Origin of the sequence: Variovorax sp. YR566 (assembly GCF_051992195.1) — a bacterium.
GTDB lineage: Bacteria > Pseudomonadota > Gammaproteobacteria > Burkholderiales > Burkholderiaceae_C > Variovorax.
In genome coordinates this window covers 6306612-6361835 of record NZ_CP197092.1, presented here as the reverse complement: position 1 = coordinate 6361835, position 55224 = coordinate 6306612, and the positions used below count along the sequence as shown (strand labels likewise).

The 55224-nt window shown below is 65.3% G+C and carries 58 protein-coding genes (2 of these 58 running past the window's edge); 30 read left to right on the top strand and 28 right to left on the bottom strand.

The annotated features are described in order from the left end of the window. The 5 genes from ACTG4X_RS29815 to ACTG4X_RS29795 form a co-directional block, all read left to right on the top strand. Positions 1 to 6, top strand: the 3' end of a protein-coding gene (locus ACTG4X_RS29815) for a glutamate ligase domain-containing protein (protein WP_097198023.1). The gene continues 3111 nt to the left of window position 1, outside the view; the window shows 6 of its 3117 coding nt (coding positions 3112-3117); the start codon falls outside the window, past its left edge; it ends in the stop codon at positions 4 to 6. After that, entirely contained in the window at positions 3 to 272 is a 270-nt protein-coding gene (locus ACTG4X_RS29810) for a hypothetical protein (protein ID WP_093057543.1), read from the top strand. The genes ACTG4X_RS29815 and ACTG4X_RS29810 overlap by 4 nt, the downstream gene beginning before the upstream one ends. A gap of 91 nt (positions 273 to 363) precedes the next feature. Next, positions 364 to 2184 (top strand): peptidase domain-containing ABC transporter, encoded by a 1821-nt coding sequence (locus tag ACTG4X_RS29805; protein WP_258352953.1) that lies wholly within the window; start codon positions 364 to 366, stop codon positions 2182 to 2184. Between the two features lie 31 nt (positions 2185 to 2215). Beyond that, positions 2216 to 3532, top strand: a complete 1317-nt coding sequence (locus ACTG4X_RS29800; RefSeq protein WP_093079720.1) for an HlyD family type I secretion periplasmic adaptor subunit — start codon at positions 2216 to 2218, stop codon at positions 3530 to 3532. Further along, positions 3529 to 5100: a TolC family protein gene (locus ACTG4X_RS29795; protein WP_440532638.1), complete on the top strand. Its 1572-nt coding sequence runs from the start codon at positions 3529 to 3531 to the stop codon at positions 5098 to 5100. The genes ACTG4X_RS29800 and ACTG4X_RS29795 overlap by 4 nt, the downstream gene beginning before the upstream one ends. A gap of 15 nt (positions 5101 to 5115) precedes the next feature. Here the strand turns inward: ACTG4X_RS29795 and ACTG4X_RS29790 are convergent, their stop codons facing one another. The 16 genes from ACTG4X_RS29790 to ACTG4X_RS29715 all read right to left on the bottom strand — a co-directional run bounded on the left by ACTG4X_RS29790 (position 5116) and on the right by ACTG4X_RS29715 (position 21709). Beyond that, positions 5116 to 6549, bottom strand: coding sequence for a sigma 54-interacting transcriptional regulator (locus tag ACTG4X_RS29790; RefSeq protein WP_093057547.1), 1434 nt, complete (start codon positions 6547 to 6549; stop codon positions 5116 to 5118). Between the two features lie 10 nt (positions 6550 to 6559). Next, positions 6560 to 8533 (bottom strand): TadG family pilus assembly protein, encoded by a 1974-nt coding sequence (locus ACTG4X_RS29785; RefSeq protein WP_440532637.1) that lies wholly within the window; start codon positions 8531 to 8533, stop codon positions 6560 to 6562. Positions 8534 to 8612: 79 nt separating this feature from the next. Then, positions 8613 to 9146 (bottom strand): TadE/TadG family type IV pilus assembly protein, encoded by a 534-nt coding sequence (locus tag ACTG4X_RS29780; RefSeq protein WP_256329465.1) that lies wholly within the window; start codon positions 9144 to 9146, stop codon positions 8613 to 8615. After that, complete coding sequence (locus tag ACTG4X_RS29775) at positions 9143 to 9616, bottom strand: TadE/TadG family type IV pilus assembly protein (protein WP_440532636.1); 474 nt, start codon at positions 9614 to 9616, stop codon at positions 9143 to 9145. The genes ACTG4X_RS29780 and ACTG4X_RS29775 overlap by 4 nt, the downstream gene beginning before the upstream one ends. Before the next feature lie 42 nt (positions 9617 to 9658). Beyond that, complete coding sequence (locus ACTG4X_RS29770) at positions 9659 to 10087, bottom strand: DUF3613 domain-containing protein (protein WP_256329466.1); 429 nt, start codon at positions 10085 to 10087, stop codon at positions 9659 to 9661. Beyond that, positions 10084 to 10974 carry a hypothetical protein gene (locus ACTG4X_RS29765; protein ID WP_179830384.1) on the bottom strand — a complete coding sequence of 297 codons (891 nt, stop codon included), beginning with the start codon at positions 10972 to 10974 and terminating at the stop codon, positions 10084 to 10086. Before ACTG4X_RS29765 ends, ACTG4X_RS29770 begins: the two co-directional genes overlap by 4 nt. Further along, entirely contained in the window at positions 10971 to 11927 is a 957-nt protein-coding gene (locus tag ACTG4X_RS29760; RefSeq protein ID WP_097198027.1) for a type II secretion system F family protein, read from the bottom strand. Before ACTG4X_RS29760 ends, ACTG4X_RS29765 begins: the two co-directional genes overlap by 4 nt. Beyond that, positions 11924 to 12928, bottom strand: coding sequence for a type II secretion system F family protein (locus ACTG4X_RS29755; protein WP_093057551.1), 1005 nt, complete (start codon positions 12926 to 12928; stop codon positions 11924 to 11926). Before ACTG4X_RS29755 ends, ACTG4X_RS29760 begins: the two co-directional genes overlap by 4 nt. Next, positions 12921 to 14234 carry a CpaF family protein gene (locus ACTG4X_RS29750; protein WP_093057552.1) on the bottom strand — a complete coding sequence of 438 codons (1314 nt, stop codon included), beginning with the start codon at positions 14232 to 14234 and terminating at the stop codon, positions 12921 to 12923. Before ACTG4X_RS29750 ends, ACTG4X_RS29755 begins: the two co-directional genes overlap by 8 nt. A 4-nt stretch (positions 14235 to 14238) precedes the next feature. Continuing rightward, positions 14239 to 15522 carry an AAA family ATPase gene (locus ACTG4X_RS29745; protein ID WP_093057553.1) on the bottom strand — a complete coding sequence of 428 codons (1284 nt, stop codon included), beginning with the start codon at positions 15520 to 15522 and terminating at the stop codon, positions 14239 to 14241. A 36-nt stretch (positions 15523 to 15558) separates the two neighbouring features. Next, on the bottom strand, positions 15559 to 16911 hold the full coding sequence (locus ACTG4X_RS29740; protein ID WP_440532635.1) for a type II and III secretion system protein family protein: 1353 nt from the start codon (positions 16909 to 16911) through the stop codon (positions 15559 to 15561). 39 nt (positions 16912 to 16950) lie between these two features. Then, positions 16951 to 17952 (bottom strand): Flp pilus assembly protein CpaB, encoded by a 1002-nt coding sequence (gene cpaB, locus ACTG4X_RS29735; RefSeq protein ID WP_093057555.1) that lies wholly within the window; start codon positions 17950 to 17952, stop codon positions 16951 to 16953. A 74-nt stretch (positions 17953 to 18026) separates the two neighbouring features. Further along, the gene (locus ACTG4X_RS29730) at positions 18027 to 18533 is read right to left on the bottom strand and encodes an A24 family peptidase (RefSeq protein ID WP_256329469.1); all 507 of its coding nucleotides are present in this window, start codon (positions 18531 to 18533) and stop codon (positions 18027 to 18029) included. A 10-nt stretch (positions 18534 to 18543) separates the two neighbouring features. Further along, entirely contained in the window at positions 18544 to 18729 is a 186-nt protein-coding gene (locus ACTG4X_RS29725) for a Flp family type IVb pilin (protein WP_093057556.1), read from the bottom strand. A 425-nt stretch (positions 18730 to 19154) separates the two neighbouring features. Further along, a complete protein-coding gene (locus ACTG4X_RS29720; RefSeq protein WP_440532634.1) occupies positions 19155 to 20639 on the bottom strand; it encodes a L,D-transpeptidase family protein in 1485 nt (494 codons plus the stop codon). Next, positions 20606 to 21709 (bottom strand): L,D-transpeptidase Cds6 family protein, encoded by a 1104-nt coding sequence (locus tag ACTG4X_RS29715; protein WP_440532633.1) that lies wholly within the window; start codon positions 21707 to 21709, stop codon positions 20606 to 20608. The genes ACTG4X_RS29720 and ACTG4X_RS29715 overlap by 34 nt, the downstream gene beginning before the upstream one ends. Positions 21710 to 21866: 157 nt before the next feature. Here ACTG4X_RS29715 and ACTG4X_RS29710 point away from each other — a divergent pair, with 157 nt between their 5' ends. From ACTG4X_RS29710 to ACTG4X_RS29665, 10 genes are all read left to right on the top strand, one after another. Next, a complete protein-coding gene (locus tag ACTG4X_RS29710; protein ID WP_093057559.1) occupies positions 21867 to 22829 on the top strand; it encodes a LysR family transcriptional regulator in 963 nt (320 codons plus the stop codon). A gap of 130 nt (positions 22830 to 22959) precedes the next feature. Beyond that, positions 22960 to 23481: a hydroxyquinol 1,2-dioxygenase gene (locus ACTG4X_RS29705; RefSeq protein ID WP_440532632.1), complete on the top strand. Its 522-nt coding sequence runs from the start codon at positions 22960 to 22962 to the stop codon at positions 23479 to 23481. Between the two features lie 37 nt (positions 23482 to 23518). Continuing rightward, entirely contained in the window at positions 23519 to 24526 is a 1008-nt protein-coding gene (locus ACTG4X_RS29700; RefSeq protein ID WP_093057561.1) for a hydroxyquinol 1,2-dioxygenase, read from the top strand. Positions 24527 to 24609: 83 nt separating this feature from the next. Beyond that, entirely contained in the window at positions 24610 to 26073 is a 1464-nt protein-coding gene (locus tag ACTG4X_RS29695) for an aldehyde dehydrogenase family protein (protein ID WP_440534439.1), read from the top strand. 44 nt (positions 26074 to 26117) lie between these two features. Next, positions 26118 to 27371, top strand: a complete 1254-nt coding sequence (locus ACTG4X_RS29690) for an ABC transporter substrate-binding protein (RefSeq protein WP_440532631.1) — start codon at positions 26118 to 26120, stop codon at positions 27369 to 27371. Positions 27372 to 27376: 5 nt separating this feature from the next. After that, the gene (locus tag ACTG4X_RS29685) at positions 27377 to 28096 is read left to right on the top strand and encodes an ABC transporter ATP-binding protein (protein WP_354338000.1); all 720 of its coding nucleotides are present in this window, start codon (positions 27377 to 27379) and stop codon (positions 28094 to 28096) included. Next, a complete protein-coding gene (locus ACTG4X_RS29680; protein WP_440532630.1) occupies positions 28093 to 28809 on the top strand; it encodes an ABC transporter ATP-binding protein in 717 nt (238 codons plus the stop codon). Before ACTG4X_RS29685 ends, ACTG4X_RS29680 begins: the two co-directional genes overlap by 4 nt. Then, positions 28802 to 29665, top strand: a complete 864-nt coding sequence (locus ACTG4X_RS29675; RefSeq protein WP_440532629.1) for a branched-chain amino acid ABC transporter permease — start codon at positions 28802 to 28804, stop codon at positions 29663 to 29665. Before ACTG4X_RS29680 ends, ACTG4X_RS29675 begins: the two co-directional genes overlap by 8 nt. Positions 29666 to 29679: 14 nt before the next feature. Then, positions 29680 to 30687, top strand: a complete 1008-nt coding sequence (locus ACTG4X_RS29670; protein WP_440532628.1) for a branched-chain amino acid ABC transporter permease — start codon at positions 29680 to 29682, stop codon at positions 30685 to 30687. A gap of 134 nt (positions 30688 to 30821) precedes the next feature. Continuing rightward, on the top strand, positions 30822 to 31829 hold the full coding sequence (locus tag ACTG4X_RS29665; protein ID WP_440532627.1) for a Bug family tripartite tricarboxylate transporter substrate binding protein: 1008 nt from the start codon (positions 30822 to 30824) through the stop codon (positions 31827 to 31829). A 22-nt stretch (positions 31830 to 31851) separates the two neighbouring features. Here ACTG4X_RS29665 and ACTG4X_RS29660 read toward each other — a convergent pair whose 3' ends face one another. Both ACTG4X_RS29660 and ACTG4X_RS29655 read right to left on the bottom strand, forming a co-directional pair. Continuing rightward, positions 31852 to 33309, bottom strand: a complete 1458-nt coding sequence (locus ACTG4X_RS29660) for an esterase-like activity of phytase family protein (protein ID WP_440532626.1) — start codon at positions 33307 to 33309, stop codon at positions 31852 to 31854. 79 nt (positions 33310 to 33388) lie between these two features. Beyond that, positions 33389 to 34174 carry an IclR family transcriptional regulator domain-containing protein gene (locus tag ACTG4X_RS29655; protein ID WP_093057569.1) on the bottom strand — a complete coding sequence of 262 codons (786 nt, stop codon included), beginning with the start codon at positions 34172 to 34174 and terminating at the stop codon, positions 33389 to 33391. 138 nt (positions 34175 to 34312) lie between these two features. Between ACTG4X_RS29655 and ACTG4X_RS29650 the strand changes: the two genes are divergently transcribed. The 4 genes from ACTG4X_RS29650 (at position 34313) to ACTG4X_RS29635 (ending at position 38091) form a co-directional block, all read left to right on the top strand. After that, complete coding sequence (locus ACTG4X_RS29650; RefSeq protein WP_093177477.1) at positions 34313 to 35014, top strand: 3-oxoacid CoA-transferase subunit A; 702 nt, start codon at positions 34313 to 34315, stop codon at positions 35012 to 35014. Positions 35015 to 35074: 60 nt separating this feature from the next. Next, on the top strand, positions 35075 to 35716 hold the full coding sequence (locus tag ACTG4X_RS29645) for a 3-oxoacid CoA-transferase subunit B (protein ID WP_093057571.1): 642 nt from the start codon (positions 35075 to 35077) through the stop codon (positions 35714 to 35716). Between the two features lie 34 nt (positions 35717 to 35750). Further along, positions 35751 to 36956 (top strand): 3-oxoadipyl-CoA thiolase, encoded by a 1206-nt coding sequence (gene pcaF, locus ACTG4X_RS29640; RefSeq protein WP_093057572.1) that lies wholly within the window; start codon positions 35751 to 35753, stop codon positions 36954 to 36956. A 130-nt stretch (positions 36957 to 37086) separates the two neighbouring features. After that, entirely contained in the window at positions 37087 to 38091 is a 1005-nt protein-coding gene (locus ACTG4X_RS29635; protein ID WP_440532625.1) for a Bug family tripartite tricarboxylate transporter substrate binding protein, read from the top strand. A 16-nt stretch (positions 38092 to 38107) separates the two neighbouring features. Here ACTG4X_RS29635 and ACTG4X_RS29630 read toward each other — a convergent pair whose 3' ends face one another. Continuing rightward, a complete protein-coding gene (locus ACTG4X_RS29630; protein WP_256329476.1) occupies positions 38108 to 38545 on the bottom strand; it encodes a ribbon-helix-helix domain-containing protein in 438 nt (145 codons plus the stop codon). Positions 38546 to 38627: 82 nt separating this feature from the next. Next, positions 38628 to 39206 (bottom strand): DJ-1/PfpI family protein, encoded by a 579-nt coding sequence (locus ACTG4X_RS29625; protein ID WP_440532624.1) that lies wholly within the window; start codon positions 39204 to 39206, stop codon positions 38628 to 38630. 336 nt (positions 39207 to 39542) lie between these two features. Between ACTG4X_RS29625 and ACTG4X_RS29620 the strand changes: the two genes are divergently transcribed. Beyond that, positions 39543 to 39959, top strand: a complete 417-nt coding sequence (locus ACTG4X_RS29620) for a hypothetical protein (protein ID WP_093057575.1) — start codon at positions 39543 to 39545, stop codon at positions 39957 to 39959. Between the two features lie 25 nt (positions 39960 to 39984). Here ACTG4X_RS29620 and ACTG4X_RS29615 read toward each other — a convergent pair whose 3' ends face one another. Next, positions 39985 to 40500, bottom strand: a complete 516-nt coding sequence (locus ACTG4X_RS29615) for a DinB family protein (protein ID WP_440532623.1) — start codon at positions 40498 to 40500, stop codon at positions 39985 to 39987. Positions 40501 to 40624: 124 nt separating this feature from the next. Between ACTG4X_RS29615 and ACTG4X_RS29610 the strand changes: the two genes are divergently transcribed. Beyond that, entirely contained in the window at positions 40625 to 41227 is a 603-nt protein-coding gene (locus ACTG4X_RS29610) for a TetR/AcrR family transcriptional regulator (RefSeq protein WP_097198039.1), read from the top strand. A gap of 4 nt (positions 41228 to 41231) precedes the next feature. On the opposite strand, the gene ACTG4X_RS29605 is transcribed toward ACTG4X_RS29610, so the two are convergent. The 6 genes from ACTG4X_RS29605 to rtcR form a co-directional block, all read right to left on the bottom strand. Beyond that, a complete protein-coding gene (locus ACTG4X_RS29605; protein ID WP_093057578.1) occupies positions 41232 to 41462 on the bottom strand; it encodes a hypothetical protein in 231 nt (76 codons plus the stop codon). A 140-nt stretch (positions 41463 to 41602) separates the two neighbouring features. After that, positions 41603 to 42553, bottom strand: coding sequence for an ornithine cyclodeaminase family protein (locus ACTG4X_RS29600; protein WP_440532622.1), 951 nt, complete (start codon positions 42551 to 42553; stop codon positions 41603 to 41605). A gap of 8 nt (positions 42554 to 42561) precedes the next feature. Next, the gene (locus ACTG4X_RS29595) at positions 42562 to 43422 is read right to left on the bottom strand and encodes an alpha/beta hydrolase (RefSeq protein WP_093079626.1); all 861 of its coding nucleotides are present in this window, start codon (positions 43420 to 43422) and stop codon (positions 42562 to 42564) included. Further along, positions 43419 to 43994 carry an exonuclease gene (locus tag ACTG4X_RS29590; protein ID WP_307617038.1) on the bottom strand — a complete coding sequence of 192 codons (576 nt, stop codon included), beginning with the start codon at positions 43992 to 43994 and terminating at the stop codon, positions 43419 to 43421. Before ACTG4X_RS29590 ends, ACTG4X_RS29595 begins: the two co-directional genes overlap by 4 nt. Positions 43995 to 43998: 4 nt before the next feature. Then, positions 43999 to 44859 carry a 2'-5' RNA ligase family protein gene (locus ACTG4X_RS29585; RefSeq protein ID WP_440532621.1) on the bottom strand — a complete coding sequence of 287 codons (861 nt, stop codon included), beginning with the start codon at positions 44857 to 44859 and terminating at the stop codon, positions 43999 to 44001. 16 nt (positions 44860 to 44875) lie between these two features. Then, a complete protein-coding gene (rtcR, locus tag ACTG4X_RS29580) occupies positions 44876 to 46480 on the bottom strand; it encodes an RNA repair transcriptional activator RtcR (protein ID WP_440532620.1) in 1605 nt (534 codons plus the stop codon). 651 nt (positions 46481 to 47131) lie between these two features. On the opposite strand from rtcR, the gene ACTG4X_RS29575 reads away from it, so the two are divergent. From ACTG4X_RS29575 to rtcA, 8 genes are all read left to right on the top strand, one after another. Next, on the top strand, positions 47132 to 48283 hold the full coding sequence (locus ACTG4X_RS29575) for a slipin family protein (protein WP_440532619.1): 1152 nt from the start codon (positions 47132 to 47134) through the stop codon (positions 48281 to 48283). 295 nt (positions 48284 to 48578) lie between these two features. Continuing rightward, positions 48579 to 49802, top strand: a complete 1224-nt coding sequence (locus tag ACTG4X_RS29570) for an RtcB family protein (protein WP_440532618.1) — start codon at positions 48579 to 48581, stop codon at positions 49800 to 49802. 28 nt (positions 49803 to 49830) lie between these two features. Beyond that, positions 49831 to 50094 (top strand): hypothetical protein, encoded by a 264-nt coding sequence (locus ACTG4X_RS29565; RefSeq protein WP_440532617.1) that lies wholly within the window; start codon positions 49831 to 49833, stop codon positions 50092 to 50094. 58 nt (positions 50095 to 50152) lie between these two features. Next, positions 50153 to 50794, top strand: a complete 642-nt coding sequence (locus ACTG4X_RS29560; protein ID WP_440532616.1) for a zinc-ribbon domain containing protein — start codon at positions 50153 to 50155, stop codon at positions 50792 to 50794. Positions 50795 to 50802: 8 nt separating this feature from the next. Further along, positions 50803 to 51771: a ribonuclease Z gene (locus ACTG4X_RS29555; protein ID WP_440532615.1), complete on the top strand. Its 969-nt coding sequence runs from the start codon at positions 50803 to 50805 to the stop codon at positions 51769 to 51771. Next, a complete protein-coding gene (locus tag ACTG4X_RS29550; protein ID WP_440532614.1) occupies positions 51768 to 52418 on the top strand; it encodes a hypothetical protein in 651 nt (216 codons plus the stop codon). The genes ACTG4X_RS29555 and ACTG4X_RS29550 overlap by 4 nt, the downstream gene beginning before the upstream one ends. 65 nt (positions 52419 to 52483) lie before the next feature. Further along, a complete protein-coding gene (locus ACTG4X_RS29545) occupies positions 52484 to 53338 on the top strand; it encodes a nucleotidyltransferase domain-containing protein (RefSeq protein WP_440532613.1) in 855 nt (284 codons plus the stop codon). Continuing rightward, positions 53331 to 54368, top strand: coding sequence for an RNA 3'-terminal phosphate cyclase (gene rtcA / locus ACTG4X_RS29540; RefSeq protein ID WP_440532612.1), 1038 nt, complete (start codon positions 53331 to 53333; stop codon positions 54366 to 54368). The genes ACTG4X_RS29545 and rtcA overlap by 8 nt, the downstream gene beginning before the upstream one ends. Before the next feature lies 1 nt (position 54369). Here rtcA and ACTG4X_RS29535 read toward each other — a convergent pair whose 3' ends face one another. Then, complete coding sequence (locus ACTG4X_RS29535; protein ID WP_093079603.1) at positions 54370 to 54819, bottom strand: MarR family winged helix-turn-helix transcriptional regulator; 450 nt, start codon at positions 54817 to 54819, stop codon at positions 54370 to 54372. Between the two features lie 140 nt (positions 54820 to 54959). Here ACTG4X_RS29535 and ACTG4X_RS29530 point away from each other — a divergent pair, with 140 nt between their 5' ends. Beyond that, positions 54960 to 55224, top strand: partial view of a Bug family tripartite tricarboxylate transporter substrate binding protein gene (locus tag ACTG4X_RS29530; RefSeq protein WP_177192846.1) — the 5' end (the start) only. 665 nt of this gene lie beyond the right edge of the window; the window shows 265 of its 930 coding nt (coding positions 1-265); the start codon lies at positions 54960 to 54962; its stop codon lies off the right edge, out of view.

Genomic DNA, 55224 nt, shown 5'->3' with positions numbered 1-55224 from the left:
CCATGAGATGGAACGTACTTGCGAACTCGCCCTTCGAACATGAGGTGCCGCTGCGTCGGCAGCCGTTGCGCCGCTGGTGGCTGGGCTGGCTGCAACTGCTGTGCGCATGGGTGCTTTGCATGCTGCTGTGCGCCAACATCGCATTGGTGTTCGCAGAGGGTTTGCCCCAATCAAACAGGGAGGCCAAAGCAGGGAGTCCGGCCGGTTGCGCGGTCAAGGGAAGCGCCGCGCAACCGGAGCCGGTTCATGGGAGGCGAAAGCTGTCGTGTTGATGTGCACGGCGAGTGAATTTTTGCCTTGTAACAGCCGGGTAACAGTTGATAATGACGCAGGCGTCATTGCACGACGGATCGGCTCTTTCCCATGATCAAGTTCCTCTTGCCCAGTCAATTGGTTGCCGACACGCCAGACGAACCTGGCGCCAGTCCCTATGCGGGCGCCTTGAACGCCGCATTCCGAGCGGCCTATCCGCTGGTGAAGAGCGCGGCGTGGCGCTCGCTACCCATCAGCCTGTTCGGGCTGCTGCCTTCGATCTTCCTGCTGCAGGTGTATGACCGCGTGCTCTCGCGCAGCGGTACCTCGACGCTTGCCGCGCTGGTCAGCGGCATTCTGTTTTTCCTGTGCATCGAGTTCTGGCTGCGCACGCGCCGCTCGCGCCTGCTGCGCAATGCGGGCGCCATCATCGACCACGGTGTGTCGGGCGCGCTGCTGAACTCGATGCTGGGCCGCCCGCTGCGCGCGCTCGAAGCACGGCCTGCTTCTGTGTGGCACCTGTACTTCCGCGACGTGGCCTCGGTGCGCGGCACCGTCACCGGCGGGCTCGCGCAATCGATCTTCGACCTGCCGATGGCCATCTTCGCGCTCATCGTCATCGGCATCGTCGCGCTGCCGGTGCTGCCGGTGGTGGCGCTGTTCCTGGCCATCATGTCTTTCCTGGCGTGGTGGTGGGCCGACGAAGTGCGCTCCGGCCGCGTCGAGGAAGTGCAGCGCGGCCGTGGCCTTGAGCGCGTCACGGCCGAGATCTGCAACGCGCGCGAAACCCTCAAGGCCCAGGCCAACGACGCGCCGACCATCGAGATGTGGCGCAAGACCTACAACTCATGGCTCACCGAGAGCTTCAGCAAGAACGGCCAGATCGAAACCGCGCGCGACGGCACCACCGTGCTGCTCACCGTGTTCTCGGTCGTCGTGGTGACCGTTGGCGCGGTCTCGGTGATGGAGCAGTGGATGACGGTGGGCGGCCTCGTCGCATCGAACATGCTGGCGCTCAAGGCGCTGCAGCCGGTGGCGGGGCTGGTGTCGAACTGGCGCTCGCTGGCCACCGCGAAGGAAGCCGCCAAGCGGCTCGAAACCGTTCTGCGCGAACCGGTCGAGAAGCCGCCCACGGGCATGACGCTGCCGCAGCCGCTGGGCCGCATCACCCTGAAGGACGTGAGCTTCAGCTTCACCGAAACGGCGCAGCAGCCGGTGCTGGAAAACGTCGACCTCGACATCGGCCCGGGCGGGCTGCACGTGATCGTCGGGCGCAACGGCGCGGGCAAGTCCACGCTGGTGAAGCTGCTGTCGGGCCTGTACACGCCCACGCGCGGCATCGTCAGCATCGGCGAGTACGACCTCTCGCAGTTCGGCCGCGAAGAGCTGTCGCACTGGATCAGCTATCTCTCGCAGGAGGTCTACTGGTTCGGCGGCTCGCTCATCGACGTGATGCGCCGCACGGCCCCGGGCCAGAGCGACGAGCAGATCGTTGCGGCCTGCAAGCTCTCGGGCGCGCACGACTTCATCTCGCGGCTGCCCGATGGCTACCGCACCATGGTCGGCGAAGGCGGCACCGGCGTGTCGGTGGGTGAGCGGCGCAAGCTGGCGCTGGCCATGAGCTTTCTGCGCAAGCCCTCGGTGCTGGTGCTCGACGAACCCAGCAACGACCTCGACTTCCAGAGCGAGCGCAACCTGCTCGCCACGTTGCTCGCGGTGGCCAAGGTGCGCACCGTGGTGGTGGTCACGCATTCGCTGCGCATCGTCTCCGCCGCCAGCGTGGTCTACCACGTCACGGGGCTGGGCAATGTGGAGCAGGGCACGGCCGCGGTGATGGTGCCGAAGCTGTTCGGCGTGAAGAAACCGCTGGTCGCGCTGGGCGATGCGGAAGACGGCGCAGCGGGGGCCACGGCCTCCCGCTCGATGGCGTGATGCGCGAATGACGAGTGACCGGGGACGCGACTTGAAATCAGATTTGCCGCAGATTCTTCAGGACGAGAACGACAAGCGCGCGGCCCAGACCTCGCCGCAGGGGCGGCGGCGCCAGTGGATCATCGGCGGCGCGATCGGCGTGCTGGCCCTGGTGGGCCTGGGCTTCCCGATGGAGACCGTGGTGGTCGCGCCCGGCCGCGTGATCCCTTCTGACCGCGTCAAGTCGATCCAGCATTTGGAAGGCGGCATCGTCAGCAACGTGCTGGTGAAGGAAGGCGACAAGGTCAAGCAGGGCCAGTCGCTGGTCGAGATCGACCTTGGCGGCAGCGGCCTCAACCTCGAAGAACTCACTGCCCGCTATGCCGCCACGCAGGCTACCCGCGTGCGCCTCATCGCCGAGAGCCGCGGCCAGCCGCTCAAGCGCGAATCTTTTGCCACCGACATCGACGAAGCCGTGTTCGAAGGCGAGACCGGCGCCTACCAGGCGCGCGCGCTCGAACAGCGCGGCGTGATGGCAGGCGCCGTGTCGGGCCTGGAGCAGGCGCGCAGCAAGCAGCTGGAGCAGCAGGCCAAGGTCAAGGGCTTGAGTGACCGGTTGGTGCTGGCGCAGAAGGAACTCGAAATCTCCGAGCAGCTGCTCAGCGAAAAACTGGTCGGCCAGGTCGAGGTGCTGGAGAAGCGGCGCCAGGCCGAGAGCGCGCGCAGCGAACTCGCGGTGGCGCGCCAGGGCGTGATTTCAGCCAACGCGTCCATCACCGAGGCGCAGGCCAAGATGGCCGAGGCCGAAGGGCGCTTTCGCCGCCGCGCATCGGATGAACTGGCCACGGTGGAGCGGCAGTTCGCCAGCCTGAGCGAAGACCTGGCGCGTGCCCGCACCCAGCGTTCGCGCACGGTGGTGAAGGCGCCGTCGGACGGCATCGTCAAGGGCCTGCGCAACTCCAGCCCGGGCTGGGTGGTGAAGCCCGGCGAGTCGATTCTCGAAGTGGTGCCCGACGAGGACGAGATCATGGTCGAGGCGCGGCTCAATCCCAACGACCGCGGCTTCATCGAAGTGGGCCAGCAGGCGCGCGTGAAGATCACCGCCTACGACTACCTGCGCTACGGCGCGGTCGACGGCAAGGTCAAGCTGGTGGCGGCCGACGCCGACCGCGACCCGGCCATTTCCAGCGGCGCGCCGTACTACCGGCTGCTCATCAGCATGTCTCAGTCCCACGTGGGGCGCGACGAGAACCGCATTACCGCCGGCATGGAGTCCGAAGTGGACTTGCGTGTGGGCACCGACCCGTTCATCTGGTACATCCTGCGACCTGTGCTCAAGCTGCGGCGCGAAGCCTTCCGCGAACCATGAAGTACCGCAAACCGGTCGACCTGCGCCGCATGGGCTCCGGCGCTGTCTGCGCAGCGTTGTGCGCGAGCTTCGCGCTGCCGCCCGCCGCCTTTGCGCAGGAGCAACAACAGCAGCAGGAGGCAGGTGCCACGCTCATGCTTGCGCGCCGCCTGTCCCCGCCGTCGCTCGGCGCCGCGAGCTACACCCAGCAGGTGAAGCAGGCCCTGATAACGCTGTCGCAGGAATACCCGGAAGTGCAGACCGCGCAGGCGGCAGCCAACACCAGCAGCTACAGCGTGGATGCGGCCAAGCAGGCGCGCTACCCGCGCTTCAAGCTCGGCACTTCGTCCGGCAACTACAACAGCGGCGCGGAAAACGCCAAGACCCAAAGCTACACCGTGCTCACCGCCGAGGCGCGCATGAGCCTGATCGACGGCGGCGCCATGAGCGCCGCACAGCGCGCCGCCGAAGCGGGCAACCAGGCGGACGACGAAGCCGTCATCACCACCTCGCAGAAGGTGGTGCTGGACGCGCTCACCGCCTACCTGCAGGTGCAGCGCTTCGACCTCAAGAAGCAGATCGCGCACAAGGCCACTGAAGTGGTGGCCGAAATCTCCAAGGCCGAGGCCCGCCGCGTGGCGCTGGGCGTGAGCGGTGACAACGACCTGAACATGGCGGCCTCGCGGCGCGCGCTGGTGGCCGCGCGTGAGTCCGACTTCGAGGCACAGCGCGACGAGGCGCTCGCCAAGTTCCGCAACTACTTCAAGTTCTCGCCCAATCCCGAGTCGCTGCCCGTGCTTGCGGCACCGACGCAATGGCGCATCGGCTCGCAGGAAGAGGCGCTGCGCCGCGCAGAGTCGCGCAGCACCGAAATTGCAGAGGCGCAGGGCCGCATCGACCGCGCCAAGGCGCTGGCCGACCAGCAGGACGCGAGCCTCTACCCGTCGCTCGACGCCGTGCTCGTGAAGAGCAAAGACCCGCGCGGCGTGTCGCCGCAAGACCCGACGCGCGCGGCCGTCGAACTCAACTGGAACTTCGGCAACGGCTTCGACCGGCAGCTGCGCCTGAAGTCGGCGCTGGCCGAAGTCGCCAACCAGGAGGCCAAGCTCGAAGGCGTGAAGCTCAACCTGTTCGAGCTCACGTCGGCATCGTGGTCGCGCACCGTCTCCGGCCGCGAGCGCGAGAAGCAGCTGATGGAAGCCGTCAGCACCGCCGGCCAGGCCTTCCGTGGTCGCCGCCGCCTGATGGAGTTCGGTCGCGAGACCCTGCCCAAGGTGCTCGACGCGCAGCTCGACTACTACACGCTGCTGTTCGACTACGTCGATGGCGTGTTCGACCTGCGCATCTCCGAGCTGCGCCTGGCGCGCACCACCGGCGAACTGCGCATCGACCCGGTGGGCACCAACGGCTGGATCGACCGCCTCTTCGGCGCGCCCAGCCGCCAGGTGCTGACGGAAGACGGCCTGCTGGCAAAGCTCTGCATCTCGAGCAACACGGCCTGCGCGAGCGAGCCGGTGGCCGAGCGCAGCGTGGACGCGGCTGGAGCGAACCCGCCGCTGCGCAGGACCCCGCGCCTTTCGACGCCCTGAGGCCGCTGTCGTCGGTCAGGCGTCTTCGGGGATGCCTGGCTCGCCGTCGAGGATCTGGTACTTGCGCATCTTCTCCCACAGCACCTTGCGGCTGATGCCCAGGTGCTGCGCGGTGTCCTGGCGCTTCCAGTCGTTGATCTCCAGCGCCGCGATGATGCGGTTGCGCTCGCTGCTGTTCCAGCCCTTGCGGTCGGCGCTGCCATCGAGCGAGCTGCCATTGCCGTTGCTGCTGCCGCCGCCCATGCCATTGCGGTCGGCGAAGATCGCCGGCGCGGGCGTGCCGCGCGTGAGCGCGATGGCGCGCTGGATCAGGTTCTGGTCCCATGCGTGCAGTTGCCGCGCGATCACGCCCACGCGCTCCGCGAGATTACGCAGCTGCCGCACGTTGCCCGGAAAGTAAGTCTCGGCCACCGCGTCGCTGAGCCAGTGCGGCGTTTCGCCGAGCGTTTCGAGCTCGTCGCCCAGCACGTTGGTCAGCAGCGCCTTGAAGATCGCGATCTTGTCGACCTCGCCGCGCTCTTCGAGGCTGGGCACGTGCAGCTCGATCACAGCGAGCCGGTAGAACAGGTCGGCGCGGAACTCGCCGCTCGCCACCATCTCGCGCAGGTTGCGGTTGGTGGCCGCCACCAGCCGGAAGTCGACGCGCACCGGCGCCGTCGCGCCCAGCCGCGTGACCGCACTGTCTTCCAGCACGCGCAGCAGCTTCACTTGCTGGTAGCGCGGCAGGTCGCCGATTTCATCGAGGAACAGCGTGCCGCCCGTGGCCTGCTCGAAGTAGCCGCGATGCGCATGCACCGCGCCCGTGAACGAGCCCTTGGTGTGGCCGAAGAACAGCGACTCGAAAAGCCCGTCGGGAATCGCGCCGCAGTTCACCGCCACGAACGCGCCCTTGCTGTAGTGCTGGTGCCCCAGGTGCAGCTGCTGCGCAATGCGCTCCTTGCCCACGCCCGTTTCGCCGCGCACCAGCACGCTGTGATCGCAGTCGGCAAAGGCGCCCACCTCGGCCAGCAGCGCCTTCATCGCTTCGGAGTGCGCCACCAGCACATCGGGCGGCTGCGGCGCAACCTCGCGCGCGCGCAACTGCCGCACCAGCTTGGCGACCATCGTGCGCAGCTCCGCGCAGGTGAAGTCGTACGGCAGCACGTGCAGATATTCGGGCGGATAAGTGCGCGAATCGCGCTCGCGCGAACCCGCCGCAACCCAGATCACCGGCATGCCCTGCAGCAGCTCGGTGGCATGCGCCAGCCCGCCGCTGTCGATGACCGTGACGCTGATGATCGCCACCGAGGGACGCAGCGCGGCACCGCGATCCTGCGGCGGAGGCGGCAGGCCATCGGCCCGGATCACCTCCACGTCGAAGCTCGCCATGCACCGCGCGATGCGGTCGAGGATGTCGGCTTTGCCTTCCCAGACAAAGAGGTCGAGTTCGTCGAAGTTGGAGGCGCTCATAAAAATCGATTCAATAAACCAGTTGCGCTCCACCTTGGCACGTGAGTCTTGCTCCCACTTCGGTCTTCGCGAGATCGATGCCCAGCGCCGTGATCAATGTATTCACCAGAGGATCCAGAAGGGGTGAAAGTGCGTTGGAGATCACTCCACGCAACAATCCAACCACCGTGTCGATAATGTTTCCAACGCCCACCAGCAGGTCGCCGAGGGCACTGTCGACCGACGGCTTGTACATGTGGATGTCGATCTGCGCCAAGGTCTGGCTCAGGCTGCCGACAAGGTTGCTCGCGACCACGGGCTGGTAGGGCGTGGGTATCTGGGTGGCGGAGATGTCGGGCAGGTTGGCATCCGCCGGTGCTGCGAAGTCCAAGGTATCGCTCGATCCGAGTACGGGGGTATTGGTCATCAGGCCGATGCCGCCTCCGGCGAAGGCCTGGCGATCGGCTGTGCTCTTCTGGCTGTCGGGGACCCAGGTGTTTCCCTTTTTCCAGGAGTAGGAGCAAAGCAGTGCGAGGCAAGTCTTTCTGACAGTCATCGAACCGATATCAACCAGGGGAATGGGTTCGACATTCGGGGGATCTTTGCTGGCGAAGGCTTGTGCGGCAGCATCCGCGGCACTGTTGCCGATCTTCCCCACGCGCAGGGTGGCAGCCGAGGTGTCTGCAATCACGGAAAGCGTCTTACTGCCGCCAGCAGGACAGCTGTATTTGTCGACGCGTGCCTTCCCTGCGGCAACGTCGAGGTTGATGTCGATGCGAAACGGCGATGACACCAGGCGCAGGTCCGTCACCTTATTTTCGCAACCGATGCAGAGCACGTTGCTCAATACGCCAACCAAGTCTAGATGAAGGAGGCTGTTGAGCAGATCGGTCACGGGCTGCGTCAGCTTGAGAACCTCGTTGAGCAGGCCGGTGACACCGTTCAGCGCGGTCGTGAAATCTACCGATATCAGCGCACGCACCTGGGCCGTGCGCACGCGGATGCCGTTGGCCCCTAACGGATCCAGCATGGCCAGTTCCGGATTTCCGATGGCTGAAACCTGTGGCGGTTCGATGACCTTGACGGTGGTAACGACGTTGGCCAGGCCCAGCAGATTGGCAGGCGCGCTGACGGTGGCCGCATGCTGGCTGTTCGCAAGTTGCACGAAGGCCTGCGTCAGCTGGAAGGCCTGCAGGTTGACGTCCAGGGCGCTGCTGGGCGTACCTGTGGCTACGCCCAGGATCTCGGCAACGCTGAGTTGGACGTTGGAGACTTGCGTGGTCAGGGCCACCATGTCGTTGAAACCGTTGAGTGCCACGTCCGCCAAGGCCCCGTTCTTTTGGAGAACCGTTGCGAGTGCCTGCAGCAGCTTGCCTGCTGTGATTTGCGAGTTGAGCACCTGCTCGTACTGGCCGGCCTGCAGGCCGACCTGCAGTGCGATGGCATCCAGGAAAGACAGCAGGTTGACCTGGGTGGTCACCAAGCCTTGCCAGCCAACCGCGGTGAGCGCCACGTTGCCGCCCAGGAGCTTGCCGAAGACGGTGTCCAGCAGTGCGGATTTGGTCGTGTCAACAGTCAGCAGCGTGCTCCGGATGCTGAGCATCGCCTGGGGAACCGACTGGTAGGCGATCGCCGAGACGACGATCGAATGCTGCGCGTTACCGGTGAACGAAAGCGGCAGCATCGAAGGGCTTCGCGTGATGGAGATGCGCACCGCATTCAACTGCTCTCCCGGATTCGGCGCGCCGAAGTAGAGCGGAGGCGTGCGAGAGAGCGGGTCCCAGTTCCCGCATTCCACCTCGGCATTTACCAGAGGATCGATACCGACAGGGAAGTTCTTGGCGGCGTTGTCCTTCGCTGCCTGTTGTGCGGGCGCGCATGCCGAGGGCTTCAATGCCTGCGCACCAGCCAGCGCGGCGAGGTCAACGGTTTTCTGCAGTTCCCGCTTCATGAAGAACAGGTAGCCGAGTTCCGTTCCGATCAGAACGATCAGGATCAGGCTCATGGCAATGGCCGTGTTGACCAGGATCGAGCCGCGATGCCGTTGGCGAAGAGATGGCGATTCATGTCTCATGGCGTGCCTTTCAGGACGGAAGCGCGGCGGCCGCCCGGCCCGTGACGGTATCCGGCATCCAACGACTGGTGTCCAGGAGAGGCAGCGACGGCAGCAACCGGTTCGCGCTGTAGGGATAGGCCACGGTCACTACTGCACCCGTGGCGGGAGCCGAGCCGCCCGCGCCCGTCATCACCACCGTCACGGTCACATGACTCTTGATCCAACCGAGGCGGCTCGTCGAGTCGGCATTGCTGGCTTCCGGCACGACCAGCGAACCAGCCAACGATTCATGGACGGCGTCCTGGACCCGCTGCTTGCGCAGGGCGTCGTCCGAAAGACCCATCATCGACGGCTGCGACAGCGCGCGCGCGCCGTCCTCGCCGGCCCGCGATACGGCCTGCTGAACGTACAAGACCGACCCGAACGTGGCGATGCCATAGATGACCAGGAACAGGAACGTGAACGTGAACGCGAACTCGATCGCCGCAATGCCGCGTTGACGGCATTGGCGGCCAGTGGCGAATCGGGCCCCTTCCCGTGGCGTTGCGACGCGCTTCATCATGGTGTCCTCCCGTCGAGCAGCATGCTCGCCTTGGCAACCAGGGTGTCGGGTACGGCAAAAGCGGGGAGCGGCGGCAGCATGTCCTTGAGGCCCGATGCCGTGATCGTGACTACGATCTGGCAGCGCTGTTCCCAGAGGATGCTGCACACGCGGGCGGCCGAGCAGTCGTTGCTGGCTACCTGGCAGATCTTGGCGTCCACGGTCGGGGCGATGGGCAGCAGGCCGCTGGCCTGATCGCGCGCGACGTCGTACGCCTTCGCGGCTCTGGTTGTCGCGCCGACCGGATAGCGAAGCGCGGCGCGCGCGCCGTCCTCGGCGGCGTTCTGCAGGCCAAAGCGAATGGCGAAAAGGACGCCGTAGCAAATGATGGCGTAGAGCAGGGTGAAGAAGATCAGAAAGGCGATCGCGAACTCAAGCGCGTAGACGCCGCGCTGGGTGCGCGGATTCGTCCGAGGGGGCGAGAGTCTCATGGTGTGCGGTGGTGGTTCGAGCAGGAACGCCGCCTTGGCGGCCTACTTGCTGCCGCTCGTGTTGCTGCCGGTCTTGACCGTCGAGTTCAGCCGCTCGGGGATCGGGTATTCGAAGCTCTTCAGATAGCGCTCGTAGCTTCGCCGTGCGACATCGCCCGCAATCGGACGCGGAGTGGGCGAGGCGATGCCGCCATCGCGTTGCCATGCGAGCAGGCTCGATGCAGCGTCCCCAACCTGCAAGGGCGGCGCGTCCTCGAAGTCGGCCATTTCATACGCTGCCGCCTGCCCGACGCCTTCTTGCATCGAAGCGCCCGAGGCCGGTGCAGCCACAGGGGTTGCTTGTGGTGTCGGTTTCGCCTCGGGTGCGAGCGCGGTGGGTGCGGTCTGCGCGGAAGCGGCGGCGACCATCAGCGCAAGGGCGAGTCCGGTCACGGGCCAGGCGGTGTTGGAGCGGGGAAGGCGATTGTTCATTCTGTACCTCGTGTGATCGGGCTGATGGAGGTGGCCGGACCTGCATTGGCCTGCGCTCCGCCCATGCCTGGCCAGCGTGCGGCCTTGAGACGCAGGGGTATGGCGTTGTCGTCCGGAGCACTCGCGCGTGCAATCGCAGGTTGGGGAGTAGGCTGCGCGGAAGCCAAAGGCGCACTGCCAAGTTGACGTGCGCTCTCGCGAATCGCGGCGCGTGTTGCGGGCGACATGCGGTGGGCCTCCATCAGTGCGTCGGCTTGGGCCTGCTGTTGCGTAACCTCGAGGTACAGCGCGAGGTTGGCTTGTGCCTGGGTATTGTCGGAGCGAAGTTGCAGCGCTTGCATCAACGGCAGGCGCGCCTGCGCGATGAGTCCCGCGCGCAAGCTGGCGTAACCCAAGTCGCTCAGAAGTACTGCGTCCGTAGGGTTGCGCCGTTGTGCTTCCTTCAGCAGTGCGACGGCTGTGGAATAGTCGCCGCGCCCGCCTGCCAGCAGTCCGAGGCCGTGGTAGCCGGCGCCTTCGAGCGGGGTACCAATCAGGCGCTTGTAAGAAGCCTCACTGCTTGCCGTCTCGCCCGTCTGGCGCAGTGCGTCGGCACGCAGGCGACTCGATTCGGGAGATACGCCCCAGCGTTGCTCGAGGGCATCGATATGCGCAAGCGATGCGAACCACAGGCCGTCCGTCTGCATCTGCTCGATGAGCTTCATGTACGTTGCGGCGGTGTCGATGTTCGTCGCGTTCTTCTGCGTCGCAGCAGTCTCTGCCGCCATTCGCTGTTGCGCATCGGCGGCTGCCGGATACAGGCCTTTGGGCCCACTGCAGCCGGCCAGCATCACCAGGGCCACGAGCAGCGCGCAAGCGCACTTTGAGTCTTGCAAGACGATGTTCATTTGGACATGGCTCCCAGTGAACGGATGATGGCGATGAAGCCTGGGCCAGCGGTCACGATCACGAGCGCCGGCAGAAGCGTGCTGACCATCACGCCGGTCATCTTCACGGTGATCTTGCCGATGCGTGCTTTCATTTCCGACTTGCGGTGTTCGCGCAATCGGTCGCTGAAGATGCGCAGGGGTTCCTGGACGGCACCGCCATGACGATCGACCTGCACAAGCAAGGAGACCATGCCCGCGAGGTTTTCGTTCGCATGCAAGGTTCCGAGGCGCGCAAGCGAATGTTCGCGCGTGCGGCCGCGGCTGTATTGGCTGTTGGCGAGCGTCAGCTCATGGCCCAGTACCGGCATGACGTGTGCGAAATCGTTGGCCATGATCTGCAGGCTCTGGTCGAGGCTCAAGCCTACGCCCTGAAGAAGCCGCAGGAGGTCAATGAAGAGCGGCAGCTCATGTGCTACGCGCTCGCGCCGCTTGGCGGCGAGCCGGCCAAGCAACCATTTCGGGACCATGAAACCGATGCCGATGGCCGATGCTGCAATGATGGTCAGCTTTCTCGTCGAGACGAGACCGGGCCAGAACAACAGAGCCAGCGTGGGCAGCAGAATTGCCAGCGCGATCCGTGTCACCAGAAAAACGAGTTGCGCCCGCATCGAAGAAAAGCCGCATTGATCGATCAACCGCCGGTCTTCATCGGCGACCAGGGCCTTGCCGATCCGGGTATTGAGCCAATGCAACGGCAGGTCGGCGTCGGCGCGCCTCGCGGCCTCGACTTCCGATGGAGCATCGACGACTGCATCGATGACTGCATCGTCGCGGTGAAGTGCCCGGCCCAAGGCTTTGCCGCGCTGGGCGCGCCGCACTTCGTTGACCAGCAGGCCAGCTGCTGCAGTGCAAAGACCCAGCGCCAGCAACACGAGACTCCAAACGGCGAGCTGCGCGGGAGTGAACATCATGTCAACCTCGCCAGTCGATAGAGCAGCACGGTGCCGAGCAACTGCAGGCCTACCGCACCGAAGATCATCATCTGGCCGGTGGAGTCGTACCACATCCGCAGGAAGTAGCCCGGGTTGGAGATGATGATGAAGCCGCCCACGCCCAAGGGCAGGAGGCCAAGGATCCACGCCGAAAGCCGCGTCTCGGCCGACATTGCGACGAGTTCGTGCTGGGCCTGCTCACGGTCGCGCATGAAGTTCGCAACGCGTTCCAGCAGCAGGTCCGCACGCCCGCCATAGCGCACGCCCAGCCCGAGGATAGATGCCAGGAGATACATTTCCTCGACGCGCACGCTGGCCGCCGTCTGGTGCAGTGCACGGTCGAGGTCCACGCCGGCGCGCACCAGATTCGCCGAACGTTCGAGATAGCTTTGCAGCGGTGGCTGCGTCGATGAAATCGCCAGTTGAAACGCGGCTTGCGTGGAGTTGCCGATGGTGATGAGGCGCACCATCGAATCGATAAATGCGGGAAGCTGGCTGACCAGTTGGCGGCGAAACTTCTGAAGACGCAGCCACAGCCCGAACAGCGCCAGGGCCAGCAGCACGACGAATGTCGCGATAGCGCCGATCCAGCCGGCGAACAGGCCGGCCACTGCGCTCAGGGCCACGATCGCGAGAGCAGCCAATGCAATCGCCTGCACCGAAATGGCACCTTCCAGCCAGGACGGCAATAACGCCTGGAGGCGGGCCCTGCGGGTTGGAGTCGCTGGTGGCTCGCCGCCGGCATTCATCCACGGGTCTGCCGCGATGCCGCTGCCGGGCGTGTCGATGAACGACGTGCGCGGCGAAGCCGACAGCGAAGCTTCCACGGCGACTGCAACGGCCTTGGCCTCGAGTTGCTGCGCCAGATGGCGATAGACAGCTTGCCGCTCTTGACGCCCTCGCGCCCATTGCCAAAGCAGAATGCCTGCCGCCGCGAGCAGCAACGCTAGGCACACTACGATCAGCAGAATCTCATCCACGGCGATCCCCTTGCGAACGCGTCATCATCTGCCGGAACCGTGTGATCTTGGGCGAGTGGGGTGCAATGCCGAGGGATATCCACCGGTCGCGCTCTTCGCCGTCGGGCGACACGATCGGGTCATATCGGTATAGCTCCTGCATCGCCACGACGTTGTCGTTGACGCCCGTGATTTCGCTCAGCGACACGATGCGCCGTTGACCACCAGACATGCGCCCGATCTGCACAATGAAGTCGATGGCGTTGGCAATCTGGCGGCGCAAGCTCACTTCGCTACCCTGGTAGCCCGCAAAGCCCGCAAGCATCTCTAGGCGATAGAGGCATTCACGAGGCGAACTGGCGTGGATGGTGCCCATCGAGCCTTCGTGACCCGTGTTCATCGCCTGCATCATCTCGATTACCTCGGCGCCCCGGACTTCGCCAACGATGATGCGGTCCGGCCGCATGCGCAGGCTGTTGCGCAGCAGGTCGCGGATCGAGACCACGCCGGTGCCGTCGAAGCCGCCAGGACGGCTTTCGAGGCGCACCACGTGGGTGTGGCCGAGCGAGAGTTCCGCGGTGTCTTCGATCGTGATCACCCGTTCGGCGGGCGGGATGAAGCTCGCGAGGGCGTTGAGCAGAGAGGTCTTGCCGGAACTCGTGCCGCCGCTGACCAGGATGTTGCAGCGTGCGCGTACGGCGATCTCGAGCAGTTGAGCCATGCCTGCATCGAAGGTGCCCAGCTTGACCAAGTCTGCCGGTGTAAGCGGCTCCTTGCGGAATTTCCGGATCGACACCGAAAGTCCGTCGATGGCCAGGGGTTCGATGATGACGTTGATGCGGCCTCCGTCGGGAAGCCGCGCATCGACCATCGGGTTGGCTTCATCGAGCCGTCGGCCCAGTGGGGCAAGGATGCGGCGCACGATGCGCATCACGTGTTCGGTATCGGCGAAGCGCAGCGTTTCGCGTTCGAGCACGCCATTGCGCGATACGTACACGTTCGTGTGCCCGTTGATGAGGATGTCTTCGACCGCGGGATCGTTGAGCAGGTCTTCCAGCGGGCCGAAGCCCGCCAGCTCCTTTGTGAGCGCGTCGGAGATGAGCTGCATTTCGCGATCGTTGATCGGCACGCGGCGCAGCCGTACAAAGCTGTCGACCTCCAACTCGACGAACTGCTGGATCGATGCTCGCGACCAGCGACCGAACTCTGCCCCGAGCTCCTCGATGCGGCTGAGCAAATGGTCGTGCGTCCAGCTCTTGATGTCCTGGAACTGCTGCGAATTGATGAATGCCTGATCGTCGTCGGCAAATTCGATATCGGTGGACATTGGCTCAACTTTCGTTTGAACTCTTCCAGAGCCCGGTGATTTGCGACATCAGTGCAACCCAGCGCTGATCTTTCGCTGGCGGTTGGCCCGACGCGGACATGTACTGCTGATGGAGGCTTCGAGCGAGGCCCGTGACGGCCTGTGAATAGGGGTCGCTACGCGCGGTACGCACCAGCATTTCCCCGCGGCTTGCGGCCGCCAGCAACGGTGCGCTGCGCGCGGGCAACACATGAAGCAGCGGCAATTCGAGGCGCTCGGCGATGTCCTTCGCCGACAGGCCGACATGGCTGTCGAATTTGTTCACGACCAGGGATAGCTGCTCGGTCTCGACGCCGCGTGCGCGAAGCTCTTTCAACAGATTGGCTGTGGAGACGATGGCACCGATGCTCTGGTCGCACACGACCCAGGTCTGCTGTGCCTCGCGCAGGGTTTGAGCGATGAAGTCGACGGTAGAGAAGCCGCCGAGGTCCGCGATCTGGAAGTCGAAGAAGTCGGAGAGTCTCTTGATCAGCGCCACGGAATCGGCATGCGAGATCTCTCGCACCTGCGACAGGCTGGCGGGCAGTGGCAGCACGGCGACACCGCTGGTGTGGTGCGCAAGGGCCGTGTGCAGCAGCGTCTGGTCAAGGCGCCGCAGGTTGCGCACGCCGTCGACGAAGCTGAAGCCGCTCTGGGTGTCGAGGTAAAGCAAGCCGTCGCGCGCAGGGAGGCCGAGATCTAGCAAAGCCACCCCGTGCCGCGTCGCGCGCGACGGTGGTCTTGCGGGCGCGTGGGCCAACTGAGCATTCAGCATGAGGGCCAGGCTGGTCGCCAGCGTGGTCACTCCCAGCCCAGCGCGCGCGCCAAGCAACGCGAGGGTGTTGCCGCGGGTACCGCCTTGCAAGCTGCTGCGCCGCTCGAGCAATGTTTTCAATGTGGTCACTGCTTCACTCGGCGCTGCTGCAACATCGACGAAATCATCGACGCCCGCGCGCAGAGCTGCAAGCATCGCCGTGGGCTCCGCCGACGTTCCCATGGCAAGCACTGGCAAAGCGGGCCAGTCCCTTTTAAGCCGCTGGTGAAGCTGGTTGGCACCAGCCATCTGGTCGGGTGAAAAGTCGATGAATATCGCGACAGGACCGAGCAGGGCGATGCGCTCGTCGATCGACTTCGTGTCTGGAGCAAGCACGACCACGGAACCCAGCCGCCCGAGCGCGTCGGTCAGCCAGGTGATGTGGCTGCCGTTGCTCGATGCGAACAAGTAGGTCTCCGCGCCCGTTTCCGGAATGCTGTCGCGTGGTGCGTTCATGAGGTCAGCATTTCTGGCGTTCACGCCGGTGTCTCTTCAACGCGAGAAGCCTGGAAGCGCGGTGTTGGCTGCGCCGCCCAGGAAGATCGAGCGCCACACCGCGCCGTCGCGTTGTTCTGCGGTACCCGGCAGGAATGGAGCGAGATCGGTGTTGCGTGCGATGGGCTTGACCAGATGCGGCGTCACCATGATCACCAGTTCCTTCTCGCTCATCGTGTACTTGTTCTGCCTGAAGAACGAACCGAGGATCGGGATGTCGCCGAGCAGCGGCACCTTGTCGACATTGGATGACGTGGTGCGACTCACCAAGCCGCCGATGACGAAGCTCTCGCCGTCGCCGAGTTCGACGGTTGTGTCCGCGCGGCGCGTCGTGATTGCGGGAACCGCGACGCCGTCGATGCTCAGGGCGTTGGTGTAGTCGAGGTCGCTTGCTTCCGGCGCGACCTTCAGGACGATTCGGTCGTTCGACAGGACCGTGGGGGTCACCGACAGCCCAATGCCGAAAGGCTTGTACTCGATAGTCGTCGTGCCGAGGCTTTGCGGTACCGGAATCGGCAACTCGCCGCCGGCGAGGAAGCTTGCGCTCTGGCCCGACATCGCCACCAGTGTCGGTTCCGCAAGCACGCGGGCGAGGCCGTTACCTTCGAGCAGATTCAACGTCAACGTCATGCCGCGGCCCTTGTTGGCGTTGCCGAAGCCCAAGGCAAGGCTGAATGCGTCGGCGAGGGCCCCGGACGGGCTGATGTTGCTGAAACTGAAGCCATGGCTGTTGGCGCCATAGGACGAGAGATTGAACCCCGCTTCTTTCAACACGCTTCGACTGAACTCCACGACCTTGACCTCGACTTGCACCGTGTGGCTGCGCACGTTCACGATGGAGCGGTCTACCAGCGGGGTCTTCTCGTCTGCGCTCGAAAGGGCGATGTCCGTGGCTTGCTGGTGAGCCGGGAGGCTGTCGGTGGAGCCCGTCACGATTGCCGCACGGCGGCGCACTTCCACTGCGTAAGTCGTGGCGGCCGGGTTGCCTTTTTCCCAGACCATCAAGGTCGTGCGGCCGGCGGCCTTGGCCGTGACGATGAGGCGTGCGGCGGGTGAACCCGCAGCCTTTCGGGTCAGCGTTACGCCGACCACGGCTTCGTTCGCGATGGCCATGCGGTCGATGCCCTTGTCGACCAGCAATTCTTTTTGCGTGCCGGCCTGCATGACGAGCGTGTCGGATTGTTGGCGCGCCGGGCTCGCTGGCTTTGCCTGCGGACCGGCGGCCCGCGAGATGGAGGGGAAAGCGCTGATCGAAGCGAGAGACAGCGCAATGAACACGAGACGAAACTGCTGCGGCCCATTTCGGGTGGACTGGCGATGAAAATCGTCCGACTTCACGCGGTGCGGCATGTGTTTTCTTTCTTGTTGGGCGGTCATTGGCTCGGCCAGTCAATAGCGCACGGTTTCACTGCGTTCGCCGCGAATCACTTCAACTTCAGTGCCTCCGCGTGCGGGCAGGCCGGAATTTCCGGGAGAGGGCGACCGGGCTGCCGCATGGGGGCGTCGACTGCCTTCAGCCACGTTGCCGGAAACAAAATCCATTGCCGTCAGGCCGGCTTGCGCCTTGTCCAGTCCCCCAAGCGGCGCCCGGCGTGGTTCGCCAGGCTTGGCGGGTGCGATCGTCAAGGCGGTAGGCAATTCCGCGAAGAGCTTGGGGTCGGGCTCGGCAGTGTCGGTCGGGTTGCGCAGTGCAAGCAGCAGCCGGCCGCTGGATTCGCCGAGCGTCAGCCTGTTGATCTCGTCGACTGCAACTGCCAGAACGGCTGTCCTGGCTGCTTCGGTGCGTTGTGTGGGGGGCTGTGCCGTACCCGCCTTGCCGTCGGCTCCCTTGGGCTGCATGCCGTCGACGGAAGCGCTGCCGAATGCCAGCACGCGCTTGCGTGCGAGCAGCAGTCGGGCCTGGCTGCGGTCGATGTCCTTGCCATCTGACTTGAACATCACGAAGACATCGACGAAGTCGCCTGGCTGAACCTTGTTGCCGACGCCCATGACTTCGTCGGCCTTGACGGCCACGGCACGCTCCCCCTCTGCCACGCGCAGCGCGAGACCCGAGACCAACTGTCCTTCCTGCAACGGCGTGCCCTCGCCGAGATTCAGTACCGGTACACGGCCGACGGCATCAGCGGTCGTCTGGAATGCACCTGCGGGATTGATCGGCAGGCGTTCGATGCGCAGTGCCTCGGCGGCAATGACTTGTCCCGCCAGCAGGGGCTTCGACGCGACGACCACGGGATAGGTTGTCGTTTCCCGCGCCTTTGTCGGCGCAGCAGTTGGTGCAGCAACGGTTTTTGTGGGCGGAGGCGCTTGGCGGCTGAGCATCCACGCGTAGCCACCCAGTGCAATGGCGAGCAGCACGAGGATGGCAGCGACTATCTTGGTGAGGTGGATCATGGGCGGCGTGTTGAAAGTGAGGGGGTGGGCGACACGGAAATCGACGATCCGCGGGCTTGCCGCTGTGTGTGCGATTACCTCTGTCGCCCCCAAATCAGCCATACCGCGGTGGCCAGAGACAGATAGGCCGCATAAGGGACAAAACGCGCACGGCGTTCGATGGGCACTGCGCCTTCGGCTGTCGCGCGTTGCCTCGAAAGCAGGAGTGCGAGCCGTGGAAACAGCGGCCAGCGCTGCAGAGCCAGCCAGAGGATGCCGTGAGCCGCGGCGAGAAGACTGCCTCCGATCCAGACAGGAAAGAGTGCGGCTGGGCCGATCCACAGACCGAGAGCGCCTGCGAACTTCACGTCGCCTGCTCCCATGACGCCGAGGGCGTAGAAAAGCAGGAGAACACCGAATCCCGCGGCAAAGCCGAGCAAGGCTTCCGACCAGCCGATCCCCACGGGTTGGAAGCCGAGGGCGAGCTGTGCGAGCGCCGCAACGGCGCCCGACAGCACCAGCCAGTTGGGAACGATGCGCCTGCGAAAGTCATGGACGGCGATCAGGGCCAGCCAGAGAAGCAGGACGAATTCCGGTCGCAAATCGATGCTCTCAGCTGTCCGCTTTAGGCAGCTTTCCCCCGATGTAGCTGAACATATCAATCAGTGCCTTGCCGATGCCACTTGTTTCGGAAAAGATCCCAATCAAGATAATTGCCATGAGCCCCGCAATAATTCCATATTCAATTGCGGTTGCACCTTCTTCGTCGCGCAGAAAACGAGTAATAGAGCTAAGCATGATTTCCCCTTTCAGGAAGTGTTAACAAAGGCTTGCGAGGTGGATGTTATACAGCGTAACTCCGTGTATCAACAAGGCAAACCCGCAAGACTTTCGCCCAGGTGTGCTAGCCAAAAGGAGTAAAGCAGGGTGGCTGCAAGCCTCCTGCCAGCCCGAGCCAGGAAGAGACCTGGTCAGCTGGTGGACAGTTTGGAAGTGAATTTTTCCCTCTGTAGGGCGCGCGGCGCCTCCCATGAAGAGGGGATGCGACGTTACGTCGCCGGGAACGCGCGAAACGGGGGTGTTACGGGAACAAGTGCGTTACGTGTTACGTAGCACGAAGCCCCAAAGGGCCAGATGTAACAGTGAAAAAAGGCTAAACCCGTGAGCAAAAAGTCACGGGTTTGAGGGGGTGACCCCGTCGCCGAGAGGGATTCGACCGGGCCTCAGCCCAGGATTTCTTCGTGAAAGAGCTTCCAGTCGGTACCCTGGCGTAACCAGTACTGGCGCCGGGAACGTCCGCTCTTCTCGCCTTCGAACACTTCGCCGAAGGTAACAATCATGGTGTCGTCACCGTCCCGCCAGTGGAGGTACGACATGTCCTTGAATTGCACGCGCTTGCCCTGCGCGTATTTCACTTCTTCGTCGACAGCCGAAATTCCTTCAGTGGATTTCTTGCTGCTGCGCTGGAAATCGGGCAAATAGAATTTCTTCAATTGCGCTTCATTTCCATTGGCTCGCGCATCTTTCCAGCCATTGATAGCGCTTGTAATTGACTGGGTTTCTTTTTCGGCCTGCGGTTGTGAAATCCATTGCAGGCTGCGCGCGGTCACCACCGGGGTGGCGCCAATTTGCACTTTTCGCAAAAGCTGCTTCAGGTCAGGGTTTGCCATGACCACGCACCCGTCGCTTGCCAGTGGCGCCCGGGCGAACTGCTGGGGCGGGGTGCCGTGCAGCCAGATGCCGCCGCCGGTCTTGCCGCGTCGCACGTCGTACGGGTTGGGGTAGTTGATGGGCAGGGCGCCCGCGCCGTAGAAGTCTTTCAGCGACTTCGGATCGAGGCTGCTGGTGATGTAGTACACGCCCAGCGGGGTGCGCGCGTCGCCCTCGGTGACCTTGTCGGTGCCCGACTTGCCGACCGAGATGTAGTAGTCGGCCGTGAGCTTCAGGCCCTTGTCCGAGTTCTCGAACAGGTACAGCCGCGAGCGCGAGGCGTCGACGGCAATGGCGTAGCGGCTGCGGGTCGAGAGCGTCAGGAACTGCGACGGCACGGTGTTGGCCGGCGGACGCTCGCGCAGGGCCTGCAGGCGGCGCTTCGATTCCTCGTGCAGCTCGGCCATGGCGGGGTTGCCGCGCATCTTCGCGATGCTGGCGGTGTCGGGCAGGGCATTCGACGGGGGCACTTGCGCCGCAAGCAGGTCGCCGTAGACGAGCTGTGCAAGCTGGAAGTTCGGATAGTCGCGCACCAGGTCACGGGCCTTGGCGAGCGCGGGGCGGGCTTGGCCACGGCCGAACATTTCATAGACCGCGATCAGGCGGGCTTCGGCGTTGCTGGCTTCCTGGATGGAGGAGGCGGATGCCGACCTGCGTGTGGGCCTTGTTGCCGTCGCGGCAGCTGTTCGGGTCTCTGCGGCGGGCACGCCCTTCTTGCCCTTGGCGGAAGAAGAGCGGCCAGTCGCGCCGCGCGTGGCGGAGCGGCTGCTGCTCGCTGCCTTGGCCTTGGTGCTGCCGCTGGCGGCTTTGGCGCTGCCCGCCTTGTGGGTGCTGTTCGACGCCAGCGCCGCACCGGGCGCCGCCAGCATCAGCGCCGATGCGGTCATGAGCGCTGCGAGCAGTTGTCCGCTGCGCAGACGAAACGGGGGATTCTGAAGCCGGCCGAGCCGGACGATGTCTGCCACTAGCCGCCGACGCTTTCCTTGCGAATGTGCCATTGATTGCCGGAGCGCTGCAGGTCCAGCGTCTTGCGGCTCGAAACGTTGAGGTTGTCCGCGCGATAGATCTGGCGGAACTTGGCCGTCGCGTTCTGCCCGTCGACCTTGATCGCGAGGTTCTCGATGTTCACGCTGATGCTCGACTTGCCGACGATGCGGGCGCGGCGGTCTTCTTCCCAGCCCTTGCGGCTCTGGCCGCCGGTGGGCGTGAAGTCGGGGCCGTAGGCCGCGAGGTAGCGGTCCATGTCCTGGCTGGCCCAGGCCGAAGCCCAGGCGCGCACGGCGGATTCGACTTCGGCATTGGAAGCGGTGCTGGCGGCGGGGGCCGGTGCGGGGGCTGGAGCCGGCGCCGCTTCGGGCGCCTTTGCCTCGGGCGCCTTGGGCGCGGCGGCCACCGGTGCGGGAGCTGCGGCAACCTTGACTGGTGGCGGCGGCGCAGCGGGGGCTGGCGCGGGAGCCGGCGCCTTTGCCGTCGGGACAGGTGCTGCCGAGGCCACCAGGGCTGTCGACTTGGCGCCCGGCGGTGTCGGCGTGAAGAGCGTGCGGATCACCGCCAGCTTGGGCTGCACGGCCGTGTTGTTCTGGTCGAGCTGCAAGGCCTTGCTGTAGGCCTGGCTGGCCAGCCGTGCATACACGTCGCCGAGGTTTTCCTGGGCGGTGGCGTAGCTGGGGTTGGTGCGAATGGCGCTTTCGAGCGCGCTGCGTGCCTTGTCGAACTGGTTCTGGCTCGCGTAGATCACCGCGAGGTTGTTGTACGGCTCGGGCAGCTCGGGCGCGTCCAGCGTGAGCTGGGTGAAGGCGGCGATGGCCTCGTTGCGCTTGCCGGTGTCGAGCTGGATCACGCCCTTGAGAAAGCGCATCTGCGGGTCGCGCGGCTTGTCTTTGAGGAAGGCGTCGGCCTTCGTCAGGGCCTCGTCGAGCTTGCCGGCCTGCATGAGCTTGTCGACCTCCTCATGCTCGATGGCGGCCAGCGCCGGGAGCACGGCGCCGCAGGTTGCCGCGGCCAGGAACAGGGCGCGCACGGTGGGGGAGAAGCTGAAACGGGCGCGTGGCCGGGGGCTCTTGGGCATTGCGGACAAGACCTCGTAGGGGTGGGTGATGCGGCAGGGATTGTAAGTGGGGCACGTAACTCCCCGACACAGGGATAACGGTCTTTCGAGGCCTTTAGGCTTGCCCGCAACGTCCCGTGGCGCCCCGCGCCGACCGGCCCCGCAGTACAGTGCCGCCGTGGACCGCCTCCAAAGCATTGAAACTTTCGTTCGCGTCGCGCAGACCCAGAGCTTTGCGGAAGCGGCGCGGCAGCTGCGCGTGGCCAATTCAGTCGTCACTACGCGGGTCAAGCAACTCGAAGAGTTCCTGGGCGCCCCGCTGTTCCATCGCAGCACGCGCGTGGTGAGGCTCAGCGACATGGGCCAGGCCTTCCTGCGCGACTGCACCGAGCTGGTGGGGCGCGCCAACGACATCGTCGACCAGATGCGCGATGCGCGCGGCACGCCCTCGGGCATCCTGCGCGTGCATGCACTCACCGGCATGGTGCTGGGCCGTTTCGCCACGCTGCTGCGCGAGTTCCAGACGACCTACCCTGACATCCACCTCGAGCTGATCGTGAGCGACGCGGTGGCCGACCCCGTGAAGGCCGGCGTCGACTGCGCGCTGCAGATCTTTCCAGCGGCCTCGCAGGAGCTGGTGTCGCGGCCGCTCTTTCCGGTGCGGCGAGTGCTGTGCGCCACGCCGGCGTACCTCGAAGCGCACGGCACGCCCGCCGCGCCGCGCGACCTGCACCGGCACAAGCTGGGCCTCTACTCGGGCTACCCCACGCGCGACCGATGGACCTTTCACCACGAGGGCGAGCAGACCACCATCTACCTGAACGCCGCGCTGCTGACCAACAGCGTGCACCTGCTGCGCGAATATGCACTGGAGCATGCGGGCATCGTCTGCCTGCCCACGCTGGTGGCGGGCGATGCCATTGCGCGCGGCGAGCTGCGCGTGGTGCTGGCCGAGCACCAGCTGTCGTCGTTCTCGCTGAGCGCGGTTTATGCGGGCACCTCGCGCAATGCGCTGAAGCTGCGCCTCTTCATCGAGCACATCGCCACCCGCTTCACGCGCGTGCCGCCGTGGGACGCCACGCTGATCGAGCGAGGCCTTATTCCTGCCGAGCTCATCGAGTTCAGCCGCTCCAGCGGATAGCGTCCGAACGGGGGTAAACCCCTGCGATTGTTCGGAAGCTCCGAATAATCCTCTTCCAAACTGGTCCCTACCGGTGCCGCCGCTTGACTCCTAGAGTTCACCCATCACTGGAGACAACAGGAGACAAGCCATGACAGCCACCACTGCGACCGCCTACAAGACCCGCTTCGGTTCACTCAAGCACTTCGAGAAGGGTCATGTCGAGCCCATCGACGACGACGTTCGCCACTACGCGTTCTCCAACTGCTTCGAGATCGCGAGCATCAGCAAACCCTACGAGAAGGTCGTGTTCGGCCAGAACCAGATCTACGTACTGGAGACGCTGCGCGCCGAAGGCACCTCGCCCTGGTACACCTGCGCGCACGACGAATTCGCGCTCGTGATGGACGGCGACGTCGAAGTGCACCTCGTGCAGCTCGACGACGGCCAGACAGTGGCCGACAAGGAAAAGAACGGCGCCGTGCTCGTCAAGGGCGAGCCCAAGGGCAAGAAGATGGGCTGGATGAAGCTCTCGCGCGGCCACCAGGGCCTGTTGCCGAAGAACACCGCCTACCAGTTCCGCAGCGTCGGCGAGCCGGGCGTGATCGTCCTGCAAAGCTGCAAGGGCGACCTCTCGGTCGAGAAGTGGGCCGACATCTGCCAATCGCACTGAGTGCATTGACCGCACCCGAATCCAGGAGCCACACACCATGAACGCACCCGCAGAACTCGCCAAGGTGATCGCGTCGCAGCCCGACGCCACGCTCGGCTACAAGGACTTTTCGCTCGGCAGCTTCAGCTTCCGCCGCGACGAATACTTCGTGCACATCGGCTGGAAGACCCGCGACGGCCGCCCCATGAGCCACACCATGGACGCCGGCAGCTACCTGCGCGCACTGATGCGCGACGTGGCCTGGGGCTTCTTCTACGGCTGGGTCAACTTCGACGACGTGTTCGGCACCGTCAACCACTACGAGTCGGTCGACCTGTACGCCGGCAGCTTCAACGGCACCATGAAGGACGCGGGCATCGACCTGCTCGAGAACTTCCCGACCGCGCAGATCCGCGCCACCTTCGAGGCCATGCTCGACGACTGGACCAACGAGAGCTTCGACCCCTTCGCCGCGCCGCAGGAAACCGGCTCGCCCTACGGCCGCAAGAACGGCAACAACACCGCCAAGATCACGAGGGCGCGTGAACTTGCCAAGCGCTGCGTGGGCCTGAAGGGAGACCTCGACCTGCGCAGCGACGAACGCGGCGCTCCGGTGAACCGCGCCTTTGCCGACGTGCCGCAGGGCCAGCCCGAGCTGCACCCCGAGCCCGGCTTCGAGAACGACGTGCACGCCTTCAATCTCTTCGGCTTCCTGAGCCGCTCGCAGGTCACCTGGAACCCGAGCTTCACCTCGGTGGTGAAGCACAGCTACATGTGCCCGACGACCGAGGAGCACATCCTGCCGATCATCCACGGCAACGATCGTGTCGAGTGGTTCTTCCAGATGACCGACGAAATCCACTGGGACTGCGGCGACAAGAACACCGGCAGGCCCATGGCCCGCGTGATCATGAAGGCCGGCGACATGGCAGCCATGCCCGCCTACTGCCGCCACCAGGGCTTCAGCCCCAAGCGCTCGATGCTGCTGGTGTGGGAGAACGGTTCGCCAAGCCTTGTGTACGAAATCCAGAAGGGAGAGAGCCCGGAGATTCCGGTCGAGTTCTGACCGGTTTTTCTCTCCCTCCCGACGCCCTTCCATCCAACTCTCCCCAAGCGGGGAGGGAGAGGAAACTCATGCCTGCTCTTTCCATCCGCCACCAGCTCTTCATCGACGGCCGCTTCATCGATGCCGAATCCGGCGAGACCCTCGCCACGCTGAACCCGCACGACAACACGCCCATCGCCCAGGTCGCGCTGGCCGGCAAGGCCGACGTCGACAAGGCCGTCGCTGCTGCGAAGCGCGCCTTCCCGAAATGGAGCCGCATGGCTGCCGCCGACCGTGGCCGCATCCTGCTGAAGCTCGCCGACCTCATCGAAGCCAACGGCGAAGAACTCGCGCGCCTCGAATCGCTCGACACCGGCCACCCGATCCGCGATTCGCGCCGGCTCGACGTGCCGCGCACGGCAGCGTGCTTCCGCTACTTCGGTGGCATGGCCGACAAGTTCCAGGGCGAGACCATTCCGGTCGAAGAGGGCTTTCTCAACTACACGCTGCGCGAGCCCGTCGGCATTGTCGGCCAAGTGGTGCCGTGGAACTTTCCGCTGATGTTCACCAGCTGGAAGATGGCGCCCGCGCTCGCGGCCGGCAACTGCATCGTGATGAAGCCGGCTGAAATCACGCCGCTGTCGTCCCTGCGCATCGCCGAGCTGATGGCCGAGGCCGGCCTGCCGCCAGGTGTGGTCAACATGCTGCCGGGGCTTGGCAGCGTGGCGGGCCAGTACATCGCCGAGCACCCGGAGATCGCCAAGATCGCGTTCACCGGCAGCACCGCCACGGGCCGGCGCATCGTGCAGGCCAGCGCGGGCAACCTGAAGAAGGTGCAGCTCGAACTCGGCGGCAAGGGGCCGAACATCGTCTTCGAAGACGCGAACCTGCAGGCTGCAGTCAACGGGAGCGCGTGGGCCATCTTCCACAACCAGGGGCAGGCCTGCATTGCGGGCTCGCGGCTGATGCTGCACGAGAAGGTCGCCGATGCCTTCCTCGAGCAGTTCATTCCGCTTGCGAAGTCGATCCGCCTCGGCAACCCGCTCGACGAGGCGACGGAGATGGGCCCGCTCACCAGCGCGCAGCATCGCGAGCGCGTGCTGAGCTATGTGGAAGTGGCGCTGGGCGAGGGCGGCGAACTGCTCGCGGGCGGCAAGTCGCCAGGCGGCGATCTTGCGAAGGGCTGCTACGTCGAGCCCACCGTGATGCGCGCCAGGTCGTACAAGGACCGCGTCGCGCAGGAAGAGGTGTTCGGCCCGTTCGTCACCGTGCTCACCTTCAAGAACGACGAAGAGGCGATGCAGATCGCCAACGGCACCGACTACGGCCTCGGCAGCGGCCTGTGGACCAACAACCTGCAGCGCGCCCACAAGGTCGCGCGCGACCTGCACGCCGGCATGGTCTGGATCAACAGCTACAAGCGCGTGAACCCCGGCTCGCCCTTCGGCGGCGTCGGCCAGAGCGGCTACGGCCGCGAGATGGGGTTCGATGCGATGCGCGAATACACGCAGGTCAAGAGCGTGTGGGTGAACGTCGACGCGCAGATACCGCCGCACTTCGCGCGCTGACCCCTGATCGGGCGGCACAAAAAACACAAGAGACGGAGACAACCATGACATTCAATCGCAGACAGTTCACGCAGGCCGCGGCCGCGCTGATGGCCTCGGGCGCAACGCCACTGGTTTTCGCGGCCGACACGCTGAAGATCGGCTACGTGTCGCCTCAGACCGGTCCGCTCGCGCCCTTCGGCGAGGCAGACAAATGGGTCATCGACCAGATGAAGACCGCCTTCAAGGACGGCATCAGTGTCGGCGGCAAGAAATACGCGGTGCAGATCGTGCTGAAGGACAGCCAGTCGAACCCCAACCGCGCGGGCGAGGTGGCGAACGACCTGATCCTGAAAGACAAGGTCGCGCTGGTGCTCACCGCCGGCACGCCCGAAACCGCCAACCCCGTGAGCGATGCGTGCGAACTCAACGAGGTGCCCTGCATCTCCAGCGTGGTGCCGTGGCAGCCCTGGTTCTTCGGCCGCAAGGGCGACCCGGCGAAGGGCTTCAACTGGACGTATCACATGTTCTGGGGCCTCGAAGACGTCATCGCCAACTTCACCAACGGCTGGAAGACGCTCGCCACCAACAAGAAGGTGGGCGGCCTGTTCCCGAACGACGGCGACGGCAACGCCTGGGGCGACAAGGAGCTGGGCTTCCCGAAGCCGCTCGCGCAGATGGGCTTCACGCTCACCGACCCTGGGCGCTTCCAGAACGGCACGCAGGACTTCAGCGCGCAGATCGCGGCCTTCAAGAAAGAGGGCGTCGAGATCGTCACCGGCGTGGTGATTCCGCCCGACGCCAAGACCTTTCTCACGCAGGCGCGGCAGCAGGGCTTCAAGCCGAAGATCATCACGCTCGGCAAGGCACTGCTGTTCCCCGGCGCGATCGAGGCGTTGGGCGACCTGGGCGATGGCCTGTCGACCGAGGTGTGGTGGAGCCCATCGCATCCGTTCACGTCGAGCCTCACGCAGCAAAGCACCAAGGCGCTGGCCGATGCCTATGAAGCCGGTGCGAAGAAGCAGTGGACGCAGCCCATCGGCTTTGCGCATGCGTTGTTCGAAGTGGCAGCGAATGCACTCGGGCGTGCCAAGTCGCTGAAGGCTTCGGACGTGCGCGACGCCGTGGCATCGACCTCGATCAACTCGGTAGTCGGCCCGGTGAAGTGGGGCGGCCAGGGGCCGTTCAAGAACGTCAGCAAGACACCGCTGGTGCTCGGCCAATGGGGCAAGGGCCAGAAGTACAAGGTGGAGCTGACCATCGTGAACAACGAGGCGGCGACGAACATTCCTGCCGGCGGCAAGCTGCGGCTGCTCTGACCGTCATGACGCTGCTGGCACTGCATGCCGTGAGCAAGTCCTACGGGGCGCTCAAGGTCACGGACGACATCACGCTGTCGGTGACCGAGGGCGAGACGCTGGGCATCCTCGGGCCGAACGGCGCGGGGAAGACCACGCTGTTCAACCTGATCTCGGGCGACGTGCGCGTCGATGCGGGGCGCGTCGAGTACGCGGGCCGCGACGTGACGCGGCTGCGGCCGCACCAGCGCTGTCATGCGGGCATCGGGCGCAGCTACCAGGTGCCGCAGCCCTTCGGCAACATGAGCGTGTTCGAGAACCTCGTCACGGCCGCCTGCTTCGGCGGGCAGCAGACCGAGCGCGAGGCGTGGCAGACGGCGCACGAGGTGCTGGAGCAGACGGGGCTGATGCCGCACGCGAACAAGCCTGCGGGTGGGCTGACCCTGCTCGATCGCAAGCGGCTGGAACTGGCGCGCGCGCTGGCAACGCGGCCGCAGTTGCTGCTGCTCGACGAGATCGCGGGTGGGCTGACGGAGCCAGAGGCCGCGGTGCTGGTCGGGGAGCTCAAGCGCATCAAGGCACGGGGCGTGACGATGATCTGGATCGAGCACGTGGTGCATGCGCTGCTGTCGCTGGCGGACCGCTTGTTCGTCATCAACTTCGGGCAGAAGCTGGCGGAAGGCGAGCCGCGCGCGGTGATGAACGACCCGGAGGTGCGGCGCGTGTACATGGGGATGGAGGCATGAGCGCGCTGCTTTCCACCCACGCCCTCAAGGCTTTCTACGGCGACGCCCAGGCCCTGTTCGGCATCGACTTCTCGCTGGCCCGGGGCGAGCTCGTCGCCATCATCGGTGCCAACGGCGCGGGCAAGTCGACCTTCCTCAAGAGCCTTACGGGCCTGGTGCGCGCGCCTCGCGAAGCGATCAGCTTCAAGGGTGAGCCCATCGGCGGGATGCCTCCCGGCGACATCGTGCGCCGCGGCCTCGCCATGGTTCCCGAAGGCCGCCGCTTGTTTCCCAGCCTCAGCGTCGAGGAGAACCTGCTCATGGGCGCCACCGCCGCGCGCAAGGGCCCGTGGAATCTTCAGCGCCTGTACGAGCTGTTTCCCATACTCGCCGAGAAGCGGCACCAGCCGGGCACGTCGCTGTCGGGCGGCCAGCAGCAGATGGTCGCGCTCGGCCGCGCGCTCATGAGCAACCCCGAGCTGCTGCTGTGCGACGAGTTGTCGCTCGGCCTCGCGCCCATCGTCATCCGAGAGATCTATGCCGCCATGCCCACGATCACCGGCGAGGGCATGACCGTCGTCATCGTCGAGCAGGACGTGACCATGGCGCGGCAGGTCTCTCAGCGCATCTACTGCTTCCAGGAAGGTCGCGTGTCGCTCGAAGGAAATTCCGCCGACCTCACGCGCGAACAGATCTCGCAGGCCTACTTCGGCATCGAGGCCGCCCATGCTTGAAACCCTCGTTCAAGGCGTGCTGCTCGGCGGCCTCTACACGCTGTTCGCGCTGGGCCAGTCGCTGATGTTCGGCGTGATGCGGCTCACCAATACGGCGCAGGGTGACTTCATCATCCTCGGCGCGTTCGCGGTCATCGCAGGCGTGTCGCTGACGGGCGATGCCATGCCCTGGCTCGTGGCGCTCGCGGTGCTGCCGGTGGCCTTCGGTTTCGGCTACGCGCTGCAGCGCTACGTGCTCAACGGCACGCTCGGCAAGGACCCGCTGCCTTCGCTGGTCGTCACTTTCGGCCTGTCGATCGTCATTCAGAACCTGCTGCTCGAACTGTTCTCGGCCGATCCGCGTGCCATCGAGACCGGCGGGCTCAACACGCAGGGCATTGCGCTGGGCGATGCGATGTCGCTCGGCGTGCTGCCGCTCATCGTGCTGGCCATCGCGGTCGTTGCGACGGGCGCTCTGCAGTGGCTCTTTGCGCGCACGGCGCTGGGCCGGTCGTTTCGCGCCGTGTCCGACGACCGCGAGATCGCCGAACTCATGGGGCTGAACGCGAAGAAGGTCTACGCGCTTGCCACTGCCATCGCCTTCGTACTGATCGCCATCGCGGGCGCGCTGCAGGGCATGCGAACAACCGTCTCGCCTTCCGACGGGCCGCTGCTGCTGCTCTTCGCGTTCGAGGCCGTGATCATCGGCGGCATGGGCTCCTTCTGGGGCACGCTGGCCGGCGCGATGATTCTCGGCATCACGCAGCAGATCGGCTTCAGGCTCGATCCGGGCTGGGGCATCTGGTTCGGGCACATCGTGTTCCTCGTCGTGCTGGTGCTGCGGCCGCAGGGGCTCTTTCCGAAAACGCGTGGATGAACCGAATGACGAGCATGCCCCCACCCCTCATCGCCGTCGAGCGTGCCACCGCCGCGAGCCGCGTCGCACTCTTCGTCGGCATCGCCCTCGTGCTCGTTGCCGCCAGCCTCCCGTGGTGGGGCGAGTCGAGCTGGATGCGCGAGTTCGTCGAGATCGCCTGCTACTTCATCTTCGCAATGATGTGGAACCTGCTTGCCGGATACGGCGGAATGGTGAGCATCGGGCAGCAGGCCTTCTTCGGCTTCGGCGGCTACGTGATGCTGATGCTCGGCAACTTCGCGGGCATCAATCCGTTCATTGCGATACCGCTGGGCGCGCTGGCTGCGGGTCTCATCGCCATACCCGTGTCATTCGTCGCGTTTCGTCTGTCGGGTGGCTACTTCGCGATCGGCACATGGGTCATCGCGGAGGTGTTCCGCCTGAGCTTTGCCAACGTGTCGGCGGTGGGCGGCGGCTCGGGCACTACGCTCACTGCGCTGCGCGGCATCGAGAAGGCCACGCGCGAAAGCACCACCTACTGGATGGCGCTGGCCTGCGTGGTCGCGGCCATCGCGCTGGTATACCTGTTCCTGCGCAGCAAGCGCGGCCTGGCGTTGCTGGCGATACGCGACAACGAAGTGGCGGCCGAGTCGCAAGGCATTCCGGTGGCGCGCATGAAGCTCGCGGTGTATGTGGTCGCGGCTTTCGGCGCGGGGCTCGCGGGGGCGCTGTACTTCGTGGGCAATTTGCGCATAAGCCCCGATGCGGCCTTCAGCGTCAACTGGACGGCTTTCGCCATCTTCATGGTGGTCATCGGCGGCATCGGCCGCATCGAGGGGCCGCTGGTGGGCGCGCTCATCTTCTGGGCGCTCAACAAGTTCCTGAGCGACTACGGCACCTGGTACCTGCTGGGCCTGGGCATGCTGGCGATCCTCGTCACGCTGTTCTTCAAGCAGGGGCTGTGGGGCTATGCGCAGCAGCACTGGGGCTGGTCGCTTTTTCCGACGCAGAGGCGGTTGCTGGGGGCTTCGTCGCGAAGGTGAAGTGCTGTCGCGTCCGACGCGATAAAGGCCCTGTGCAAACCTCCTTCTGACTTGCGCAGCAGAGCATGATCCTGTAACGTTTGAAACAAAGTGGTGACATTTCACCGCTTCTTTTCATCGCTCTGGAGCCTCCCTTGACGATCACCAAACGCCGCTTGCTCGAAGGCGGCGCTGCAGCCGTTGCCACTTCGTTGTTCGCACCGGGCTCCTGGGCCCAACAACGCCCGGCAGCCGGTGCCGACGCCTGGCCGACCAAGCCCGTCCACATCCTCGTGGGCTTTCCCGCCGGCGCATCGCCCGACCTCGCGACTCGCGCCATTGCCGAACCGCTGTCGAAGATCCTGCGCCAGCCGGTGGTCGTCGAGAACAAGCCCGGCGCCAGCGGCAACACCGTGGCCGACCTGGTGGCCAAGGCCACCGACGATCACACCATCGGCGCGCTGATCAACGGCAACCTCACCATCGCCAAGCTGCTCAATCCGGCGCTGCCTTTCGACCCCGAGAAAGACTTTGCGCCCGTCGGCCTCATCGGCACCGCGCCGCTGGTGCTGGCTGTCTCGGGCAGCGCCACGGGCAAGACCGCGGCCGACCAACTGCTGTGGGTGCGCAACCTCGGCAGCAGCGGCAAGTACGGTACGCCGGGCGTGGGCACCGTGGGCCACCTGGGCATGGAGCTCATCAAGAGCCGCGCAGCCATCACCGCGCAGCACAAGCCCTACACCGGCAACCCGCAGGTCATTGCGGGCCTGCTGGCCAACGAGATCCAGCTGGCGCTGCTGCCGCCCGGCCTCGCGTTGCCGCACATCAAGTCGGGAAAGATCAAGGCCATTGGCGTGACCTCGCCCGAGCGCAGCCCGCTGGCCAGCGAACTGCCCACGATTCGCGATGCGGACGTGCGCGGCGCCGACCTCGAAATCTGGACCGCGCTGGCCGCGCCCGCCGGCATGAAGCCCGCGGCCGTCGCCAAGCTCAATGCAGCGCTGGTCGAAGTGATCAGCTCTCCCGACGTGAGCGAGGCGCTGCTGAAGACCGGCTGGCAGGCACAGCCCGGCTCACCTGACACGCTGGCCAAGCGCATGCGCGCCGACACCACGCGCCTGGGCGGCGTGATCATCATGAAGGGTATCCACTCGGAGGGCTGACCGAGGGAGCCCCGGGCTCTCCTTACGTCTTCGACGCGACGCGCTTGAACCGCGCTTGGTCGAAGCGGATCGTGATGACTTCCGTGTCGTCCGGCTTGCCGGGAACGCGACCGTCTTCCGTCGGGAAGTTGGTGTCGATCGCAACGGCCAGGGTGTTGTCGTCCACCACCTCGACGCTCTCGACCGAATCGAAGGGCATGCTGAACTTGCCGGCCACCACGCTGGCCAGCGGACCGCCGATGTCCGTCGGGTCGGAGATGTTCAGCAGGTCGACCAGCAGCGTCTTCTTCAGCACACCGTTGGCATCCTTCACGTCGAGGTCGACCATGTACAGGCGCTTGACCACTGCCTTCGAGCCGTACAGGCTGTCGCGCTCGATCAGCACGAACTTGTTGCCGCCCACGTTGGTCATGTCGCCGATCACGATCTGGTTGTCTTTGGCGGGACCGTCCTTCTTGTAGACCGGGTTCTTGCCGGTGTAGAGCATCGAGGTGGGGTCGAACTCGAAGAAGTTCAGGTAGCGCTCGTCGTCTGCCACCGGCCTCAACGAGGCCAGCGAGGGCGCTGCTTCGGGCACCGCGTAGAGGCGGCTGCCGTCGCCGTTGAAGGCCAGGCTCTCGAAGCCCCGGCTCGAGAGCGAGGTCGCGGTGGCGCCGTCGTTCATCACCAGCGGGTTGGACGGGCTGCGCAGGAACGGATGCGGCACCGGGTCGCCCATCAGCGTGCCGTTCTTGTCGAAGTGCAGGATGTAGGGGCCGAACTCCTCGCCGACGAACCAAGTGCCGTCCTTGGCGCGGGCGATCGACTCGACGTCGAGGTCGAAGCCTGTCAGCAGCCGGCCGCTGACGATGCGCGCGTCCACCGGCTTGCCGCTGTCGACCAGATTGTTGCCGGACACCGTCTGGTAGTTGGCGTAGTCGGCGGTGATCTTCAGGTCGACGCCCTTGCCGTCCTTCAGGAAGCCGTTGGCGTCGTTGAAATTGACGTGGCTGTTCACCTTGATGGTGCCGGGCACCGTCGTGCCGTTGGCCGCGGTGCGGAAGTCGATGTTGACGTTGTAGAAGCCGACCACGAAGTCGCCGGAGTTGCCCTTGCTGCCGTAGCCGTTGTCGGGCATGGCGGTCCAGGTGCCGTCATCGTTCTTCAGCAGTGCCGAGAAGCCCGGCAGCGGCTGGCCGTTGAGGAAGGGTGGCGTCACGCCGAGCGCGGCGGTGATGAACTGGCCGGTGGTCGGGCCGGGCCAGCGGAACGTATCGGCCAGGGAGGCCCAGCCGGTCAGCTTGTGGGGCAATCCTGCCGAGTCGTCTTGTGGCGGCTGGGGAGCAGGTGCTGGCGCGGGAGGCGGAGCGGGTGTTGCCGCTACCGGGGGAAAGGCAACACTGCCGCCGTCACTGCCGCCGCACGCGGCGAGAACAGCAGAGGAAACGACTGCCAGCATCAGGTGACGCGGCAAGTTGGACGAGGCGAAGCGAATGGACATGAATGGACCCTCCCATGGTTTTTAGTGCGAAGCGCAATCTAAAAAGCCGGTGTGACGTGTCCATGAATACCCATTCGGGTCAGAGCATGCGCGAGATCCGCTCCGCCGCTTCGCGCAGCGCGGGCAGCATCGTCTCCTGCATTGCCTTCGCGCTGGTGCGGTTCGCTTGTCCGCTGATGTTGAGTGCGGCCACCATGCGCCCTTGCCGATCGACGATAGGTGCGGCCACCGAGATCAGGCCTTCCTCGAGTTCCTGGTTCACCAGGCACCACTGCTGCTTGCGTGCCTGCGCCACCTTGGCCATGAGCGCATCGATGTCGGTCACCGTGTGCTTCGTCAGCGCCTCGATGTTCGAGGCTTCGAGTCGCGCGCGCGCCTCGTCGTCATCGAGGTCCGCCAGCAGCAGCCGGCCGAGCGATGTGCAGTAGGCCGGCAGGCGAGAGCCCACACCCAGGTTGATGTGCATGATCTTCTTCGTCGGCACTCGCAGCACGTAGACGATGTCGGTCGCGTCGAGCACGGCGGCCGAGCACGACTCCTGCACCTGCTGCACCAGCGCTTCCATCACCGGCTCGGCGCGGTTCCAGATCGGCATGGACGAGAGGTACGCAAACCCAAGGTCGAGGATGCGCGGCGTGAGCGTGAAGAGCTTGCCGTCGGTCACCACATAGCCCAGCGTCTGCAGCGTGAGCAGGATGCGGCGTGCCCCCGCGCGCGTCAGCCCGCTGCCGGCGGCCACCTCGCTGAGCGTCTGGTGCGGCGCATTGGCGCTGAACGAGCGGATCACCTGCAGCCCCCGCGCAAAAGACTGCACGTAGCTGTCGCCGGGTGCGGGTGTATCGGGTTGTGTGGGGTGGGTTGCCATGGTGCGCGATCCTCTCTAAAATTCATTATACGAACAAATGTTCTTTAGACGAACAAATCGGCGGTTCGCAGAATCGGTCGGCGTGTTCAGGCGGTTCGCTTCCTCGCTTTCTTTTCTTCACTCCCGGAGACAGGCTTCATGATCAACAAGATCGCGCGCTCGGTCGCCGATGCCCTGGCAGGCATCCCAGACGGCGCCACGGTTCTCATCGGCGGCTTCGGCACCGCCGGCATTCCCAACGAACTCATCGAGGGCCTCGTCGAACAGGGCGCCAAGGACCTCACCGTCGTCAACAACAACGCGGGCAACGGAGAGACCGGCCTCGCGGCGCTGCTGAAGGCCGGCCGCGTTCGCAAGATCATCTGCAGCTTCCCGCGCCAGGCCGACAGCCAGGTGTTCGACGGGCTCTACCGCAGCGGCAAGCTCGAGCTAGAACTCGTGCCCCAGGGCAACCTCGCCGAGCGCATTCGCGCCGCGGGCGCCGGCATCGGCGCCTTCTTCTGCCCGACCGGCTACGGCACGCAACTGGCCGGCAACCGCGAGACCCGCGAGATCGACGGCAAGCAGTACGTGCTCGAGTACCCCATCCACGGCGACGTGGCGCTCATCAAGGCCGAGCGCGGCGACCGCTGGGGCAACCTGGTCTACCGCAAGGCCGCACGCAACTTCGGCCCGGTGATGGCCATGGCCTCGAAGAAGACGGTGGCCACCGTGCACGACATCGCAGAACTCGGCACCCTCGACCCCGAAACCATCGTCACCCCGGGCATCTTCGTGCACCAGGTGGTGCGCATCGAACGCGTCGCCACCCAGGCCGGCGGCTTCAAGAAGGCAGCTTGAGCTGCCGGGCCGCCCCAAAGCGAAAACCGTAGCGCGAAAGCGCGGAGGAATCTAATTCTCATGACTTACCAACGTCGCACCAAGGACCAATTGGCCGCCCGCGTGGCGCAGGACATCTTCGACGGCGCCGTCGTCAACCTCGGCATCGGCCAGCCCACGCTGGTGGCCAACCACCTGCCCAAGGGCCGCGAGGTCATCCTGCAGAGCGAAAACGGCATCCTCGGCATGGGCCCCGCGCCCGAGGCCGGCGAAGAAGACTACGACCTCATCAACGCCGGCAAGCAGCCCGTCACGCTGCTGCCGGGCGGCTCGTTCTTCCACCACTCCGACAGCTTCGCGATGATGCGCGGCGGCCATCTCGACATCTGCGTGCTCGGCGCGTTCCAGGTGTCTGCCACCGGTGACCTCGCCAACTGGCACACCGGCGAGAAAGACGCCATTCCCGCAGTCGGCGGCGCGATGGACCTCGCCATCGGCGCCAAGCAGACGTGGGTCATGATGGATCTGCTGACCAAGCAGGGCGTGAGCAAGCTGGTGAAGGAATGCACCTATCCGCTGACCGGCATTGCCTGCGTCAAGCGTGTGTACTCCGACCTCGCCACGCTCGAATGCACGCCGCAAGGCCTGAAGCTGGTCGACCTCGTCGACGGCCTCAGCCGCGAAGAACTCGAAAAGCTCGTCGGACTTCCGATCGCAGCCTGATCCTTTTTCAAGCAATCAAAGAGAGACAGCTTCCATGACCAATCAAGCCTTCATCTGCGACGCCGTTCGCACTCCCTTCGGCCGCTACGGCGGTTCGCTCAGCAGCGTGCGCACCGACGACCTGGGCGCCGTGCCGCTCAAGGCGCTGATGGAACGCAACAAGAACGTCGACTGGCAGGCCGTGAGCGACGTGCTCTATGGCTGCGCCAACCAGGCTGGCGAAGACAACCGCAACGTCGCGCGCATGTCGGCGCTGCTGGCGGGCCTGCCGCTCGAAATCGGCGGCGGCACCATCAACCGGCTGTGCGGCTCGGGCCTTGACGCCGTGGGTACCGCAGCGCGCGCCATCCGCGCAGGCGAAGCCGGTTTGATGATCGCCGGCGGCGTTGAAAGCATGAGCCGCGCCCCCTTCGTCATGCCCAAGGCCGAGAGCGCCTTCAGCCGCAACAACGCCGTGTACGACACCACCATCGGCTGGCGCTTCGTCAACAAGCTCATGAAGGCGCAGTACGGCGTCGACTCCATGCCCGAGACGGCCGAGAACGTGGCCACCGACTACAAGATCGAGCGCGAAGCACAAGACCTGATGGCGCTGAACTCGCAGCTGCGCGCCGTGGCCTCGCAGAAGTCAGGCTTTTTCGACGCCGAGATCGTGCCCGTGAGCGTGCCGCAGAAGAAGGGCGACGCGATCATCGTCAACAAGGACGAGCATCCGCGTGAGACCAGCCTGGAATCGCTCGCCAAGCTCAAGGGCGTTGTGCGCCCCGACGGCACCGTGACGGCCGGCAATGCCAGCGGCGTGAACGACGGTGCCTGCGCGCTGCTGCTGGCTGATGAAGCCAGTGCCGCGAAACACGGCCTCACGCCGCGCGCCCGCGTGGTCGGCATGGCCACCGCCGGCGTCGCGCCGCGCGTGATGGGCATCGGCCCCGCGCCCGCCACGCAGAAGGTGTTGGCGCTCACCGGCCTCACCATCGACCAGATCGACGTCATCGAACTGAACGAAGCCTTTGCCGCGCAAGGCCTTGCCGTGCTGCGCCTGCTGGGCCTGAAGGACGACGACGCCCGCGTCAACATCAACGGCGGCGCCATTGCGCTGGGCCATCCGCTGGGCGCCAGCGGTGCTCGCCTGGCCACCACCGCAGTCAACCAGCTGCACAAGGGCGGCGGCCGCTACGCGCTGTGCACGATGTGCATCGGCGTGGGGCAGGGCATCGCGGTGATTCTCGAACGCGTCTGACCGCGCCACGAACACACGACGACAAAAAGACAACCAGAGAAGCAAGAAGACAAGGCCATCGGAAGCCGCAGGCATAGCGGCCCGATGGCATTTTTTTAACCCAAGAGGACAGAGAGAAATGGATCAGAGGATGAAGAACCACACGTCGAAGACAACGCGCCGCAGCGCCGGCCTGGCCGCGCTTGCGCTGGCAACCGCAGCCCTGTTGCCCGCAACGGCACCGGCGCAGCAGGCCTTTCCCAGCAAGCCCGTGCGCATCATCACGCCGTTTCCCGTGGGCGGCGGCCCCGACGGCGTGGCGCGCCTAGTGGCCGACAAGCTCTCGCGCGCCTGGGGTCAGCCGGTGGTGGTCGAGAACCGCCCGGGTGGCAACGGCTTCATCGCCATCGACGCCTTCAAGCGCGGCGCCAAGGACGGCCACGACATCATCGTGCTCGACAACGTGCACCTGGCCGCGTACCCCGCGCTGTTCAAGAGGCTGCCCTACGACTCGGCCAAGGACTTCGACGCGCTGCTGCCGCTGTTCAAGACCTACTTCTTCTTCACCGTTGCCACCAACAGCAAGTACAAGACCGTGGGCGACCTGATCGCCGACGCCAAGGCCAACCCCGGCAAGCTCGACTACGGTTCGTGGTCGGTCGGCAACCCGGTGCACCTGGGCTCCGAGCTCTTCGAGTCGGCCACCGGCACGCAGATGGAACACGTGATCTACAAGGAGACCACGCAGCTGTACACGTCCGTGGCAACCGGTGAGCTGGCATTTGCTTTGGGCAGCAGCGCCACCGCCGGCCCGCTGCAGCGCGCGAACAAGCTGCGCTTCCTGGCGGCTGCCGCGCCGCAACGCGTGGCCGCCTTCCCCGACGTGCCGACGGTGTCCGAGTCAGGTGGTCCGAAGGGCTTCGAGGTCATCGGCTGGAATGCGATCGCGGTGCCCAAGGGCCTGCCTGCATCGGTCACCGAGAAGATCAAGCGCGACATCGAGAAGGGGCTTGCCGAACCCGACGTGCTGGAGAAGTTCAAGAGCTTCGGCTACGAGCCGTTCCCGACCACGCGGCCGCAGTTCGACGAGTTCGTGGCGAGCGAGACGAAGCGGTTCACCGACGTGATCCGCAAGGCGAACGTTTCGCTGGACTGACGAGGCAGGGGGCGGCCTACGCGTGCCGCCGCGCCGCCACGTGCAGCGTGCGCACGCGGGCCGGCGTCTGCACATCCGCAGCAGGCCGTTGTTCGGGCAGGGGCCTGCCCCAGCCCTGCGGCAGTTCGTGCAGCACGGCCTTCGCATCGAGCGAGCGGATCGCCACCGTGTTGTCGGCCGGAATGCGTCCCTGCGCCAGCAGCGCTTCGTAGCGCAAGGCGCTCACCCGCAGGAACGACGCGAAGTTACCGACCTCGCCGCGCGCAGCCACCAGCTCGTCGTAGAGCCGCTCGATGAGCTGCACCACGACCATGCCGTCGCGTTGCGCAATTTCTTCGAGCACCTGCCAGAACAGGTTCTCGAGCCGGATGCTGGTGACGACGCCGTGCAGCCGCACCGAGCGCGTGCGCGCGTCGTAGCTCTGTGGGTCTGCACTGATGAAGACTTCGCACATGGGCCGTCTCCTTGAGGGGCGTGGGGTGGTTGGGCGACGCACGCACTGTAGCGCCGCCCATCTGCCGAAGCGAGCCGGCGGCTCAGTGCTCGATGCGCGTGCCCAGCACAACCAGGAACTGCGAGAGCCACGCCGGGTGCGCCGGCCATGCAGGCGCGGTGACCAGGTTGCGGTCGGTCACGGCCTGGTCGACCGGAATGCCCATGTACTCGGCGCCCGCCAGTTCCACCTCGACCTGGCAGGCCGGGTAGGCCGACACCTTTCGGCCCTTCAGCAGGCCCGTGGCCGCGAGCAACTGCGCGCCGTGGCACACCGCCGCCAGCGGCTTGTCGGTGGCCAGGAAGTGCCGCGCGATCTCGACCACGCGGCTGTGCATGCGCAGGTACTCGGGCGCGCGGCCGCCGGGAATGACGAGCGCGTCGTAAGCCTCGGGGCGAACTTCGGCGAAGTTGGCGTTCAGCGTGAAGCGGTGGCCCGGTTTCTCGCTGTAGGTCTGGGCGCCCTCGAAGTCGTGGATGGCGGTGTGAATCCAGTCGCCGGCCTTCTTGTCCGGCGCCACGGCGTGCACCGTGTGGCCCACGGCGAGCAGCGTCTGGAAGGGCACCATGGTTTCGTAGTCTTCGGCGTAGTCGCCGCAGAGCATCAGGATCTTGCGAGCCATTTCTTGTCTCCTTCGAATGAGGTTGGAATGCGGCTTGGCGCCGGGGCGCCTGCCGTCGCCGCATTATTCGAAGGGGGAGTGCCCAGCGGGTAGCAGCCGGCTGTGACTCCGCTGCACCGGCCTCAGATGAGCGTCGCGCGCACGCCTGGTTGAGGGAAGGTGCTGATGCAGTTAACAGAAGTTCGCAAAGATTGCAGGGCGTGCCAAAGAGCTGTGCCGCGCCACAGGGTCGTCATTGACCTGCCTTTTCGCCTGAATAGTCTCGCTCAGGGTTTTCCCGCATCTCCGGGCCAACCTCATCCGGACAGACAGACAACTTATAGAAAAGGCCGAATCATGAAGACCACCCAACTCGCCCTCGCTGCTGCGCTCACCGTGCTTGCAGTCGCTTCCGCCAATGCCCAGCAACGCACTCGCGAAGCTGTCGAAGCCGAAGCCATTGCCGCCGCTCATGCGCCGGACCAGAACGTCACGCGCGGCTCGCGCGGTGCCGATCCGTTCAAGTCCGTGGCCGATCCCGAAGCCGTGTACAAGCAAGCCGTCGAAACCGCCAGCGCGCCCAACCAGAACGTGACGCGCGGCTCGCGTGGCGCCGATCCGTTCACGTCCAGCCGCGACCCGGCTCAGGTCTATCAGGAAGCCATGGCCACCGCCGCGGCGCCCGACCAGAACGTGACCGGCGGCTCGCGCGTCAACAGCCGGGTCATCTCGACCATGCAGAACCCCGTGCTGCAGTCGGCACAGGGCAAGTAAGCAAGCTCCGAAAGCGCCGCCGCCGCTACGCACTGCTCCGCGCGCGGCGCGCGGGCTCGGCCTGATGCAGATAGCCGGTGAAGGTGTCGGGCGGCGACGAGCCCGTGAGCCGGGTCAGGATGCGGCCGACTTCGCCCCGGTGATAGCCCGCATGGGTCGCTACGTGGGCCAGCATCTCCTCGCGCGACATCCGCCCCGGGGCTCCGTCGGTGAACGTGAACTCGATGCTTTCCTCGAACTCCTGAGGGTTCAGGCGCGCGACGTAGTCGATATACCAGCGATCGGTTTCCTTCACTGACTCGGCCAACGCTTGCAGCAGCGGCGGCTCTTGCGCACCCGTCGCGGTGTAGGCATGCGTCATGCGCTGGACATTCGCGACGAAGATGCGGTCGACGATGCAGGCGTGATTGAAGACGCGAAGCGCCATGCGGTATTCGTCGGGCGGGCCTTGCCTGGCCAGGTCGGCCAAACCCGCGAGCAGCCCCTCGTCGGCCCAGGCCTTGTACTGGAACAGCGAAGTCAGAAGCGTCTGCGTACTCATCACAATCTCCCTTTGAACCATGAAATGCACGCCTCGCGTTTCATCGGATGGCCGCCAGCGTGCGGTCCTATTCTTGAGTGGAGCCTCGAACTTGGGTACTCGCATTCCCCCGCCGCGCAGGACCATGCGCAAAGCGCCGCGCCAGCAGCGTTCGCGCGTCACGGTGGACGTGATCGTCGAAGCCGCAACTCGCGTTCTGGCGCGCCGCGGATGGGCGCGGTTCACAACCAACGAGATTGCGGCCGTCGCGGGCGTGAGCGTCGGCTCGCTCTACCAGTACTTTCCGAACAAGCTGGCGATTGCCGAAGCGATCCGCCAGCGTCATCTCGACGAGGTGCTCGTGGCGCTGTCCGGCGCCGGGGACGACAACGAGGCCATCCCGCTCGACCAGCGGGCGGCGCGGTTTGCCGACGGTGTCATTGCCGCCCATTCGGTCGACGAGGCGCTGCACCGGGTTCTGCTCGACGAGGTGCCGCTCGTGGCGCGGTCGAGCTATGCGGAGTTCGAGGCGGAATACCAGCGACGCTATCGGGCGCTGATCGCCGCGAGCGCGAGCGCGAACGGTGCCGCTGGTGACGACGAGACGGCCGCCCGCGTGCTCTCATCCGCCGTCGAAGGGGTCGTCCACGCGGCGGCGCATCGTGGCGACCTGGGCTTGCCCGCGCTCAGAAGCGAACTTGTCAGGTTGATCCTTGCCTACCTGCGCGACCGCCAGCAGGCAGCGTGAACGCTCAGGCGTAGGCCTTGGTCGAGCGCAATTGCAGCAAGGCCAGCATGCGCGCTTCCTCCGCATCCCGCAGGCTCTTGGCGGCCCGGCTGGCGGAGTACGACACGTAGAGCGTGTCGATCGCTTTCTCCCAGCACTGGGCCGTCTGGTAGATGCTGTCGGCACTTCCCGGCTTGGCCGGCACGGCGTATCCGGCCTTGTGGAGGATGTTGGCTTTGTGGTCGGTGCTGAGCATGACGTGGTCCCCCCAGTCGATGGTGTGAGGACCACGATATCCGCGATGCAGCATGTGCGCTATTGGCCACACGACGTATCCAGATGTAGGAAAAACCCGCCCCCAAGGGGCTTTGGCGGTCAGAAACTAGGCCATAAGGCTTAGGTCATGTCTCTCGATTGCCACACGAGGGTGGCGGCAGTCAGGTCTTCCAGGGCACTGCCGACGGCCTTGAACACGGTGCGTTCTCCGGCGGCCGAGCGGCCCGGATGCTCTGCGCGGCACAGCGTGGCCAGCGTACCCCGGACCTCTTCAGCGCGCAGCGTGCCGGCGGCCATCGCGTCGAGCAGATCGCCGGATTTCTGCAGCGCCTCTTCCGTGTCCACGAAGGTTTGCGCGCCTGCAAAGCACTGCACGTCGGCCTCGCGCATCGCGGGTGTGAAGCTGCCGATCAGGTCCAGGTGCGAGCCCGGCGCCAGCCATTCGCCGCGCACCAGCGGCGCGGTGGCCAGCGTGGCGCAGCTCACGATGTCGGCCTGGCGCACGCCTGCTTCCAGGTCGGTGGTTGCCCGCGCGTTCCAGCCCTCGGCGCGCCACTGCGCGGCCAAAGCTTCGGCGCCTTCGGCCCGGTGGTTCCACACCCACAGTTCGTCTATGGGCCGCACGCTCGCGTGCGCGGCCGGCAGCATGCAAGCGATGCGGCCGGTGCCCAGCACCAGCAGCCGATGCGCGTCCTGCCGCGCCAGAAACGAGGCCCCGAGTGCTGACGCCGCGGCCGTGCGGCGCGCGGTGATCTCGTTGCCGTCCATCATCGCCAGCGGCACGCCGGTGTGCGCGTCGTACAGCACATAGGTCGCATGCAGCCCGGGCAGGCCGCGCGCGCCGTTGCCGGGAAAGATGTTGATGGTCTTGATGCCAAGGAAACCCGCGTCGCTCCACGCCGGCATGATGAGCACGGTGCCTTTGCTGCTGCCGTCGCTTCCCGCGGTCTCGATGGCGTGCACGTGGCGCGGCGGAACCTGGGCCCCGGCCGCGAAGGCCGCGTGCAGCGCGGGCACCAGCCGCTCGAAGCTCAGCGGTGCGCGGGTGGCGGCTTCGTCGAAATGCTTCATGGCTGTCGTCATTGCTGCAGCGGATGCTGCGCGGATTCGAAGAACGCGGTCAGCGCCTTGCGATAGGCGGCGCCGTACCGCAGGGCCGTCATCGGTTCGAGGTGACTGGCGCCCGGCACTTCGATCAGCCGCTTGGGCTCGCGCGCATCGGCCAGCAGGCGCCTCGAATGCGTGGGCGAAATCACCTGGTCGGCCGTGCCATGGATCAGCAGCAGCGGAATGGGCGACACGGCCGCCACGTACTTCGACGCCGCGTACTCGTCGCTCACCAGCATGCCCGCACCCCACAGCTTGTCGTTGGCAATCGATGAGTAGGAATAGAAAGTCGACTCGATGGCCGCCGCCCTCACGCCCGCCCGGTTACCCGCACCGACCACCGCAATGGCATTGGTGCCGCCCAGGCTCTGCCCGAAGACGAACAGCCGCTGCGCATCGACATCGCTGCGCGAGCGCACGTAGTTCAGCGCGGCGTTGGAATCCTCGAACACGCCCTTGGGCTCCGGCTTGCCTTCGGACTGGCCGTAGCCGCGGTAGTCGAACACGAACACGTTGTAGTCCTGCTTCGGCAGCCAGGCCGCGAAGCGCCAGTGCGTGCTCATGTTCTGCGCGTTGCCATGGAAGTGCACCACCGTGCCCTTGGCTTCCTTCGGGTTCCGGCGGTTCTCCGCGGGCAGGAACCAGCCGCTCAGGCGCGTGCCGTCTGCGCTGGTGAACTGCACGCTCTCGTAGCGCAAGCCCAGAACGTCAGGCGTTTCATAGGCCACGCTGTCGGGGTAATAGAACATCGACTGCACGCAGCCCGTCAGCATGAGCGGCAGCGCGCACAGCGCCAGCTTCTTGCACCACCGGCGGACAGCGCTGTTCGTCATGTCTGCTTGCTGCCTGCGGTGGCCGCGCGGTTCTCCGCGAGCATGTTGCAGAAGAGGGCACCTTGCTCGATGGCGTCGTCCAGCGCGACGTGCGTGTGCGGCAGCTTGTCGAACCAGCGGCGCGGCATGGCGCGCTTGGTGCTGTCGCGGTAGTCGAGCTTGAGCATCGCCATGGCGAACGACTTGACGTCGAGCGCCGAGTGGCTGAACGGACTCTCGCCCGCAAAGCGCATCAGGTACCAGTAGACAAAAAGAAAGTCGAAGCCCGCCGGGTAGGCGACGAACACCGGCCGCGCGGGCAGGCCCTTGAGCCAGCTCACGTAGTTCTTCATCGCGTGGGCTGGGTCCTGCAGATCGGTGCGGCATGCGGCCCAGGCCTCGGGCTGGGTCTTCCACCAGGCGGCGGTCTTGGGGTCGGCCTCGGCGCCGGGTAGGGTGAGCAGATTGGCGCTGAAGGTGGAGACGAGTTGCTTGTCGGCCGTATAGGCGGCCGAGCCGAAGCTGAGCATCGAGTTCGGGCCCGGGATGGGGCCGTCGGATTCGACGTCTGTGCTTATGTAGATTTCTGACATGGGTTCAATCGATTTCGAGGATGGACCCGACCGAGCGCTGGAGTTCTTCTATCAGCTCGGGGTCCATGTATTTGTATTCATCGGGAATGTCGAGCACATGGATCGGCTTGCCTTCCAGCATCCGCGTGAACTCGGCCACCAGGCGTGACTTGTGTTTTTCTTCCATCACGAGGATCACGTCGGCCCATTCGATGTCGTCGACGGACACCTTGTGCCGCGCGTTCGGGCTCGTGCCGGCGGAGCGTGCGGAAATCAGCGGGTGCCGGCGCCAGAGTTGTTCCGCGGTCGGGCTGCGCCACTGGTTGCGGCTGCAGATGAAGAGGACGTTGCGCATGAATCGGGTGGAGGCTTGGGGCAGCTGGAAGACATGCATGTCTTGCCAGCGCCCGGACGAGTTTTCTATCAGCGTGACTTCGGCGCACGTCGCATGCACGGCGCCAGATGCGAGGAGGCGAATCTGCAGTTCGGCGGCTGCCGCATCCGCGTCGAGCGTGTTGCCGTGCGCCACCGTCAGATGCGGAATGACGCCTTGGTGCTCGCCGCCGTACGGCGGGAAATCGGGGAAGGCTTCCACGAGCGCCATCGTCATTTCGATGAAGGGCGCGGCCGGCTCCGGTGCGAGGTAGGCGGTTTCGGGGAAGCGCTCGACCTTGGCCAGGGAAAAGTCGAACGACGGCGTCTTGTTCAGAACCTGCTGCGCACGCTCCAGCACTTCGGGTGTGATCAGGGCAGGGTCCATGAAAGGCACGAGCACCGTGATGTGTGCCGGCACGCCGAGTGCGACAGTCGCGTCGTAGCGGCGGCGCAGGTCCCCGACAAGAGCCTCGGCAGCGGGGACTTTCACGGCGAATGCGGAGATGGCCATCGCGGCGGAGGATAGCTCAGGCGTTGGCGGTCTGGCCCCAGTCGAGCCCGTGCTTGACGAGGTACTTGCGCAGCCTGTCCGCATCGTTCACCACGCTGCGTTGCGCGCGCGAGGCCTGGAAGAGCTGGCGGCCCGCATCGGACAGGCTGCGCGATTGCCGGCAGACGCGCACCACCGCTTCGAGCTGCAGGCGGTCGAACAGGTCGAGCGCTGCTGCGCGCTCTTCGCCGAGCAGCGCATCGAGATCGACGTCGCCGCCCGCGGCTGCCGACGGCCCCTGGTGCTTCCACAGCCACCGCAGCCGCGCAATCTCCGCCTCTACCAGTGCCACTGGAATGCGCCCGCCATCGGCCAGTGTCGCCAGCCGCGTCACGCTCGCCGACAGGTCGCGGAAGTTGCCGCTCCAGATCGCCTCGCCGCTCTGTGCAAAGCGCAGGTAGGCAGCGCGTGCCTCGGCGTTGAAGCGCACCACGCGATGGTTCTCCGTTGCGTGAATGGCCAGCAGGTGATCGACGTTGGGCTCGATGTCCTCGGGGCGCTGCGCGAGGCCCGGCAGGTCGTAGGTCCAGAGGTTGATCCGTGCGAACAGGTCCTCGCGGAATCGGCCTTCGGCTACGTCGCTGCGCAGGTCGCGGTTGGTGCCGGCGATGAGCTGGAAATCGCTCTCCACTTCCTTGTCGGCGCCCACCGGGAAGAAGCGCTTCTCCTCGATCGCCTTCAACAGCATGGCTTGCTCGTCGAGCCCGAGCTCGCCGATCTCGTCGAGGAAGAGGGCGCCCTGGTGCGCAGTGCGCAGCAGGCCCGCACGATCACTTGCCGCTCCGGTGAAGGAGCCCTTCTTGTGCCCGAACAGCGTGGACGCCGCCCCGTCCCCTCGCAGCGTCGCGCAGTTCACTTCCACGAATGGCCCCGTCATCTGGTGCCGCGCCTGCTTCAGCTCGAACATGCGCCGCGCCAGGAACGACTTGCCAGCGCCCGTCGGCCCGATCAGCAGGATCGGCGCGCGCGATCGCACGGCTACGCGTTCGATTTCGTCGATCAGCGCATTGAAGCGCGCGTTGCGCGTGGCGATGCCGCTCTTCAGGAACGCGACCGCATCGCGCTGCTCCGCATCGAAGCGCCGCGCGATCACGTCGTAGCGCGACAGGTCGAGGTCGATCAGCGTGCACTTGCCGGCCTCGCCTTCGCGCTGCTTCCTGGGCGGCGAAGTCTGCGCCAGCACGCCGGGCACCACGCGCGATTCCGACAGCAGGAACATGCAGATCTGTGCAACGTGCGTGCCGGTGGTGATGTGCGTCCAGTACTGCTCGCGCTCGGTGTCGAAGCTGTAGCTGCGCGCCCAGTCGTACAGGCGCGTGTAGACCTCGCCGAAATCCCACGGGTCCGCAAGGTCGAGCGGCACGAGGTTGACGGTGGTCTCGGGAGACACGGTGGCGATGTCGGCCTTCACCACTTCCGCCAGCGCCTTGTGCCGCAGCGTGTAGAGCAGCTCCATGCGCGAGACGACCATGTCCTCGTGCTGGGCGAGCGAGACGGTGGGACGCCACTTGTTCCAGCGGCGCGCGCCTTGGCCGGCATCGAGCTGGGTGCCGAGGATGCCGATGACGACGATTGGCTTCATAGATATAAAGCTAGCTGAATTTATAAATGAATGTGAATTCTATCTGGCTTGATATCGCGAGCAATGACGCTGAGAAAAGAATTTCTCCTTTCATATCAACGACTTGTTCAACGCCGGCCCGCAACGGTGCCAAGCTGGCACGCTGGCTGCGATAGATCACCCGTCAGGATGCAGTTCAACCGCTCGCAGGTGCCGCATGAAAGCGGCCCGGTGCAGCAAGCCAGGTCTGTCCTTGGGTTTGCCGTATGCCGCAGCTGAACTGGCTGGCAACTGGGCTTGTTCCAGTTCTGCTCATGGTTGAGCACCGTGTTGACCACATGGCGTTGCGGGTTCGATTCCCGCGAAAAACCCGGCGGTGCTTGCACCGCCATCTGATGGGGGCGAAAGCCCCTCCGCCCCGGCACGCGACACCGTGCCAAGCGCAGGCGGCTTGCGCACCGCGTGTGTGGCAAGGAACTGCGTGCAGCCATCGACGGCGAGGGAAGTGACGGCGTTGCACATGCGACGACGGGAGGCACCTACCGAACCGCGCGACCGCTGCACGTCAGGCCTTGGCTACCGCAGTGCCCGCCGCCTGCCCTTTCGAGGGCCTGGATTGAGTGACTGAACGAAACGAATAACCGAACTGAACAACGAGTGGGAGTAGAAAAAATGCTGGGTTTCAACCGAATCACGATCAAGAAGAACGAACGCGCGCTGCTGCTGCGCAATGGCGATTTCGAGCAACTGCTCGGCGCGGGCAAGCACTGGGTGTTCTCGCGTTTCGACCGCATCGAACTGGAGCGCTTCGCGCTCGCCCAGCCGGCGTTCGAGCACGAGCTGGCCGATTACTTCCTGGCGCGCGAGCCCGAACTGGTCGAGCGTGAGTTTGTGCACGTGTCGCTTGGTGAGGCCGAAGTCGGCCTGCGCCTGGAAGACGGCGTGCTGGTGCAGATCCTGCCGCCTGCCACGCGCAAGCTGTACTGGCGCGGTCTGCGTGAGCAGCGCGTCGACGTGATCGACGTGGCCGACGATGCGCGTCTGCCGGCTGAGCTGGTTTCGAAGCTGCAGAGCGTGGCCCTGCGTCCGCGTGCGGTGGCTGGCCTCGACGGTGTGTTGCTGGTCCAGGTGCCCGAGTTCCATGTCGGCGTGTTGACGCTGCAGGGCCAGATGCAGGAGTTGCTGCCGCCGGGTAACCACGGTTTCTGGCGCTTCAACCGTCAAGTGGCCGTGTCCTGTGTGGACCTGCGTGCGCAGATTGCCGAAGTGAGCGGCCAGGAAATCCTGACCCGCGACAAGGTGGGCCTGCGCTTGAACATGTCGGCAGTGTGGCGCTTCACCGATGTGCGGCAGGCGATGGCGCAGATGCCGAAGCCTGCCGAGCATGTGTACCGCGAGCTGCAGTTCGGGCTGCGTGCAGCCGTCGGCGAGCAGACGCTCGACGCATTGCTGGAGAACAAGGCGGCCATCGACCAGACGGTGCTGGCGCAGGTGCGTGAGCGGCTGGAAGGTACTGGCATTGCGCTGGAGAGCGTGGGCGTGAAGGACATCATCCTGCCCGGCGAGATGAAGACCATCCTCGCCCAGGTGGTGGAGGCCGAGAAGTCGGCCCAGGCCAACGTGATCCGTCGCCGTGAGGAAACCGCGGCCACGCGCTCGCTGCTGAACACCGCCAAGGTGATGGAGGGCAACCCCGTCGCGTTGCGAATGAAGGAACTCGAAACGCTGGAACGGGTGGCCGAGCGGATCGACAAGATCTCCGTGATCGGCGGCTTGGACCAGGTGCTCAACGGGCTGGTGACGCTTCGGCCGAGCGGTTCCTGAGCGATAGGCAGAGAGAGATACGGGCACGCAGGCACAGAAGGGAGCGCCACTGCCAAAAATGTTGATATTGCCGGCAGCCTGGGTAAGACCAGGTACGGCGGGAAAGTCGGTTGACGAGCAAGGTTGAGGATGCAGGTGCTGGCTCCGATGACGGGTCTGTCACTGGCGCGCGTTTCCAATCGTCGACTGGGCCATCGGACTCAAGAACCATGGTCGCCGTATTGATGCGGGTTCGAATCCCGCCGTGTCCACCAGTTGGTCGTAAAGAATAGATAGATAGACAGAGAGAAAAGAAATGGAACAGAACTACAACCTCCACGAAGTCGAAAACGGCGTGCCCGTGAAGATGTGGACCCGCGGCGTGCCCGTGGAAGCCGAAGCGCAGAAGCAGCTCGAGAACGCCGCGCGCCTGCCTATCGTGTTCAAGCACATCGCGGCCATGCCCGACGTGCACTACGGCATCGGTGCGACCGTGGGTTCGGTGATCCCGACCTTCAAGGCCATCATCCCGGCCGCGGTGGGCGTGGACATCGGTTGCGGAATGATGGCGTGCAAGACCACGCTGCATGCCAACGACCTGCCCGACAACCTGGGACCGCTGCGCGGCGCGATCGAGAAGGCCGTGCCGCACGGCTCGAACCCCAAGCGCATGGGCCGCGATAAAGGTTCGTGGGAGACCCCGCCGAACGAAACCGACGTGGCCTGGAGTGCGCTGAAGGACGAGTTCGACGCGATCTGCGAAGACTACCCGCGCCTGAAGAACACCAACAACCACAAGCACCTGGGAACGCTGGGTACGGGCAACCACTTCATCGAGGTGTGCCTGGATGAAGCGGGTTCCGTGTGGTTCATGCTGCACTCGGGTTCGCGCGGCGTGGGTAACGCCATCGGTACGCACTTCATCGAGCTTGCGAAGAAAGACGCCGAGCTGCACCAGCGCAACCTGCCCGATCAGGACCTGGCGTACTTCGAGGAAGGTGCCCAGTATTTCGGCGACTACGTGCGTGCAGTGGGCTGGGCCCAGAAGTTCGCGCGTGCGAACCGCGAAGTGATGATGCAGCGCGTGGTCGCGGCCGTGCGCAAGGTCATCACCAAGCCCTTCGAGGCGCACGTGGAAGCGGTGAACTGCCACCACAACTACGTGAGCCGCGAAACGCACTTCGGTGAAGACGTGCTCATCACCCGCAAGGGCGCGGTGAGCGCAAAGATTGGCGAGCTGGGGATCATCCCCGGCAGCATGGGCGCCAAGAGCTTCATCGTGCGCGGAAAGGGCAACCCCGAGAGCTTCATGAGCTGCAGCCACGGCGCCGGTCGAAAGATGAGCCGTACCAAGGCGAAGAAGCTCTACACCGTGGCCGACCAGATCGCCGCAACCGAAGGTGTCGAATGCCGCAAGGACGCCGACGTGATCGACGAGATTCCGATGGCCTACAAGGACATCGACGCGGTGATGGATGCGCAGAAAGACCTGGTGGAGGTGGTTTACACGCTCAAGCAGGTCGTTTGCGTGAAGGGGTGATGCGGTGGGTGTCGAGTACCGCATCAGGATGGCATTGCCGACGCGGCCCACCGCCGAGGCAATCCTGACGAAGGCCGCCCATGGCTGCCGTCTGGAGATGGGGGACGCCGGCGGCAGCTTCTATTCGTCGGCGGCATCCGCGTCGGCGAAATGGCCGGAGGCCTCGGTGGACATCGAAGCCGATGGCCTTTTCATCTGCTTGCATGCGGACAGCGACTTTTCGCGGCAGATTTTCGGCCGGATCGTTCAATTCGCTGCGGGCGAAGGTGTCGTGACAGTGCAAGAGCTATAGAAGAGGGTTCGAACAACCGGACCTGCCTTCGTAGCAACGTATTACGGAGGTTTAAAAAATGAAGAGCAACAAGCAACGCCGTGTCGAGATCAAGGCGCACCGCCGCGAGCGTGCCGCCACGCTGGCTGCACGCCTGCGCTCGCCGGATGTCCGGCTGCCGAAGCCCGACTTCGCATATGCACTCGGTTGCGAGCCGGCGGATCGAGCCATTCTGCAGCGGCACAACAACACCTACGGCGTGCTGCCGGACTTCTATGTCGCGCGTCCATTCATCTGCCGCGATTGCGGTGCCGACGAGGTATGGACGGCCAAGCAGCAGAAATGGTGGTACGAGACGATTCACGGTCATATCGATAGCCGTGCCGTGCGATGTCTCGCATGCAGGCGCGCGCGGCGCGAGCGTTTGCGAGCTGTTGCACCTGGCGCCAACCTTCTGCTCGAGAAGACATGTCGCCTGCGTGCATTGGGTGCGGCAAAGCCGAGCGCTCAAGCCAGGGCCGAGATCGAAGCGGCATTGCAAAGCAAATGGTGGAGCCTGCGTGTCGTGGCGATCCAGGCAATGGGGCGCTGGGGCGGTGAAGAAAATCTTGCACGGCTCCACGCGTTCATGGCGGCTCGCCCGGAGGGAGGTCGCCGATACTTCTGTTGGGAGCGCGTCGCCGCGGATGCTGCAAGAAGCGCATTGATGTGCAGGGAGTGATAGACGAGATGATGAAACTGACTTTTCTGGGTACCTCCTCCGGTACCCCCACGCGCCACCGCAACGTCTCCGGCCTTGCCGTGCAGACGGTGCTCGGCCCGGACTGGTTCCTGGTCGACTGCGGTGAAGGCACACAGCATCGCGTGCTGCAGACACCGCTGTCCCTGAACGACCTGGCCGCCGTCTGCATCACGCATGTGCACGGCGACCACTGCTACGGCCTGCCGGGCCTGCTCGCGAGCGCGGGCATGAATAAGCGCACGAAGCCGTTGAAGCTGATTGCGCCGCTGCCGGTGTGGGAGTGGTTCGAGGCTACGCGCGCGTTGACCGATCTGCATCTGCCCTACGAAGTCGAGCATGTGGATCTCGGCGGTCCGTCACTGGTGTACGAGGTGCCGGGCCTGCGCATCGAAAGCCATGCGCTGCTGCATCGTGTGCCCAGCCACGCCTATCGCATGCAAGTCGAGACGCGGCGCGTGCGGCTGAAAGCGGACGCATTGCGCGCCATCGGCCTGCCACCCGGTCCTGCATGGCGTGCGCTGCAGCAAGGTGAGGACGTGCCTTTCAACGGCGGCGTGCTGCGCAGTGCCGACTACACCGAGACCCAGGTCGAAACGGCTGCCGCGGTGATGGGCGGCGATAACGCCGAACCCGCATTGCTGCACGACGCCTGCAAGGGCGCGCAACTGCTGGTGCACGAGGCCACCTTCACGCAGGAGGCACTCGACAAGGTCGGCCCCGGGCCGATGCACAGCTCCGCACGCCTGCTGGCCGAATTCGCGCAGGCGGCCGAAGTGCCCAACCTGATCCTCACGCACTTCAGCGCGCGCCATCAGAACGAAGAGGGAATGGCCGCATTGATGGCAGAGACGCAGGCGCACTACTGGGGCAACGCTTTTCTGGCGAACGACCTTGACGTGTTTGAACTCGATGCAGCGGGTACTCTTGCCCGCGGCGCCGACGGGCCACGACCATGAGCGTTCAACTTCTACGTCAGTCCTTGGAGTTGGAAAGTGTCACGGACTCCCTGCGTCTTCGCATGAGGGCCGCAGGCTGTGAGTTCTACTTCACGGTTCGGCAATGTCTAACTGCGGCGGTCTCCGTCGACGAGGTACATCACCGTTCATTGTTGGCGGCCTTGTTTAGCGAAGTGCAGGCAATGGCAGATCGAGGCTGGCAGTGGCAAATGGCAATACACCCTCATCTGAAGGCCGGGCAGCGCTGGATAGGGCCCGAGGATGTCATCAACGTGTCTGCCGTGCCTTGGGAAACTGCTGGAGTTGTTGACGCCCGTGTGCTCGAACCTGTCTGTTGCACCTCACCGATTCGAAGATCGGAGCCGCCGAATGGTTTTCAGCGACTGTCGCAAGCCTTTGAAAATCCACCCAGCTCGAGGCGGTGTCCACCAGATCTGTTGGCTGAGTTCTGTGCGGCGGTGGGGTTGTTGCCGAATCACGATATCGAGGTCCTAGATTGGGTGGGCGACCCTTTGATGGAGCCGGAGCGCAGCAATTGGAGCAAGTATTTTGAAGACGGGAAGGAGTGGTGGGGTATCTGGTGTCTCACCGTATGGAATCCACGTCGTCAAACGCTGGCCGCTCTCATCGCAAGCAGCACAGATTGACTGCCGGCCCTTTTCTTGACCGTCGTTCGCGCTAGCTTCTAGAGCGCGACAACTGCTTTTTGTTCATGACCGAGTATCTAAACAACGAATTCCTGCGCTCCGCCCACCCGATCGAGCCCGCCATGCGCGCGCAGATCATGGAGGCCCTGCGCGACATCGAAGCGAAGCACGACGTGACTGTGCTCTTCGCCTGCGAATCCGGCAGCCGCGGCTGGGGCTTTGCCTCGCCCGACAGCGACTACGACGTGCGCTTCATCTACGTCAACCGCCTGCCGTGGTACCTCACGGTGACGCCGCGCCGCGACGTGATCGAGGTGCCGATCAGCGGCGATCTCGACATCAACGGCTGGGATCTGCGAAAGGCGCTGGGCCTGATGCGCGAGTCGAACCCGACGCTGCTCGAATGGCTGCGCTCGCCCATCGTGTACCGCGACGACGTGGTGGCGATGCCGCGTTTCCGCGCCCTGTCGGAGGCGGTGTTTTCCAACGCGCGCGGCTGGCACCACTACAGCTCGATGGCAAAGAAGAACTTCCGCGAGCACCTGCAGGCCGACGAGGTGCGCTACAAGAAATACCTCTACGTGCTGCGCCCGCTGCTGGCCGCGCGCTGGATCCGCTCGCAGCCCGGCGTGCCGCCGATGCGCTTCGCCGATCTGGCGCAGCGCACGCTCGACCCAGTGCGCGACGCCGCACTGATCGACGAGATCAACGCGCTGCTCGAAGTGAAGATGCGCGCGGGCGAAGCCGCGACCAGCCCGCGCTGGCCCGGCATCCATGCGTTCATCGAATCCGAGCTGGTAGCCAATGCGGCGGAGCCGGTGACCCCGCTGCCGCAGGCCGAAGAGGCCGGCCTCGATGCATTCCTGCACGAGACGGTGCTGCGCTTCGAGAAGGCAAAGACGGAGGCCGCGCATGATTGAACTCGACGGTTCGCAAGGCGAGGGCGGCGGCCAGATCCTGCGCACCAGCCTCGCGCTGTCGGTGGTCACGGGCCAGCCGCTGACCATCGAGAAGATCCGCGCGGGCCGCGCCAAGCCGGGGCTGATGCGCCAGCACCTTGCGTGCGTGAACGCGGTTGCCGAAATCAGTGGCGCGCAGGTTGAAGGCGCGGAGCTGGGTTCGCAGTCGCTGCGCTTCCAGCCCGGCCCGGTGCGCGCGGGCGAGTACCGCTTCGCCATTGCCAGCGCGGGCAGCTGCATGCTGGTGCTGCAGACCGTGCTGCCACCGCTGCTGCTTGCTGGCGCGACCAGCCGTGTGCACCTGAGCGGCGGTACGCACAACCCGATGGCGCCGCCGTTCCACTTCCTGGAGCGTGCCTTCGCGCCGCTGGTGCGCCGCCTGGGTGCGGACCTGCAACTGACGCTGCGCCGCTGCGGCTTCTATCCGGCCGGTGGCGGCGAGGTCGAGGCGACCGTCGTGCCGGCGGCCGGCGCGCTGCAGCCCTTCGATCTGATGGCGCGCGGCGCGCACCAGTCGAACTACGCCGAATGCCTGGCGCCCGGCCTGCCGCGCCACGTGCCGACGCGCGAGCTCGATACGCTGGGCGGCGCGATGGGCTGGTCTGGCGAGCAGCTGCGCTTCGGCACGGTGCGCCAGAACGAAGGCCCCGGCAATGCGCTGATGGCCACGCTGGCGTACGAGCACGTCACCGAGGTCTTCACGGCCTTCGGCGAGAAGTCGCTGAGCGCCGAGCAGGTGGCGCACGGTCTGGTGAAGGAGCTGCGCGCGTTCCAGAAGAGCGAGGCCGCGGTCGGCCCGCACCTTGCGGATCAGCTGGCGTTGCTGCTGGCGCTCGCGGCGTGGCAGAGCAAGAAGGCCTGCGCCTTTACCTGCAGCGAGGTGACGGAGCACACGCGCACCAACTGCGCGGTGATCGAGTGCTTTCTGCCGGTGCGCTTCGCGATCACCGAGAGCCGCCAGGCTTCGACGGTGCAGGTCTCGCCGGCCTAGCTCAGGCCAGCGGCGTCGCGTTGGCGTACAGGCGCAGCAGCATCGCGCGCAGCGTCTTCACTTCCGCCGCGCTGAAGTCCGAGGTGGCCACCGCCTCGTAGTGCTGCGCGAGCGGAATCAGCTCGCAGGTCAGCGCGAGGCCGCGCTCCGTGAGCGCGATGCGCACCGCGCGCTTGTCGGTGTCGCACTTCTCGCGCGCCACCAGTTCATTCGCCGCCAGCCGGTCGACGATGCGCGACAGCGCCGACAGGTCGGTCGACGCGTGCATCGCCAGTTCAGACAGCGTTTGCCGCGGCGTGTGCTGCAGCGACGCACACACGCGCCATTCGCTGAGGCTGAGTCCGTAGGGCTTCAATGCCTTCGCAAAGGCATTGCCCATGCGCGCACCGGCGCGTGCCAGCAGGAAGGGAATGGCCTTCTCGAGGTCGTGATCTTGGGGCAGGGTTTTCATCTAGACATGCTTGAACAATCAAGTATATAGTCCGCCGCAATTACTTGAATAATCAAGCAAATACGGAGACGATCATGAGCCTGAAGCCTTTACGACGAGCTATCGGCGCATGCGCCATTGCACTGTCTTTCCTGGGAACGATGCCTCTGGCAACCGCTCAGGGAACGGCTGCCAAGTGGCCCCAGCAGGCGGTGCGCTTCGTGGTGCCGTTCCCCGCGGGGTCGGCGCCCGACGTGCTGATCCGCCATGTGGGCGCCAAGCTCGGCGAGAAGTGGGGACAAGGCGTGATCGTCGACAACAAGCCCGGCGGCAGCGGCGTGATCGGCATGAACGCGATCCTGGCTGCGCCTGCCGATGGCTACACCTTCGGCTTCGTGCAGGGCTCGGCCATCTCGGTGGCGCCGA

Bases quoted from the DNA above. Each gene is read 5' to 3' on its own strand.
- rtcR (WP_440532620.1), bottom strand. From the start codon at position 46,480: ATGAAGCCAATCGTCGTCATCGGCATCCTCGGCACCCAGCTCGATGCC.
- ACTG4X_RS29715 (WP_440532633.1), bottom strand. From the start codon at position 21,709: ATGCCCAAGAGCCCCCGGCCACGCGCCCGTTTCAGCTTCTCCCCCACC.
- ACTG4X_RS29605 (WP_093057578.1), bottom strand. From the start codon at position 41,462: ATGCTCAGCACCGACCACAAAGCCAACATCCTCCACAAGGCCGGATAC.
- ACTG4X_RS29770 (WP_256329466.1), bottom strand. From the start codon at position 10,087: ATGAACAATCGCCTTCCCCGCTCCAACACCGCCTGGCCCGTGACCGGA.
- cpaB (WP_093057555.1), bottom strand. From the start codon at position 17,952: ATGATCCACCTCACCAAGATAGTCGCTGCCATCCTCGTGCTGCTCGCC.
- ACTG4X_RS29645 (WP_093057571.1), top strand. From the start codon at position 35,075: ATGACTTACCAACGTCGCACCAAGGACCAATTGGCCGCCCGCGTGGCG.
- ACTG4X_RS29555 (WP_440532615.1), top strand. From the start codon at position 50,803: ATGATGAAACTGACTTTTCTGGGTACCTCCTCCGGTACCCCCACGCGC.
- ACTG4X_RS29615 (WP_440532623.1), bottom strand. From the start codon at position 40,500: ATGAGTACGCAGACGCTTCTGACTTCGCTGTTCCAGTACAAGGCCTGG.
- ACTG4X_RS29620 (WP_093057575.1), top strand. From the start codon at position 39,543: ATGAAGACCACCCAACTCGCCCTCGCTGCTGCGCTCACCGTGCTTGCA.
- ACTG4X_RS29685 (WP_354338000.1), top strand. From the start codon at position 27,377: ATGACGCTGCTGGCACTGCATGCCGTGAGCAAGTCCTACGGGGCGCTC.
- ACTG4X_RS29785 (WP_440532637.1), bottom strand. From the start codon at position 8,533: ATGAGCCTGATCCTGATCGTTCTGATCGGAACGGAACTCGGCTACCTG.
- ACTG4X_RS29690 (WP_440532631.1), top strand. From the start codon at position 26,118: ATGACATTCAATCGCAGACAGTTCACGCAGGCCGCGGCCGCGCTGATG.
- ACTG4X_RS29575 (WP_440532619.1), top strand. From the start codon at position 47,132: ATGCTGGGTTTCAACCGAATCACGATCAAGAAGAACGAACGCGCGCTG.
- ACTG4X_RS29680 (WP_440532630.1), top strand. From the start codon at position 28,093: ATGAGCGCGCTGCTTTCCACCCACGCCCTCAAGGCTTTCTACGGCGAC.
- ACTG4X_RS29780 (WP_256329465.1), bottom strand. From the start codon at position 9,146: ATGATGAAGCGCGTCGCAACGCCACGGGAAGGGGCCCGATTCGCCACT.
- ACTG4X_RS29660 (WP_440532626.1), bottom strand. From the start codon at position 33,309: ATGTCCATTCGCTTCGCCTCGTCCAACTTGCCGCGTCACCTGATGCTG.
- ACTG4X_RS29675 (WP_440532629.1), top strand. From the start codon at position 28,802: ATGCTTGAAACCCTCGTTCAAGGCGTGCTGCTCGGCGGCCTCTACACG.
- ACTG4X_RS29630 (WP_256329476.1), bottom strand. From the start codon at position 38,545: ATGTGCGAAGTCTTCATCAGTGCAGACCCACAGAGCTACGACGCGCGC.
- ACTG4X_RS29545 (WP_440532613.1), top strand. From the start codon at position 52,484: ATGACCGAGTATCTAAACAACGAATTCCTGCGCTCCGCCCACCCGATC.
- ACTG4X_RS29775 (WP_440532636.1), bottom strand. From the start codon at position 9,616: ATGAGACTCTCGCCCCCTCGGACGAATCCGCGCACCCAGCGCGGCGTC.
- ACTG4X_RS29585 (WP_440532621.1), bottom strand. From the start codon at position 44,859: ATGGCCATCTCCGCATTCGCCGTGAAAGTCCCCGCTGCCGAGGCTCTT.
- ACTG4X_RS29700 (WP_093057561.1), top strand. From the start codon at position 23,519: ATGAACGCACCCGCAGAACTCGCCAAGGTGATCGCGTCGCAGCCCGAC.
- ACTG4X_RS29720 (WP_440532634.1), bottom strand. From the start codon at position 20,639: ATGGCACATTCGCAAGGAAAGCGTCGGCGGCTAGTGGCAGACATCGTC.
- ACTG4X_RS29635 (WP_440532625.1), top strand. From the start codon at position 37,087: ATGAAGAACCACACGTCGAAGACAACGCGCCGCAGCGCCGGCCTGGCC.
- ACTG4X_RS29600 (WP_440532622.1), bottom strand. From the start codon at position 42,553: ATGAAGCATTTCGACGAAGCCGCCACCCGCGCACCGCTGAGCTTCGAG.
- ACTG4X_RS29760 (WP_097198027.1), bottom strand. From the start codon at position 11,927: ATGATGTTCACTCCCGCGCAGCTCGCCGTTTGGAGTCTCGTGTTGCTG.
- ACTG4X_RS29570 (WP_440532618.1), top strand. From the start codon at position 48,579: ATGGAACAGAACTACAACCTCCACGAAGTCGAAAACGGCGTGCCCGTG.
- ACTG4X_RS29805 (WP_258352953.1), top strand. From the start codon at position 364: ATGATCAAGTTCCTCTTGCCCAGTCAATTGGTTGCCGACACGCCAGAC.
- ACTG4X_RS29790 (WP_093057547.1), bottom strand. From the start codon at position 6,549: ATGAGCGCCTCCAACTTCGACGAACTCGACCTCTTTGTCTGGGAAGGC.
- ACTG4X_RS29550 (WP_440532614.1), top strand. From the start codon at position 51,768: ATGAGCGTTCAACTTCTACGTCAGTCCTTGGAGTTGGAAAGTGTCACG.
- ACTG4X_RS29535 (WP_093079603.1), bottom strand. From the start codon at position 54,819: ATGAAAACCCTGCCCCAAGATCACGACCTCGAGAAGGCCATTCCCTTC.
- ACTG4X_RS29670 (WP_440532628.1), top strand. From the start codon at position 29,680: ATGCCCCCACCCCTCATCGCCGTCGAGCGTGCCACCGCCGCGAGCCGC.
- ACTG4X_RS29725 (WP_093057556.1), bottom strand. From the start codon at position 18,729: ATGCTTAGCTCTATTACTCGTTTTCTGCGCGACGAAGAAGGTGCAACC.
- ACTG4X_RS29610 (WP_097198039.1), top strand. From the start codon at position 40,625: ATGCGCAAAGCGCCGCGCCAGCAGCGTTCGCGCGTCACGGTGGACGTG.
- ACTG4X_RS29625 (WP_440532624.1), bottom strand. From the start codon at position 39,206: ATGGCTCGCAAGATCCTGATGCTCTGCGGCGACTACGCCGAAGACTAC.
- ACTG4X_RS29795 (WP_440532638.1), top strand. From the start codon at position 3,529: ATGAAGTACCGCAAACCGGTCGACCTGCGCCGCATGGGCTCCGGCGCT.
- ACTG4X_RS29745 (WP_093057553.1), bottom strand. From the start codon at position 15,522: ATGAACGCACCACGCGACAGCATTCCGGAAACGGGCGCGGAGACCTAC.
- rtcA (WP_440532612.1), top strand. From the start codon at position 53,331: ATGATTGAACTCGACGGTTCGCAAGGCGAGGGCGGCGGCCAGATCCTG.
- ACTG4X_RS29655 (WP_093057569.1), bottom strand. From the start codon at position 34,174: ATGGCAACCCACCCCACACAACCCGATACACCCGCACCCGGCGACAGC.
- ACTG4X_RS29595 (WP_093079626.1), bottom strand. From the start codon at position 43,422: ATGACGAACAGCGCTGTCCGCCGGTGGTGCAAGAAGCTGGCGCTGTGC.
- ACTG4X_RS29705 (WP_440532632.1), top strand. From the start codon at position 22,960: ATGACAGCCACCACTGCGACCGCCTACAAGACCCGCTTCGGTTCACTC.
- ACTG4X_RS29740 (WP_440532635.1), bottom strand. From the start codon at position 16,911: ATGCCGCACCGCGTGAAGTCGGACGATTTTCATCGCCAGTCCACCCGA.
- pcaF (WP_093057572.1), top strand. From the start codon at position 35,751: ATGACCAATCAAGCCTTCATCTGCGACGCCGTTCGCACTCCCTTCGGC.
- ACTG4X_RS29750 (WP_093057552.1), bottom strand. From the start codon at position 14,234: ATGTCCACCGATATCGAATTTGCCGACGACGATCAGGCATTCATCAAT.
- ACTG4X_RS29590 (WP_307617038.1), bottom strand. From the start codon at position 43,994: ATGTCAGAAATCTACATAAGCACAGACGTCGAATCCGACGGCCCCATC.
- ACTG4X_RS29560 (WP_440532616.1), top strand. From the start codon at position 50,153: ATGAAGAGCAACAAGCAACGCCGTGTCGAGATCAAGGCGCACCGCCGC.
- ACTG4X_RS29765 (WP_179830384.1), bottom strand. From the start codon at position 10,974: ATGAACATCGTCTTGCAAGACTCAAAGTGCGCTTGCGCGCTGCTCGTG.
- ACTG4X_RS29650 (WP_093177477.1), top strand. From the start codon at position 34,313: ATGATCAACAAGATCGCGCGCTCGGTCGCCGATGCCCTGGCAGGCATC.
- ACTG4X_RS29810 (WP_093057543.1), top strand. From the start codon at position 3: ATGAGATGGAACGTACTTGCGAACTCGCCCTTCGAACATGAGGTGCCG.
- ACTG4X_RS29565 (WP_440532617.1), top strand. From the start codon at position 49,831: ATGGCATTGCCGACGCGGCCCACCGCCGAGGCAATCCTGACGAAGGCC.